We start from the raw sequence: 57,671 nt of genomic DNA on the forward strand, positions 1-57,671 counted from the left end.
CTTTGGTAAATTGGGTCTGGAAATTCATATAAAAGGTGTACAACCAGTATTGGGAAGCCTGCCGCCCGAGCAAACTGTTCAGAATTATTCTATCGTCGTTTTTGCGCCAGCCTGCATCCTGTTGCTTGCTTAAACCATATCCCAGTATCACCTTATTATCCCAGCTCCATTTATCTCTTTTATAATTAAAATCATAATTGAAAATAAGGTTACCGGCAAAGGCATTTACGCCACCGGCCGACCAGTTAGAATAGGAACTTTGACTGATCAGAAATGTGTTTTCGCCGTGAATTGTCCATATTTTTGTAGTGTCGGCTTTGGGGGCATCCTGCGCATAACTGATCACAGTTATGAGCAACGCGGCTAATAATAAACTGAGTTTTTTCATAAGAATTAAGATGTTTAATGAGCTAAAAAGCTAATCTGCCATTTATCCTTATCTCCATAATAAATTGCTCATATACGTTAATATGGTTTTACTATTTTACCCGTTTCTCTGGGTTATTTTTTCTATAGCCCTGACAGACGCCTGACAAATATCGTAATTTATTATTTGTTATTATTTCCTGAAGTTGATATAACTGTTAAACTAATAAGCCCGAGTGGGTTTAATGTTCATTTTTTTAGGGAGAGTAAACCATACATAAGCTCCTCATTAAAGTTGCCGATGGTGGTTGTACTGAGCATCAGATGTATCCGGTTACGGATATCCTTAAACTCGTTATGCAGCGGGCAGGGGTTAATTTCAGAGCATTGTTTTAAGCCAAGGGCACATCCATTAAATAAACTATTGCCATCCACAGCCTCTACTATTTCACTCAACGGGCGCGATAAAGCAGGTGCATCCATATAAAAGCCGCCATGCGGCCCTTTGAAAGAACTAATAAGTCCTTTACGGCTTAGGTCCTGCAGTATTTTAGCCAGAAAAGGTTCGGGCGAGTCGATACCGATGGCAATATCTTTAATACCTACCCTGCTGCCTGATGCCGTTTTGTGCGCTATAAAAAATACAGCTCTTATAGCGTACTCACATGTTTTTGAAAAAATTGCCATAATACTATAAGCACAAAATTAACAAAAAAATTAATAAAAGATATTTTTGTCTTTTATTTTTTTAATGTATAGATTTGTCCTGTCCAATCATCAAAGCGCGCGATCATTGCACAATAATAAAAGATAAAAAGGTATTAATATATTCATTATGAAAACCGAACAAAAAATACTCATTACCGCTACCGTTCCGGTACTGAAAGAAAATGGCGTACTGCTAACCAAATATTTTTACAACAGGATGTTTACCCACCACCCCGAACTCCGGAACATGTTTAATATGGGTAACCAGCAAAGTGGCAAACAGCAAACCGCATTAGCAATGGCGGTGCTGGCCTACGCCGAACATATAGCAGACCCGACTGTGCTGATCCCGGTGGTTGACCGCATTGGTCAAAAACATATCAGCCTGGATATACGCCCCGAGCATTATATCATTGTTGGCCGGCACCTGATAGCCTCCATACAAGAAGTATTAGGCGATGCTGCTTCGCCTGAAATTGTTGACGCCTGGACAGCGGCCTATAATCAACTGGCGGCTTTAATGTCCGGTCATGAAGCCAATTTATATGAGCAGCAAACTAACAGGACTAACGGCTGGACAGGCTGGCGACCTTTTAAAGTTGGTAAAAAAATGCTCGAATCTGCAGAAATTACTTCATTTTACCTTTACCCTGCCGATGGTGGCAAAGTAACACCGCACCAGCCCGGGCAATTTATCAGCGTACGCTTATTCTTGCCGCAGCTTAATTTGAAGCAAGCCCGTCAATACAGTGTATCAAGTGCGCCGGGGAATGAATATTACCGCATTTCTGTAAAGAAAGAAAAAGGCACCAATCTGGATACCGACGGCATGATCAGCAACAGGCTGCATGATTTTATTAATGAAAATGATATAGTTGACCTTACTGCACCGGCGGGCAACTTCACCCTTGCTCCTGATATCGATGCTCCGGTTACCCTCATTAGCGGAGGTGTGGGTATTACGCCATTATTGAGTATGTTGAACAGCCTTGTTGAAAGCGATTACAGCCATCCGATTACCTGGCTCCATGGCTGCCGCGATGAGTCTGTACATGCTTTCAGGAATCAGCTGAATGATATTGTAAAAACAAAAACCAACGTGCAGCAGCATGTTTTTTATAACCAGGCAACCGATGAAAACAAGGACGCAGGCGTTTTAGAGGGTTTTCTGGATATTAACAAGGTGCCGTCTTTAAACCTGAGGCCAGATGCGCATTATTTTATATGCGGCCCTTCGGTGTTTATCCAAAAGCAATATCACGACCTGGTGGACGCAGGTGTAAACAAGCAACACATTTATTTTGAAGAGTTTGGCCCTCAGCTGCTCTCCTTAAATTAATAACAATATAAACGCATTATTAAAAATCAAATATCATGAACACTTTAAAAACTACAGTTCCGGTTAACTGGACAGTGAAACAAGAAACCAGTCATGAAACATTTAACGTTATAAAAAAATTCAATGAATTTGCTGACACGCAAAAACCAATGCATGCCTTATGGTGGTTTGTTAATTTAATGGTACACGGTACATTAGTACTGGCAGTACCTGCCGTTTTAATTTATTACTACAATGCGCCCGTAATTGTATTAGCCGTTACCACTACCTGTTTTTTTACCACATTTGTGGCCAATATGTGCGGTTCAGGTATACGCACCACACTTGCTACCTTCTTTTTAAGCTTACTGATTCATATAGCCATGATACTGATAGTAGTATTTTGCTATAATTAATATATTCTTTATAAAAGCAAAGAGCCGGCTTGAAGCCGGCTCTTTGCTTTTATTGCTTGCATAAGGACATTATAATTCAATCACTATTTTACCCCTGGTTTTGCCGCTCTCCACCATTTCATGCGCAGCAGGGATATCCTCAAAACTAAACACATCAGAAATGTATGATTTCAGGCTGCCTTCTTTCAGCATATCTGCTATCTGTTTCATATCGTCACCGTTTGATTCTACCGCAAGCCGGTAAGTTTGCACTCCTTTAGCCTTTGCCTTTTCAGCAATTTCGCCCTCAAAAAAAGCGATAAGGCTTACTAACCTGCCGCCGCGTTTAACAGCATCTATTGAACGTAATATGTGGTCGCCAAACAGCCCGTCGATCACAATATCAGCGTCTTGTACGTTGTCCTCAAACTTTTCCTTACCGTAATTAATAAACTCATCGGCGCCCTGTGCTAATATAAACTCCTCGCTCGCTCCCGATCCTGTACCTATTACGTAAGCTCCAAAATATTTGGCTATCTGAACAGCATAATGACCTACCCCACCCGCTGCCGAATGAATAAGCACTTTATCGCCGGATTTTACTTTCGCATTAGTAACCAGTGCCTGCCACGCGGTTAAAGCGGCAAGTGTTGCCGCAGCAGCCTCGGTATGCGATATATTGGCAGGTTTTAGGGCCAAATGGCTTTCAGGTGCGGCCACATACTCCGCATAAGCTTTGGCATGGCCTGGAAATTTTACCATTCCAAACACTTCATCGCCAACTTTAAATTCAGTTACGTCTTTCCCGGCCTCTACAACGGTGCCCGATACATCCCATCCTAATATCATCTGCTCGCCTGGTGCTATTAACAATTTTCTTTTTACGTAAGCCTCATCTTTCCGTACAAAAGTATCAACAGGGTTAATGCCAATAGCCTTTGTTTTTATCAAAACCTCATCGGCTTTAATAACAGGTTTGTCAATTTCTTTTAAAACCAGTTTATCTATATCGCCGTTTTCTGTTAATATTATTGCTTTCATGTTATCTTTATTTTTGAATACCCAAATGTCGGAAGAACCGGCTGGTAAATCTTGTACATTTTTGGGACAAAGACGTAGTTTTTAAGGATATGCGAACCGAAAATCTCTTTCAACCTTTTGATATTTATTTGCTCAAATCAAACGAGTGCCCAATGAAAGTCCATCAGCACACGTTTTTTGAGCTGGTTTATATTATCGAAGGTGAGGGCATACACAACATTAATGGTAACGATTTAAGATATGGGCCCGGCAGCCTGTATTTACTGAGCCCCATGATGACACATCATTTTACGGTAGATCAGCTTACTTCCTTTATTTTCGTACGCTTTAACAACATTTATCTTAAAGGGGTACTTGATAAAGGCGACCGGCGAAAATCCGGGACCTGGGCCAAAAAGCTCGATTATATTTTTCAGAGCAAGCAAGATCAGGGAGATATTATTAAAAATGAAAGGGATAAACCACTTACTGCGGCTATTGTAGATGCCATTGTTGCCGAGTACGAACTTGGACAAGCAATGCAACAAGAAGTGGTAGAACAGCTCATTAATACCCTCATCACTATTGTAGCCCGAAACATTACCGTTAAATGCGATGCCAAAACAGGCGGCGATGTTGTTGCACTCCAGATTGTAAACTACATACACCTGAATGTTTATGATCCCGAGAAACTGAAAGCAGAAATCATTGCCGAACATTTTAATATCTCCTCAAACTACATCAGCGAGTATTTTAAAAAACAAACCGGCGAAAACCTGCAGCAATTTATCATCAATTATAAACTCTCCCTTGCCGAAACCCGGCTGCGCTACAGTAATATGCGATTAAACGAAATTGCTTTTGAACTTGGCTTTACCGATGAAAGCCACCTTACCAAAACGTTTAAGAAATACAAAGGAGAATCGCCCGCGCAGTTTAAAAAGAATATCAGGGCAAATATTGCGCCTGTTAACCTTCAGGTCTCTTAGCAGCCTTTTGATTTTCAACAGGATATAACAACGAAAGTCTCCGCAGGAGAAATGTGCTATATATGTATAGAATCGTGCATTGAGTGACCTTATTTACAGATGTATCTTTGTTATGCTTAAATGAATGATCAATTATTAAAAACATACGCATATGGAAACTCAAAACACTCCCAACAAACCGGCCTCTGTTATTTTAACAATGAGTGCCGGGGCTCAAACCCCAATTGATCCTCAACAGGACCCTCACATTGAAAGTAATGTTAAAGCATTCTTAAAAGTATTAAATTCAGGTACAGGTAAACCACTCGAAGAACTTTCACCAAAAGATGCACGTGCTGTATTAACCGGAGCACAGGAATCTGTAAAATTTGATTATTCAGATATCACTATCGACGAAAAAACTATTACTCCTGATGGCGAGCCCATCAAATTACATATTGTTAAACCGGCCGGCGCAAGCGGTGTGTTACCTGTTTTCATGTTCTTTCACGGCGGTGGCTGGGTACTTGGCGATTTCCCTACCCACAAACGTTTGGTTCGTGATATTGTGGTAGCGTCAGATGCAGCCGCGGTATTTGTAAATTACACGCCATCGCCCGAAGCACAATACCCTACAGCAATAAACCAGGCTTATGCCGCTACCAAGTGGGTTGCCGAAAATGGCAGCGAAATTAATGTAGACAACACACGTTTGGCCGTTGTAGGTAACAGTGTAGGCGGTAATATGGCCGCTGCAGTTTCACTAATGGCTAAAGATAAAAAAGGCCCTGAAATTAAGTTACAGGTATTGTTATGGCCAGTGACCGATGCTAATTTTGAAACAGAATCATACAACAAATTTGCCACCGATCGTTTTCTGACCAAAAGTGTTATGAAATGGTTTTGGGATAATTACACTACCGACCCTGCCAAACGCAAAGAAATATATGCGTCGCCATTACAAGCTACACTCGACCAGTTAAAAGGACTACCCCCTGCTGTAATAGCGGTAGCCGAAAATGATGTATTGCGCGACGAAGGTGAAGCCTACGCCCGTAAACTCGATGAAGCTGGTGTTAAAGTAAAATCAATGCGTTACAACGGCATGATCCATGACTGGGGACTGCTTAACCCTATAGCTCATGTTCCCGGCACTCAGGCTGTCATGGTTCAGGCAGGTACCGAAGTTAAAAATGCACTCGCTAAATAAACATGATGTAATCATGACCAACAAAATCCCGGCTTGCCATAGCCGGGATTTTTTGTTTTATATATTTACCGCCTATTTAGAAAATACATATTATGGAATATTCAAAAACCTACGTGGCGAAGGACGAGCATATAGATGTTCAGGAAATTATGGATGGTTTATACTACCCTTTTTATATGGAGTATTGCAGGCATGATTATATCAGGGAAGTACTTGGATTTGACTTTGAAACAGAGGCAAAAAATGGCGTATTCATGGTTTTATCAAACTATAGCATCAGCTTTTTAAGGTCGCTAAAAAAAGGCGATGAGTTTAAGGTTACCTGTGAGTTGTTTGCCGACAACTCTGGCGCCCCGAAACTGCATTTTAAACAGTCAATCATCCTAAACAATAAAGTAATGACCAAAGCGGTGTTTACCGGCACCTGCGTACCAGCCACAGGCGGCAGGCCATATTTGCCTGCATCGGTACTTGAAAAGATAAAGGACGCTCCGGTATTAGAAGTTTAATATTTATTTCAATTCCCCCTCGTAAAAAGTCTTCCGGTAACAATCCGGGGGACTTTTTACGTTTAAGGTTGTCGGGCAAATAACTATCTTTGCCGCCATGAATATCCTGATCCTCGGTTCGGGCGGAAGGGAAAGCGCCTTCGCCTGGAAAATAGCTCAAAGCCCTAAATGCCAGAACTTGTTTATTGCCCCGGGCAACGCCGGCACACAGCAATATGGCACCAACGTTAACCTCAAAGTTACCGACTTTACAGGCATTAAGGCCTTTGTATTAAGCAATGCTATTAACCTGGTATTGGTTGGCCCCGAAGAACCGCTGGTAAAGGGCGTACATGATTTTTTTCTGGCCGATGAGCAGTTGAAAAACATCCCGGTTGTAGGGCCGCAGCAGGAAGCCGCCCAGCTTGAGGGCAGCAAGGATTTCTCTAAACAGTTTATGCAAAAGCATAACATACCTACCGCTGCTTATAAAACTTTCACTAAAGATACTTTACAGGAGGGACTTACCTACCTGGCTACGGCGGGTTTGCCGGTTGTATTAAAGGCAGACGGCCTGGCGGCGGGCAAAGGCGTACTGATATGCCTTACCCTTGAGGAGGCCCAGCTTGAGCTTACCCAGATGCTTGCAGAAGCCAAATTTGGCGAAGCCAGCTCACGCGTGGTTGTTGAACAATTTTTACAAGGCATTGAGCTTTCGGTTTTTGTAATGACCGATGGTAACAACTATAAAATATTACCCGAAGCCAAAGATTACAAACGCATTGGCGAAGGCGATACTGGCTTAAATACCGGTGGCATGGGTTCCGTTTCGCCGGTGCCATTTGCCGATGCTGCCTATATGAAAAAGGTAGAAGAAAAAGTAATTATCCCTACCATTGAAGGTTTAAAAAAGGACAATATCCCATATAAAGGGTTCATTTTTATTGGCCTGATGAACAGCGATGGAGAACCATGGGTAATTGAATACAACTGCCGCATGGGCGATCCGGAAACAGAGAGTGTTATGCGCCGTATCGATTCAGACTTTGTTGACCTGTTGTTAGGTGTTGCTGATGGCAATCTGAACGAAAAGGAATTAACCATTAGTCCTAAAACCGCAGCTACCGTGGTGATGGTTGCAGGCGGTTATCCGGGCGAATACCTGAAAAACAAAGTAATAACCGGAACCGAGAATGTGCGTGAATCTATCGTTTTTCATGCCGGTACAGGCAATGATGGTGAAAACGTGATCACAACGGGCGGTCGCGTTTTAGCCATAACCACCCTACAGGACGATATGTTCAAGGCATTGCAACAAGCTACTGCCGATGCCAGCCGCATTTATTATGATGGCATGTATTTCAGAAGAGACATCGGGTTTGACCTTCTATAGGTTATTAGTTCACCGGTTGATTAGTTCATTGGTGGCAATTCTACCCGATGTCATTTCGAGGTACGAGAAGAAATCTTATACGGCATTAAAGCACAGCACATAAGATTTCTCCTTACGCAGACGCTCATAACCCTCGTCGTTCGTCGAAATGACATTTGAATAAAAAGGCTTATTCACATAACATGAACAGGCCTTTTTTGCTGAATATCACTAATGAAACAACTAAATCTTTCCAAAAATTTCGGCCAGTTTATTTTCCAGATCGTCTCCTCTCAGGTTTTTACCGATGATCTTCCCGTTAGGATCGATCAAAAAGTTTTGAGGGATACCCCGCACCGCGTATAAATTGGCGGCTTTACTGTCCCAGAATTTCAAATCGGATACGTGGTTCCAGGCAAGGCCATCTTTATGGATAGCAGCCAGCCATTTATCTTTAGCATTGGGCCTGTCAAGCGACACTCCTAAAATGGTAAATTTTTGACCTTTATAATGATTATAGGCTTTTACCACATTAGGATTTTCCCTGCGGCAAGGACCGCACCACGATGCCCAGAAATCAACCAAAACATATTTACCCCTGAATGATGAAAGGCTGATCACCTTTCCGCTGGTGTCAGCTTCAGCAAACTCAGGCGCTGTTGCACCTAATGCTACAGCCTTTAGTTTAGGCATGCGTTCGGCAAACTTTTTACCGGCTTCTGTTTGTTTTACAGCAGGGCTTAATGCGTCAAATAACGGAGCAATATCTACATAATCGGCGCTGTAAGCATAACCTTCGAGCGCATTTAAGCTTATATATGAATCGGGGTTATCTTTAATAAATTGCTTATCAGTGGCCGCGCTTTTATCATCAATAGCTTTTTCCTCTATGGATAATTGTTTGGCAAATTCAGGCGAGCTTTGCTGTTCAGGGGTGGCTGCTTTCCGCTTTTCGGCAAGGGCTTCGTAAGCATCATTTACGGGCTTTTGCGCAAGATTATATCTCTCGTTATCGTCGTTAGTTTTAGTACCGCCAATTTTCGCGTTAGCCAGTACATCGGCAGTGGTTATATTAATTACGCCGGGTTCAAGGTAAATAGAGCGGTAATCATCGGAATTACCTGAGCCGTTACCTTTACTATTAAAAACAATATAGGCACTTACCGGATTAGTCTCTGCTTTACCATTAAACTCAAACTTACCACCAGTCAAGGTAACAGAATCTGTAACCGTTTTTCCTTTCTGACGGTATTGAAGATACACTTTTGCCGGCGCATTATTTTCGCCTATTTTGCCCTGTACGGTATATTTGGCATTTTGCGCAAAAACAAAGGCGGGTAAACCCGCCAATATTAATAAAGTTATTTTTTTCATTGTGCTAATGTTCATAATGCAAATTAGTATTATTTCAACTATTCTAAATACTTACCTATTAAATAATTACAATAATACCTTCTGTTGTAAATGAACTACGATTATATCTTCCCGAATAGTTCCTGCAGTTTAGCATCCAGGTCTTCTCCGCGAAGGTTTTTGGCAATGATCTTTCCATTTGGATCGATCAGGTAGTTTTGGGGAATAGAGCTTACCTGATAAAGGGCGGCGGCTTCATTGTTCCAGAATTTCAGATCCGAAACCTGTGTCCACTCCAGCCCATCGCTTTTGATGGCTGCAAGCCAGGCCGCTTTACCTTCTGGTTTATCTAACGATACCCCTACGACAGTGAAATTTTTTGCTTTGTATTTATTGTAGTTGCGTACAACATTTGGATTTTCCTGCCTGCACGGGCCACACCATGACGCCCAAAAATCAAGCAGCACGTATTTACCCCTGAAAGATGATAACTTAACAGGAGTTCCGTTTGCATCATTCTGTGTAAAGTCGGGAGCCACAGCGCCTATAGCCGTTACCTTTAAGGCATCAATCCCGTGTTTTAAGTTTTTACCTGTTTCCGAATCCTTTAAACTTTGAGACAAACCATTGAACAAAGGTTCAATCTCTGCCGGATCAGGTGCCGGACCAGCCACCGAATTAATAGCCAGCAAACTCAGGTAGCTATTGGGATTATTGGTAATAAAGTTTTTAAGCGCGGCTTTTTGCTCTGCCTGAATGTTCTTATAGCGGGCCTGCATCCTGCTCTGAAAATCGGGCGATTTTTGCTGTTCCGGCGTGGCAGCTTTTGCTTCGGCCATTAAGGCTTGTGCTTTTTTATTAATTACAGCAAGCTGTGCGGTTAGTTTCCTGTTATCATCATTCAAAGTCGATCCGGTAATCTGCGCCTTTGATATGGAGTCTTTACTATTAACGGTTATCGTACCTTTTTCCAGAAAGAGGTTCAAATCATCGGCTGTTTTTGACTGTCCCCCGTCTGAATAATTCGCCTGTATATATTTATTCAAGCCTATTCCCTTATAATCAACAGCCAGCGTGGCGTTAACCGGGTTTAGTATAGTACCTTTAAAAGTGAAAGTACCCGCAGCAACATTGGCCGAATCCACTACGTTATTGGCGCCCAACTGGTATATCAAATAAACTTTGGCCGGGGCAGTTGTGGTACCAACTTTACCGTTTATGATAAATGTATCGCCGGTTTGAGCAAATGCCATTGCCGGTAACATCGCGGCTATAAAAAAAAGTATTTTTTTCATCAGGATATAAAAACTATAAGCACTGTTAACGTTAAAGTGTGCTGAATTGTTATTATCAGTTTAATTTTTGATAGGTACGCCACCAAAGATCGGGCAGTTCGCCGGATGCTGCCATTTTATAATCGTCATAACTGCAGGGTACCAGGTGAAAGCGCTCATTACGTGACCCGCCGGTTGGGTAAGGAACCTGCATCCACCAGCGGTCTGATTTTTTACTTTTCACAAATACCACTTCCTGGTCTTCGTGCTTTAAACTTGTTTTATAAATAAGGTATTGATTTTTAGGATTAAGCGGAAAATCGCGCTTGCGGTTATAAACTCCCTCAATAAAATACCATATCATTTGCGCCAGTTGTGTGGCGGTTTGCCCATTACTATCATAAGCAGGGTTAAACTCATAAAAACCTATGGAGCTCAGTTTGTCATTAAAACCGGCATAGCGGCATAGCTGACAAGCTTCTTCGCCATAGAAACCGTTAGGAGTGGCGTTGGCATTGCCCATGGCATCTGCCGAGCGAATGGCCCCTATATCAAAACTGATCATGCTGGCATTGCGGATAGCGGGCTCTGTAACGGCCACATTACCGCTCAGTTCGCCCAGGCGGTGCACATCAAAATAAAGCTTATCCATTACCCGCAAACTTTCCTGGCTGGCAAAATACGTTTGGTAGCCCAGGTTACTGTAATTGAACAGGTAGTTGGGTTCATGTAAAAATATTTTATTGAGATATGACTGCGAGGTAGTTTCCATAGTTTCGCCGGTTTCGTCCTCATCGAGGTCGAAATGCGAATCGATCACTACCAGGTCAACCTTCTGTTCCAGCTCTTCATAACCCAGGTATTGCGCATAGGTAAGGTCCTGTCCGCCACCCAGTATAATGGGGATGATGTCTTTTTTTATCAGTTCACTTACTATCGTTTTAACAGCATAGTAAGTATCTGTTACTGTTGCACCAGCCTTAATATTGCCCAAATCGGCTATTTTTACGCTGTAGCCGCCTTCATGAAGCCGGTAAAGTTTTTCGCGGATATAATCCGGCCCAAGGGCGCAGCCCTGGTTGTCAATTGCGTTACGATCGTCCATAACGCCAATAATAGCCAGGTCGGTTTTCTCTTCCAGATCAGGAAAATCGACAGAATAATGCACAATTTTGTCGCCCAGTTGGCTGGTATAATACCCCTTTTTAGGAGCGATCTTTTTGAGATCTATGGGCGTAAAAAAATCAGCTAGGGACATAATATTTCAAATGTGTAGATTCCAGATGTGCAAATGTGCAGATTTTTTGTCTGAACATGAATTAAAGAATTTATGAATTACTGTTATTAAAATCATTTGTATATCTAAAAATCATTTCCAACATCTGCACATTTGCACATCTAAAATCTGCACATTTATAATCACATTTGCATAATATGATATTAGTTACCGGCGCAACAGGTTTTTTAGGGTCCGAACTGGCAAAGTTACTGGCTAATTCGGGTGGGCATATCCGCTGTACAAAACGCAGCAGCTCCAAAATACCGGCCTTGCTTACTCCCTTTAATGACCATATAGAATGGGTTGATGCCGACATGATGGACATTTTTGCGCTCGCCGACGCGCTGGAATGCGTTACACAAGTATATCACTGCGCTGCCTGGGTGTCATTAAAGCAAGCCGATAAAAAGCCCATGATCACCACCAATGTTACCGGTACGGCCAACCTTGTCAATTTGTGTAACGAACTGGGCATACGTATGGTGCACGTAAGTTCAATAGCGGCAATTAGTGTGGCTAAACCGGGCGAACTCATTACCGAAAATCATCACCTGGAACAATCTGCCGAAAATGACGGTTATGCCATATCAAAACTGGAAAGCGAAATGGAGGTTTGGCGTGGCATTGCGGAAGGTTTGGATGCGGTAATTGTAAACCCTTCCCTTATTTTAGGGGTGAGCGCGGGTACAAGTGGTACAGGGGCGTTGTTTGAGACCGTACGAAAAGGCCTTAAATTTTATACCGGCGGTAGTGGCGGTTTTGTTGATGTGGAAGATGTTGCCAAATGTATGGTTGCACTCATGAACAGCGATATTACCGCCGAGCGCTATATCATAAACGCCGAAAATTATACTTATAAGGCTATGACCACTGCAATTGCACATTGCTTTGGCACAAAATCACCTGCTAAATTAGCCAAACCCTGGATGATGGGCCTGGCCTGGCGAACGGCCGCTGCAATTGCAGCAATAACAGGCAAAGATCCATTTATAGATAAAACATCTGCCCGGGCAGCTTCTGAGATCCGCAATTTTGACAATTCAAAAATTAAGGCAGCCATTAATTTTACATTTAAACCTGTTAGCGAAACGATATCGGAGGTTTGCACTGCGTTGAAACAGTGAGATAAAATTTGTCATTGCGAGCGATAGCGTGGCAATCTCCACATACAAATCATATTTAAACGGTTACTGTTCTGAAGAGATTACTTCGTGCCTCGCAATGACAATGGTTTTGTGGGTTAATACCCCATCGTGCACATTCTATTGTCCCTATGGAGTCAATATATTAAACTCCTTCCCCCTCATCAGCAAAAAATTTCGCACATTTGCACCCAAGATGGAGCAGTACTTTATTATTGATTTCGACAGCACGTTTACACAGGTAGAGGCCCTTGACGAACTGGCCCGAATTTCTCTCAAAAATCATCCTGACCGGGAGGAAATTTATAAACAAATTGAAGACCTGACCAACGCCTCTATGGAGGGCCGGTTATCATTTACCCAAAGTTTGGAGAACCGGGTAAAATTGTTACAGGCCGATCGCGACCATTTAAAGCAACTCATTACCCATCTTAAGAAAAAGGTATCTACCTCATTTTCACGCAATACCATATTCTTTAAAAACCATCAGGACGAGGTTTTGATCGTATCGGGGGGCTTTAAAGAGTTTATTACTCCGGTTGTAACCGAGTATCATATCAAGAAAGAAAATATCTATGCCAACACCTTTGTATTCGACGAGGATGGCAAGATCATTGGCTACGACAGGGAAAACCCACTCTCGCAGGAAGGCGGCAAGGTAAAACTGCTGAAGGAACTTCAATTGCCCGGCGATATTTATGGCATTGGCGATGGCTACTCTGATTTTCAGTTGAAGGAATCGGGCATGATCAAAAAATTCTTTGCCTTTACCGAAAACATTGAACGTAAATCAGTTGCCGAGAAAGCCGACCATGTTACACCCAGTTTCGACGAGTTTCTTTATCTTAATAAACTGCCCAGGGCCATATCATACCCCAAAAACCGCATTAAGTGCTTAGTAGTTGGCGATGTGGACGATGACGCGCTGGCGCAGATGAAAAAAGAAGGCTACAACATCCGTCACCGTGAAAGTATTGAAGAAAAATACCTGGAAGAAGCGGGTGTTTTATTCTGCGACGAAGCCAATCAACCTACTCCTGAGCAGATACAAAACGCCGGCAGATTAAAAGTTATCGGCATTTTTGGTAAAAGCAATCGTAAACTGGCCGATACAGCTACAGAAAGCGGCATTATTATATTTGACGACCCCAAGCATAACCCGCATAACAATGACTTTATACCGCGCAGGGTAATGGCCTTTATGAATGAGGGAAAAACGCATACCAGCTGTAACTTCCCTGATCTGCAGCCACCCCGTGTAAGCAATGCGCACCGTTTAATACACATACATAAAAACATACCCGGTATACTGGCCAAAATAAACGATGTATTTGCCCGCCACAACATTAACATTGTTGGTGAGTTTTTGGTTACCAACGCACAGATAGGCTATGTTATAACCGACGTAAACACCGGCTATGATCCGCAGGTGCTTAACGAGCTAAAAGCCATTGAGCATACCATTAAATTCAGGCTGTTGTACTAAACTACTCTGCAAAGGGCACTACTAATACCGGCACTGTCGCGTGGCGTACCACCTCCTCGGCTATACTGCCGGTTATTAACCGGTCAAAGCCAGAACGTTTATGGGTTCCGAGTACTATAAGGTCGGCCTTGAATTCTTTGCTACAATCAATTATGCCATCGGCCCTCAGGCCATATTGCGTAAAGGTGGTTACTTCGAGCCCTTCGCCAAATTCCTTTACGGTACGTTCAATTAATACCTTAGATTGGCTGGTTTGTATATTGTTTAATTCCACTTCCTGCACGCCCAGGGTACTGTCCATCGGCATGCCGCTTAAATTATCTCCGGCGCCAGGCGGTATCATAGTGGGTTCAATAATATGAACTAAAGCCACCGAAGCTTTATAATTACGTGCTATATCAAAACCATATGCCGTAGCATTATGGGCATAAGGGCTATCGTCAACACCTATTAATATTCTAGTTATTTTCATTGGGTTTAAGCTTACTATGCTATAAAGACATTTACAATTCAAAAATGTTTCCGCATTTTTCACAGCCCGCAACAATAATCTACACTTTATTGACCTCACCACATTTTTATTACCTTTGATCATGCATTTCCATCCTGAAATTGAAGACCGCCTGGCACGTTTGCAGGAAAAATATGAGGCCATGGGCCAGGATATGACCTCTTACCTTGACGGCCTGCTGCATGCCGATTTTTTAACTTACTGGGATTACATTCACCTGGATACGCTGCTGAGCCTGCAGAACCCTAAAACACCTTTTCCAGACGAGGAAATATTCATTATCTACCACCAGATCACCGAGTTATATTTTAAACTGGCCCTGCACGAGTGTCGGCAAATAACAGAAAGCCAGCCCCTTACGCCCGAGTTTTTCGCCGCACGACTGAAGCGCATTAACCGGTATTTTGGCGCCCTCACCCAATCGTTTGAGATTATGGTTGACGGGATGGAGAAGGAACAGTTCCTCAAATTCCGGATGTCGTTGCTGCCTGCCAGCGGGTTCCAGTCGGGCCAGTACCGCATGATTGAGCTATATGCCACCGATTTTATAAACCTGGTAGCACAGGATAAGCGTGAGGAGCTCAAAAACGCCCCTATGGAGGCCCAGTTTGAATACCTGTACTGGAAATTTGGCGCCACCGAACTGTCGACCGGCAAAAAAACACTGACACTCAAGCAGTTCGAGAAAAAGTATTCCAAGACATTTATTGAACTGGGCAGGGCAAATATCAACCTCAACTTTAACGCGCTGGCCCAACAGTTTGAAGCCGCTGGCCAATTATCTCCCGAATTACGAATGGAACTCAAGCAGTTAGACGTTAACGTAAATATCAACTGGCCTCTCTCACATTATAAATCGGCGGTGCGGTACCTGAACCGGGAGCCCGAGGAGATCAAGGCGACTGGCGGCACCAACTGGCAAAAGTACCTGCCACCCCGTTTTCAGAAACGTATTTTTTACCCCTCCCTCTGGACCGCCGAAGAGTTGGAAAACTGGGGCAAAGCCTGGGTGGAAAGCGTACTGAACTAAAACTTTTTAAAGATATTTTTTAACATAATTAAGCCCCAAAAGCGGTTAAAAGCCGATCAAAACCTGTCAAAAAGTTTTCAAAATGATTCAAAACTATTCGTTTTAACACTTTTCGGGACAGTTTATAAATTTTACGAAGTTTTAATGAACTGGCAGTAAACTTATTAATATCAAATAACGGCTTTAAGCGGTTTATATGCTTAACAAAACAGCCCGACTTTCTGAGCAGAAAGCCGGGCTGTTTTGTTTATATAAATATACTAAAATTTATTGACGTAATAAAAGCCTGTACCGTCTAAATCCCCTCCGTCATCCTGAACTTGTTTCAGGATCTCTCAGGACAAGTATCTTAAATGTTCTTTGCATGCGGGATGCCGAAAACAAGTTCTGCATGACGGCGTATTAAAAAGCGAAACAGCCACCTTGCGGGTGGCTGTTTCGCTTTTCTTATGATACTATTTCTACCAAACTTTTACGCGCTCGTTTTCGGGGCGGTAAAGTTTATCACCCGGTTTTATGTCAAATGCTTTATAAAACGCCGGGGTGTTTGAAAGCGGTCCGTTAACACGGTACATTTCGGGCGAGTGCGGATCAACGCTGATACGCATACGCATAGTCTCGTCGCGGGTTTTGATGCGCCATACCTGGCCAAACGACAGGAAGAAACGCTGATCTGGTGTAAAGCCGTCTATCTTTTTATCGCTTTTACCTTCGGGCGTATTTTTAAATGCTTCGTAAGCAATAGCCACACCGCCAATATCGGCCAGGTTTTCGCCCTGGGTAAGGCTGCCGTTCACGTGCAGGTTGTTTAGTACGGTAAACTTGTTGTACTGTTCAATCATCAGCCCCACGCGGCTTTTAAACTTGTCGGCATCTTGTTTGGTCCACCAGTCTTTCAGGTTACCGTCTTTATCATATTGGCGGCCCTGATCGTCAAAACCGTGGGTCATTTCGTGACCAATTACCGCGCCAATGGCACCATAGTTAATGGCATCGTCGGCATCTTTATCAAAGAAAGGGAACTGCAGTATGCCAGCAGGGAAAACAATCTCGTTAAAGGTTGGGTTATAGTAGGCATTAACCGTTGGCGGTGTCATACCCCATTCGGTTTTATCAACCGGTTTGCCAGCCTTTTTAATCATTTCGTTGTATTTATGGCGGGCTATTGATTCCTGGTTTTTGTAGTACGCGTCTTTACTGATCTGTACATCATCGTAATTTTTCCATTTATCAGGATAGCCTATCTTTTTGGTGAAAGCAGCCAGCTTAGCCAATGCTTTTTCCTTGGTTTCGGGGCTCATCCAGTCCAGCTTTTCGATACGCGATTTGTACACGCTTTGCAGGTTATTTACCAGCTTAAGCATACGCTCTTTGGCATCGGGAGTAAAATATTTTTCAACATAAAGCTGGCCCAGCAATTCGCCTATCCCGTTATCAACGGTTTCAATAACGGTTTTCCAGCGTTCCTGCTGTACTTTCTGTCCGCTAAGTGTTTTGCCATTAAACTCAAAGTTAGCATCCCTGAAAGCTTTGCTTAAAGCTGTTGAAGCGTTATCAAGCGCGGTAAATGCGGCTTTATCTTTCCAAACATCAATAGGCTGCGATTTAAGCAAACCATCCAGCGCCTTTAAATAACCCGGCTGGCCTACCAATACCGTATCAGTATTCAGTTCCATGCGTTTAAAGGCATCTTTCAGGTCGATATCCGGAACTTGCTTTTGCAGATCGGCAACGGCGAATTTGTTATAATTTCTAACCGGGTCGCGCAGTTCTGTAGGGGTAAGGTGCGATTTGGCAATCAGCGTTTCGAGTTTTAAAACGCCATCGGCTTTTTTTGCCGCGCTTGCCGCGTCAACGCCCGTTAAGGTAAACAGCTTTGCTATATATTTTACATATTCGGCGCGTATTTTTTTTGTGGCCGAATCGGTATTGAAATAATAATCCTTGTTTGGCAAACCTAAACCAGCCTGATCAAAATGGGCAATGTTCATGTTGCTGATCCGGTCATCGGGGGCTACATAAAATCCTAATAAAAAGCCGTCGCCGTTTTTATAGCCATCAGCCGCAAGGCTTATCAGGCCTTTATAATCGGTTACCGCGTTAATTTTGGCAAGTTGTGGTTTTACCGGTTCATAACCCAGTTTTTCGATACCTACAGTATCCATACCGCTTGTGTACAAGTCGGCCACTTTTTGCTCCTTGCTGCCTGCAGGGTTATCCTGTTTGGTAATTTCATCCAGTATTTTGTGCAGGTTTTTCTGATTGTCGTCATACAGCGTATAAAATGAGCCCCAGCCCCTTTGCGATGCCGGTATTTCGGTTTTCTTTAACCAGGCGCCGCTGGCATACAAATAAAAATTGTCGCCCGGTTTTACGGTAGTGTCCATACCGCTTTTATCAAAAAAAACAGTCCGTTTTGGTACATCTTCTGTTGATGCCCCTTCCTTTTTATGGCTGCATGATGCCAGGATAACGACAGGAATAGCCGCTAAAGCCCATTTTGTAATTCTCATAAATTATTTTTTTTAAATTATAGACGCAAAAGCCTAAGTTATAAACTTGGATTGATATAACTAAGACTTAATTGGCATATATCTGTTACACGGCGGGCTTCACTTCTACCTCGGGCGGATGGATCTGGGCTAGGGACATGGGGATAAGCTTGCGGGTTTTAAAATAAGTAAGCCCTACTATGAGCATGGTCATGGTACCGCCAAACAGCACCGCGGGTACGGTACCCAGCAACTTAGCTGCCATGCCCGATTCAAAATCGCCTATTTCATTAGATGAGCCGATAAACATGGAGTTTACTGCCGATACCCGGCCGCGCATATGATCGGGCGTTAAAAGCTGCATGATGGTACCCCGTATAATTACGCTCACGCTATCAAACGCGCCCTGCAGAAACAAAAACACCAGCGATAGGTAAAATACTTTTGATAAACCAAACCCAATGATGCACAGGCCAAACCCAGCTACAGCTATAAGCAGGTTGCGCCATGGCCTGTTCATAGGCGAAAATCTTATCATCACGATCATAGTAAGCGCCGCGCCCAATGACGATGCCATACGCATAATGCCCAAGCCTTCTGAACCTACCTTTAAAATATCAAGGGCAAATACCGGCAGCAAAGCAACCACACCGCCAAAAAATACCGAGAACAGGTCAAGGCTCATGGCATAAAACATAATTTTGTTGGTAAAAACAAAACTCAGGCCTTCCTTTAAACTTATCCATATATTTTCTTTCTGGATGAAAACCGGCGGGTAGGTACGCAGCATATAAACCAGCACCAGCGATATCAGCATAAAAATAAGTGTTAAGCTAAATGTGGCGGTAATGCCGCTTAAACCCGGTATAATATGCCCGGCAAAACCGTATATAAAACCACCGGTAAGCGGCCCGAGTATGGAGGCTATCTGCCAGCTGGAGCTGCTCCAGGTACTGCCGTTGGGATATAATTCCTTAGGTATGCTCTGGGCGTAAATGGTAAAAGTAGCGGGGCCGTAAAACGCACGCGCAAGGCCGTTACAAAATATCATGGAATAAATCACTATCAATATCCAGGTAGTATTCATATGCGGCGCCATGCTGCTGAGCGTTGCCACAAACATCACAAATGATGATAAAAATACCCCCACAAATATGATCAGGAGCATCTTACGCTTCTCGTACTTATCGGCAATATAGCCGCCATAAAGCGCTATGCCAACAGCGGGGATTGCTTCGGCCAAACCTATAAATGCTAATGCTATTTTACTATGGGTTAGCTGGTATATATAAAATCCCAGCACTACGGTTTGCATCTGGTATGCAAAGGTGAAACAAAAGCGCATGCCTACGTATGATCTGAAATCTTTATAGCGCAATGCGGCAAAGGAATCTACTTTTTGGGGTTTACTATCGCCTTCTTCGGTCACTGTATTGTTTTAATGAGCCGCAAATTTACAACACGCTTTCGGAATTTGGTAACCTGATTTAAGGATTTGATTGGATTTTTTGGTGTAAGTATGTCAGAACCATGATTAAACAGATTTAAGGATTTCCGGGATTTTATTTATGGACGTTAATAAATAACATTTTCAAAGAAATCAGGGTAATCCATAAATCCTTGAATCAAAGTTCTTGCAAATGGCCTGAACTGTATAATTTATGTCCTTTGAGACAGGTTTAGTATTGTATAATTTTGAATATGGATAAAAAGCGGATCGTTATCGTCATCATGTCTGGTGATCTGTTAATGGACTTTGCCGGGCCTGCGGACGTCTTCCTGCAAGTTAATAAACACCGCGATGTTTATGATGTGGTTTTGGTTACCCCAGTGGCGGCTACAGCGAAAGGTGCGGGCGGGATACAGATCAGCTGTAGTGGGGCAACAGATCTGACCGGGAACATTGATACTTTATTGATTGCCGGAAATGACAATGAACTTAACCATGATAAATTTTATGCCTGGTTGGAAACGGCATATAGCCATATCCGCCGTATTGGTGCCATTAATGTTGGCAGCAGTACAGTTGCTAAGTTAACCTTGCTTGATGATAAACGAGTGGTAGCTCATACTCGTTACGGTGATCCCCAGGTAAAAACAGAGCGTATTTCTTTTCATTCAAGGGATGGGAACCTGTTTACCTCGGGCGGGGTATCTTCAGGGATAGACCTGGCTTTGGCCATGGTGGCCGAAGATTGCGGCCGGGGCGCAGCGACGGATGTTGCGCACAAGCTCATCTTTTTTTATCTGAGCCGGCAAGTTTACCAGGTGCAGTTTGGCAACCTTATTACTGCTTCGCCTGTGGCGGCACAGTTAAAAGAGTGGCTGACCGGCAGGCTTCATGAACCCCTTGATGTTGGCCGGTTAGCAGAACATCTGAACATGAGCCAGCGAAATTTCACCCGGGTATTTACCCGGCAAACCGGTATCTCACCGGCAAAATATATCGAAAAAATACGGGTAGAAGCAGCATGCAAATGCCTTGACGAAACCGACAAACCACTTGAAGAGATCGCGTTGCATTGCGGCTTAGGCGGACTGGTATCTATGAGGCGCCTGTTTTTAAGGCACCTTATGGTTACCCCATCAGAATACAGAAGAATTTTAAAACTACATAAGAATGAAAATAGCAATTAATGGCTTTGGCCGCATCGGGCGAATGACACTCCGTGCCCTACAAAACAAACAAGATATTGAAGTTGTTGCAATAAATGACCTTACAGACCTGGCCACGTTGATCCACCTGTTGAAATATGACAGCACCCACGGCCGTTTCCCCGGCACAGTTACCCAACAGGACGGCGCCATGCTGGTTAATGGCAAAAAAATACTTTTACTGAGCGAAAAAGACCCGAATAACCTGCCATGGGCATCCCTTGACATTGATGTAGTGATCGAATCAACCGGTCGTTTTACCGATAAATCGACTGCACAGGCACATATAACTGCAGGTGCTAAAAAAGTGCTTATTACCGCTCCTGCTACCGGCGGCGTAAAAACTATTGTACATGGTGTAAACAATGATTTAATAGACGGCGACCAGATCTATTCTACCGCTTCCTGTACTACGGGCAGTATCGCGCCGGTGTTATATATATTGGATAAAGAGTTTGGTATTGAATCGGGCTTTATGGCCACGGTTCATGCCTTTACCGCCGACCAGCATTTGCAGGATGCACCGCATAAAGACCTTCGCCGGGCACGCTCTGCGCCTCATTCCATCATCCCCACTACCACAGGCGCTGCAAAAGCAATTGGTGATGTGTTACCTGAGCTAAAAGGCAAATTGGATGGTTTTTCTTACCGGGTACCGGTGATTGACGGATCAATCGTCGATCTGTCTATCAACCTGAAAAAAGAAGTTTCGGCAAAAAACCTGAACGAGGTGCTAAAACGCTATGCGGATACTTCGCTTAAAGGTATATTAGAATATACCGAAGAACAATTGGTATCGGCAGATATTTTGGGAAATACCCATAGTTCTATCGTTGATGGCAATCTTACCAAATCAATAGGAAAGCTGGTTAAAGTAGTTGCCTGGTATGATAATGAAGTGGGCATCTCTAACCGTATTGCCGAATTGGTTTCTGAATTATAAATAATGCCCTGGCCGGTGTGTTAATAGCAGGACCGGTATTATAATTCAGGATAACCGAAAAAAAGCCGCCTCATAATTACTTATAAGGCGGTTTTTCAAAGTAGAGACACATGTGATGCGTCTCTACAGAACCAGGTCAATAAAACAGCTGTGTTACAACCCGTGCTGATCAATCAAATATATAAACGCGGCCATACCGGCAGCGCCCAATTGGAGCTCGCGTCTGTTCACGTTTTCAAACACATCATTTGGCGTATGGTGAATATCAAAATAACGCTGTGAATCGGGACGGTAGCCAATAAGCACTACACCGGGCAGCTTTTCTTTCATCGGTTCAATATCGGTACCGCTGCCTCCTGCAACGAGCTCGTCAACTTCGTAAGGTTCCAGCAGGGCTTTATATTTATCGTTGATGTTTTTAACAAACTCTTTTGATACACCATCAAAGCTAAAGCCGCGTGGGGTAAAGCCGCCCTCATCGGTTTCAATAGCCGCAATGTGTTCTTCCTTGTTTTGCGCGGCCAGCTCGGCGTATTTGAGCCCGCCTTTATGGCCGTTCTCTTCGTTCATGAAAAACACCGCGTGTACCGAGTTTTTAGGGCGATAACCTACTGCTTTAAATATACGCAGCACCTCGGCAGATTGCATTACACCTGTACCGTCATCATGCGCGCCTTCGGCCAAATCCCACGAATCCAGGTGACCGCCAACACTGATAAATTTATTGGGGTTTTCGGTACCGGTAAGCTCGCCTATTACGTTGTATGATTTTACATCGGGCAGTAACTGGCAGCTTTGTTTGAAGTAAAATTTAATCAGCGGCAGTTTACGCAAGCGCAGCATATTGCTCAGCTTATTGGCCGCTTTGGTTGAAATGGCCGCGGCGGGTATCAGTTTGGTACCAGGGTCGGCCAGTGTAGCTCCCGTGTGCGGGTAATCATCATCGGCACCGGTGAGGGAGCGTACAATAACACCAAGCGCGCCATATTTAGCGGCAGTGGCGGGCCCCATAAAACGCTGATCGCCGGCGGCGCCATAAGCATGACCGGTTTCAATAAAGCGTTCATCAAACGCGCGGTTAAAGAAAACTATCTTGCCTTTTATAACGTTTTCGCCCAAGGTTTCCAGCTCTTTTAAACTGCGCACCTCAACCACGTTGGCGGTGATACCGGCTTTGGGCGTAGCTATAGACATACCCAGTGCTGCAATAGCTACCGGGATCCGTTTTTCGCCATCGATAATAAAGGCGGTTTCTTTTGCGCCGCGTACCCAATGTGGCACCATTACCTCCTGCAGGTACACTTTATCAAAACCATAGCTTTCCATTAGTTTTTTACTCCACTCCACCGCCTTTTGCGCGTTGGCCGAGCCGCTTAACCGCGGACCAATATTTTTACACAGGTAACGCAGGTTTTCGTAAGCCTTGCCGTTTAACAGTGCTTCGTCATAAATTTTTCGGATAGTTAATGAATCCTGCCCATGCAGCAGGTTTGCCGTAAAAAGCACGGCCAGCAATAAGGAAAGTTTCTTCATGAGTAAAAATAGATCAGTTTTAACAAATGTAGTATTTTGAAGGAAAAAAGGAATAGACCGATCTTTTCTTCTATCTAAAGGAAATGACAAGAGGAAGAATAACATAGAAAAAGTCAATTTCAGGAAATCTTATCCCAGCTTAAACCTGCATTTTTTGATTCGAACGCGTGGTGCAACACCTGGTTTTCGGGCAGTGCCAGTTGGGGGTCTTTTTCGAATATCTGCTCAACGGTTTTACGTACTTTGATCAGCAGTTCCTGATCGGTTGCCAGGTTGGCCACTTTAAGGTCGAGCACGCCGCTTTGCTGGGTGCCCTCGAGGTTACCAGGGCCACGCAGTTGCAGGTCGATTTCCGATATTTCAAAGCCGTTGTTTGTTTTCACCATCGTGTCCAATCTGATCTTGCCGTCGTGGCTCAGCTTGTGGCTGCTCATCAAAATACAGTACGACTGCTCGGCCCCACGCCCTACCCGGCCTCTTAACTGGTGTAATTGCGACAGGCCGAACCGCTCGGCATTTTCAATGATCATGACCGAAGCATTGGGCACATTTACCCCTACCTCAATCACGGTAGTAGCTACCATGATCTGCGTTTGCTCTTTAATAAAACGCTGCATTTCAAATTCTTTTTCTGCAGGTTTCATTTTACCATGCACTATACTGATGTTATAGGTTGGCCCGGGAAACTCGCGTGACATAGCCTCGATACCGTCTTCGAGGTTTTTCAGATCGAGCTTTTCGCTTTCCTGAATCAACGGATATACCACATAAATCTGCCGCCCTAATGCAATTTCCTGCTTCATGAAACCAAACATGCGCAGGCGTTGATTTTCATAAAAATGAACGGTCTTTATTGGTTTACGCCCAACGGGGAGCTCGTCAATCACTGATACATCAAGATCGCCGTACAGCGTCATGGCCAATGTGCGGGGAATCGGCGTAGCCGTCATCACCAAAATATGCGGGGGGATAACATTTTTACGCCAGAGCTTTGCCCGTTGCTCTACGCCAAAACGGTGCTGCTCGTCAATTACCACAAAACCCAGGTCTTTAAACTGCACCTTGTCTTCAATAAGGGCATGGGTACCGATAAGTATTTTAAGATCGCCATTCTCGAGCTTTTGGTGCAGTATCTTGCGATCCTTTTGTTTGGTTGACCCGGTGAGCAGGGCCACCTCAATAAAATCATCGCCTACCAATGCTTTTATGGTTTGATAATGCTGCGTGGCCAGAATTTCGGTAGGCGCCATAATGCAGGTCTGGAAGCCGTTATCAATAGCGATGAGCATACTCATCAACGCCACCACTGTTTTACCGCTGCCTACATCGCCCTGCAGCAGGCGGTTCATCTGAACGCCGCGCTGGGTATCCTGCCTGATCTCCTTTAAAACCCGCTTTTGAGCGCCGGTTAAAGGGAAAGGCAGTTTATGATGATAGAAGTCATTGAAATAATGCCCGACTGTATTAAAAATATTGCCTTTAAACTTTTGGGTATGCAGCAGTTTATTGCGCAATAATTTTAGCTGCAACAAAAACAACTCTTCAAACTTTAAGCGGTGGATTGCCTCATTCAGTAAATTGGCATCAGCCGGAAAATGGATATTGCGGTAGGCCTCGGCCCGGCTAATGAGTTTGAACTTGTTAATGATATACAGCGGCAAATTTTCGCGGATATCCCTGGCATGCAGCTCCAGCAAAACAGATGTGATCTTTTGGATGCCTTTACTATCCAGCTGAAACTGTTTGAGCTTTTCGGTTGAATTATAAACCGGCTGCAGGGTGGCATTCCCCTGGCGCTGCATGATAGCCGGGGAATAGACCTCCATTTCGGGGTGTGCCATCTGGGCCTGTCCGTTAAAAAAGCCGGGCTTACCAAACACAATATAAACACTGCCGGGAACAATCGTTTTTTCTATCCAGTTGATGCCTTTGAACCATACCAGTTCAAGCGTACCTGTTTCGTCGCGGGTTTGTACTACAAGACGTTTGGTGTGCTTTTCGCCAACAATTTGTTTATTGGTAACACGGGCCAGCACCTGCACATAAGGCAGATCGGCCTGGATATCCTTTACCTTATAAAAACGGGTACGGTCGATATACCTGAAAGGGAAATGCCGTAAAAGATCCTCGAAATTGGATAAGGCCAATTCCTTCTTCAACACCTCGGCGCGGGACTGGCCCACACCCTTTAAATATACAAGCGGCGTTTGAAAAGGATCCATATAAGCCCCCACTAAATCTCCCCCGGGGGGAGACTTTTAATTTTTTTGATTAAATATTTTTCTTTAGGCCCTCCCCCCGGGGAGGGTTGGGTGGGGCCGGTTATTACTTTACTGCAATTAAAGATATTTCCACGTTTACACCTTTTGGCAATGCAGATACCTGTACGGTTTCGCGGGCAGGGAAATTGGCTGTGAAATATTTGCCGTACACATCGTTCACCTGGCCAAAATTACCCAGATCGGTTAAAAATATGCTGGTTTTTACAACGTTCTCAAAACCAATACCGGCCTCGGTTAAAATAGCTTTAATGTTTTCCATCACCATCACCGCCTCATCGGTAATACCGGTAGTTATCAGTTCGCCGGTTACGGGGTTAAGCGGTATCTGGCCTGATACAAATACAAAGTTTCCGGCTACGGTAGCCTGACTGTAGGGCCCTATCGGGGCTGGCGCGTTATTGGTGTTTATTATTGTCATCATTTTTTAAATATGAACACTTGTATCAGTTTATAAATTATCCCCGCCAAAAACATGAGGATAGCTAATGCATTAATGAAATGCATGATCCGCAGATTGATGTTTGTCGGCCTGTTAGGGTCTTTTTTTCTGAAGAAGTACATATTACAAAACTAATAAATTTTACCTCACCAAAATCCTCTCCAAAGGAGAGGACTTTTATATGTATGTTGTTTATTTTAACTCTCGAGAGTCTGGGTTACGCAGTTCAATCTTAAGAGGAACGGAAAATTATTTTTATTCTTCTTCCTCTTCGCTTACAATCCCTAATATATCGTCGGCCTGTTTAAAATTACTTTTTACAAAATGGCACCAGTCGCATTCTTTTTTGCCGCAGCCGGTGTTAAAGTCGTGGGCCATAATTTTGGCGTACGTATCTTTAATTTGTCCGGTCACTATTTCCATATCTTCCGGGGTTATTACAAATTTTTCGCGGTGATACTCGCCCTCGCTTACAGGCTCTACAAAATCAAAAACGGTGCTTACCACTTCCCAGTCGTTAGTACGGTCATGGTCGACCAATATTTTATAAAACACACCCTGGCGCCAGTAATCGCCGCCGTTGGGGGCATCATTAGTGGGGCGCAGCAGTTTATCCTTGGCATTTTTGAGTTTACCGGTTTTATAATCCACTACGGTTACGTGCTTGCCATCAAATTCCATTTTGTCGAGGTTACCTTTAATCGGCACGCCTTCAATTTCAATATTTTTAATGGTGCGCTCGGTAATGGCTACTTTGTTCCAGTTGTTTACATTTTGCTCATAGTACAGCGGCAGTATCTTTTCGCCGTAAGCCACACGCAGTTTAAATTCTTCTTTGGTAAATGAATCCCGGTTGCGGGCCATATACCAGCGGAACTCGTTCATAAACTGCTCAGTTGACAAAAACTCATTGTCGTTATCTTTCAGCAACCTGTAAGTTTTATTCAGCGCCCAGTGTACGGCCTGCCCAAACGTGGCCGACGGACTTTTACCTGACGGTACTCTGATCAAACACTGAAAATAAAATCGCAACGGGCAATCCAGGTAATTGCTTAAATGCGTTACCGAAAGGGTATAGTTTTGCAGCAACTGATTGATATAGTTTTTATCCAGCAGTTCTATCTGGGGCTTTTCGGCTTCGCTAAACTGGGTTACATAAAAATCGAGCATGGCTGTTTCGGTAACCTTTGGATAGCGCACCTGCAGATCGGTACTCGCAAGTATTTCGCCTATAAACTGACTTGCTTCCTGATCTTTTGATTTTTTATCTTTATTGGCGTAGGATATCACTAGGTGCTGTTTGGCACGGGTAACCGCCACATAAAACAACCGCCGGGCCTCTTCCTTTTGTGCAATATCATCGGAGGTTGACTGCGTGAGCGTATCCGGATAGCTGAAACCGCTGTTACGGCCCTTGCTGTCCCAGGTGCGCTTGTCGCATCCTATAAAAAACACGTGTTCAAACTCCAGGCCTTTTGAGCCGTGGGCCGTTAAAAAGTTTACGCCATTGTCTGAGAAAATAACCTGGTTCAGATCGAGCCTGATACCGTTCTTTTTCATGAGCTCAATGGTGGCAATCAGGTCGGCCAGTTTAATTTCCGGATTTTTGCGGCTCTCATCCTTCAAAAAATCAAAAAAGCTGGTGAGCATTTGCATGTGCCCGCCCTTGTCGGTTTGCTGCATAATGTAGCGCAAAATGCCCATTTTGGCTATCACATTCTGAAAAAACTGCTGCAACGTTACGCTCAATGCCGATTTTATAAGTTCATCAATATCATTGATCAGGTATTTCATGGCCGTAAACCTGTCGGGCGCAAAAAGATCAGGCTGGGCAGGCGGTCGTAATTCGCTGAGGTAGCGGCGCAGCGAAGTTTTGGGTTTATTATTATTGATAGCGCCGTAATTTTCTTTTGCTACCGCGATGCTTGCCTTGGCAATTTCAATGGGGGCGATATTAAAGAAATCATAATGCATGATCTCAAACAACAACTCATCGCCGCTGTAGGGTGAATCAATTTCCATGGCGAGGTAACGCAGTATGTTGATGATCTTTTCGCCAAAGGGCTGTGTAAGTATGTCTATTTTTCGTTTGGTATTTACCGCAATTTTCTGAATGTCGAGGAATTTGATCATTTCCTCTACCTGGCTGTGGTTACGATAGATCACCGCTATTTCGCCCGGAGGAACACCACCATTTACCAGCTGTTTTATTTGCGCCGATACATCAACCAGTTCCTGATCGGGATTTTCGTATTCGTTTATTACAGGTTCAACAGTCAGTTCTGCAAAACGGCCATGCGACGCGCGCAAGTCTTTATCCAGCTTTAGCTGACTGGTTAAGCGTTCAAAATTATTGTTGATAAGCGCTTTGGAAATATCGAGGATATGCTGATTGGAGCGGTAGTTATGTTTGAGCACCACTGTATGCAGTGTATCTACATAGTCATTAGCAAAATCAAGGATGTTCTTCATGTTGGCACCCTGAAACTTGAAGATAGACTGGTCATCATCGCCCACTACAAACACGTTGGGTACATCCCAGTAATTGAGCAAAAACCGCAGCAGCTCATTTTGCGAACCGCTGGTATCCTGAAATTCATCAACCAAAATATACTGATAACGTTCCTGGTATTTGCGTAATATCTCTTCGTTATTGGCAAAAGCGCGAAGCACCCAAATGATCATATCATCATAATCATAACGACCGCGGGTCTTCATTTTGGCATCATAATTCTTGTATTCGTCTACCGCTGCCAGCAGTTTGCTCATGGTTTCATGTACGGCGTCGATATCTTTTTGCTTAGGATCGCCTACTTTTATACCGGTTTTGGCATTGGCCCTTTTGTAAAAAAACTCCTCGCGGTTGGGGATATCATCCAGATACTCCTGAACAGCGCGTGCAATCATATCCGCGTCCCAGTTCTCCCGCTTCATGGTCGAGAACAGGTCTTTCAGCCGTTTAGTATCGTAATAAATATCGCCGGTGAAGCGCTTAAGCAAATGGCCGTTATCAAACTCATCAACCAGTTCGCGGAACAGCATAGCCGATTCCAAATCTGACAGCGACTCGAGGTTAAGCTTGCCGAAATACTCCAGGTTTTCCTGGATGATCTCGTTACAAAAAGCGTGGAAAGTGTATATGTTAATGCGGTAAGCATCAGGGCCAATAAACTCAAACAGACGTTTGCGCATGGCCACCGCGCCGGCATCGGTATAGGTAAGGCAAAGTATTTCGCTCGGCAGGGCATCAGTGTCGGTTAGTATTTTGCCTATGCGGGCAGCCAGTATCTGCGTTTTACCGGTACCCGGTCCGGCTACTACCAGTACCGGGCCATCCATTGTATTTACCGCGGCCAGCTGTTCTGGATTTAATCCGGCTAAAGCCGCCTGAAATTTCTCGTTATACTTATTAAGGTTCGACTGCATATTTGTTTAGTAAAATTACGAAAAGGCAGTGGGAAGTCAACTGCTTTTTGGCGAAGACTCACCCGGTCTGCGCTGCGCTGGACCACCCTCCTACGGCTTCGCCGCAAAGAGGGTTGCTATTTCTTTTTTTATTCTTCAGAAAAGGTTCCCTCTTTGCGCCGAAGGCGGAGAGAGGGATGGCAAGCGAACCGATGCCAGGGTGAGTCTACGCTGCGGCAAAAAAGCTTATTGCATCCCAGTCCCTGTAGGGAAAAACACGTTCACGCTTACCGGTAGTTTGCCTGTCGGTTTCAGCGTACCGGTAATTACCTTCGCAGCTGATTTTTGCAATTCGGGGCTCATTTGGTAGCATGCCAGCAAGGCATTGCTTTTTTCGATACCGGGCAAGCCCGCAATGGTATAAGCATTGGCAAAAACACTCATGATGGTGTTTTTGCGCGAGGCCAGCTCTGCGACCATCAGGCGAACATCGCTGCTGTAATCAAGCTTGCTTTGCGGGCGCAGGCGTGTATCATGTATGCCCACTATGATCTGGCCATATTGTTTTAACCAGTTGGATATATTTTTTATTTCAAGGGCGGGTGTGTTTTTAGCAATCATAAACAGCCTGCAATTCGGGAAGCTTTTAGCCAGCTCCTGCTGAAAAACCGTAGGCGCATCTACCCCTATACTCACAATAGCGGTTTTTAAAAAGGGATTTAGCCTTAACGCCGCAGAACTGCCTTTCAGCATTGTAACCGAGGCATCGCTTAATTGCTGTACCAGGTCTTTTGCCGCCTGCCTGTTCAAATCGGCGCTTAAATTTACCGGTGAGATAGTTTGACGGCGATTGAGCCCGGCCCAGTATTTGGCGGCCAATACCTTTTTCACCTTTATCTCAAATTCCGCGGGACTGATGAGCCCTTTACGCACCGCCCTGCGAATAAGGTTAATGGCGCGGTCGGAGTTTTCCGACAGCTCAATAATATCAATACCGGCTATAAAAGCCCTCACATCAGCATCGCCGTTAGGAAAATATTTGGTAACGCCTTTCATTTCCATAGCATCAGATACCACCAGGCCTTTAAACCTGAGCGAATCTTTTAAAATACCTGTTACTATAGGGCGCGACAATGTTGAAGGTAAATGTTTTGTGCTATCAAGCGCCGGGATGTTCATGTGCGCTATCATTATACCGCTAATGCCTGCATTAATAGCTTCGCGAAATGGGTATTCTTCGAGCGAATCGAGCCGTGCGCGGCTGTATGGCAGCAGCGGCAGGTCAAAATGCGAATCGACATTGGTATCGCCATGCCCAGGAAAATGCTTGGCCGTGGTTAATAAACCAGCGTCCTGCATCCCCTTAAAATAAGCTATACCCTTTTTGGCCACATTGTACATATTGTCGCCAAAGGAGCGGTAGTTGATCACCGGGTTATTGGGGTTATTATTCACGTCCATATCGGGACCAAAATTTATTTGTATGCCCAACCGCTTAAAATCATAGGCAACCTGCTGGCCCATTTTATATATCAGGTTATTATTCTGTATGGCGCCCAGCGTCATCTGGTATGGGTATGATATGGTAGAGTCAAGGCGCATACCCAGGCCCCATTCGCCATCCATAGATACCAGTAGGGGCACATCGGCCAGCTTCTGGTACCTGTTGGTAAGGGCAGCCTGCCGGCCGGGGCCGCCCTGAAAAAATACCAGCCCACCAATTTGCTCGTCTTTAATAACCCGGGCAACCGAGTCTTCATAAGCTTTACCCTTGTTGGTATGCGCCCTGATAAACAGCAGTTGTGCTACTTTATGCTTACGGCTTAAATGATTGTATACCGAATCGACCCATCGGTTTCGGGCATTTAAGCTTTGTATATAGCTTTCTTTTTGAGCAAAAGCATTAACTGCGATAAAATTCAGTGCAATAATTAGTGTGCGGTAAAAACCGTTATTCAGTTTTAACATGGTACAAATGTATGTTTTACCCAGGGGCCAGACATTCAAATATTATAAAAATTAAACTGTTAATAAACCTTTGCTTTAATTTTTACTCTATGGATATATAAAACAAACTAAATAACGAAATCATGACGGACATGCGTTCAATTGATTTCCGCTACCAAACAAAACAATTAAAAAAATGAAAAAATTTGTCTTTTTAGCAATATGCTTATTTACAGCAGGTATAGCAAGTGCGCAAACTTATTATGGCCCCCGCCACAGACCCCGCCATTACGTGCAGGAACGCCGCAGGCCGTATAATGATTTTAATCAGGTAAAGGTTGGGTTAACCGCCGGCCTTAATCTTTCGAACACTATTGACGCTTATGACCCGCGTTTCAGTTCAGGAACTATAGCAGGTTTTAATGCGGGGCTTACATTTGATATCCCGGTTGCTTATCCATTTTCATTTGCCCCTGAGATTTTGTTTTCGCAGAAAGGATTTAAAGCTTATACCGATTATGGTAAGTTTACCCAGCGCACCAATTATATTGATATACCGTTGCTGGCCAAATTCAGGCTGGCACCAGGGTTTAACTTTCTGTTGGGTCCGGAGCTTACCTTCTTAACATCTACCAAAAATACTTACGATACCGGCTTTAATACTTCATATGAAGAACGCTACAATGGCCACTATGGCGACCAGAGCTATGTTGCAGGTGTAGTTGGTGTTTCTTTTGATATTAACCGCAGTGTTGAGCTAAGGGGAAGATATAATATTGACTTTTCAAGAAATACGTCTGACAATAACGACTTGCCCGATTTCCGCAACCAGGTTTGGCAGATAGGATTAGGATTTAAATTCCAGTAAAAAAATAATATTTTGATTATTTTTTTACCATCTTAAAATAGGTATAAATTAATACCTTCGGGAAATTTATACCTATTTTATCATTATGAAACCAAAATTAAATTTATTATTAGCAGGATTTCTAATAATAATTACAAGTTGCCAAAAATCAAATTCAAACCTGTCTTCCGAAAAACAAAATCAAACGGCTTTTGAGCCTATCAAAATTTCTTACAAAGACACCACTTCTGTTTACAGATTATTCAAACCTTTTAAAACATCTGAAAAGGATGATTTATCTAAACTTGAATTACAATCAGCATCGGCAAAGATAGCTTTACCAAGAGTTCAATTAACCTACAAGGGTAATGGAACGTATGACGTTATTCTTTGGAACAATCAAAACAATGAAAGATTAGACTGTACTTATACATTCTATAGTAATGGTATTCCAGCTCCGATACCTCAATATAATAGGATGAGTTATGAAGTAACAGATCCTGCAATTGTTTTTAAATGGGAAACGCCTGCTGCCGGTAATTATAAGTTTGTAATATACTATCATACGGGTGTTGATGCCGGAAGAACGGCAGAGTTACCTGTCACAATTTATAATCAACCTGTACCGCCTCCCGGAAGGCTTGCTTTATACCGCTATATTAATCCTTATACTGGTCACCATATTTACACTACTAACTGGCAGGAATTGGCCAGTGGTTCACAACTTTTTGTTTTTGAGAAAGTTCAGGGTTATATTTTGCCAAGTTCGGGCCCAAATACGTTATTAATATACAGGTATTACAACCGCGCCTCTGATGATCACTGGCTTTCTACATCTACAGCCGGGGCAAGTGGCTATGTACGAGAAGGAGGAGTTGGATATATAGACCTTGCACCTACTTCAGATAGTACATTACCTTTAATTGAATATTTCAGCACCACACATGGTCACGCATACGTAACACCACCTGAAACCCTGCCCGCTCCTGATGTTATGGGAGGCACCTTAGGTTATTTAGCTTCTCCGCAATAATTAAATTACTTTAATTATATAATTTCATAAAAATCACACAAAATGCTGTAGCAACCCTACAGCATTTTGCGTATATAGAGCTGTACAGAATAACAAAAACATTATTTAAATGTTATGTTATTTATATGTTTTACTTTTACCCCAATAGATGATATCAGTAATTATATGCTCTGCCAATGAAACCTTGCTAAAGCAGGTAAGTGAAAATATAGCGGCAACAATTGGTGTTCCTTACGAAATAATCGCTACTGAAAATAGTTCCGGGACCCATGGAATTTGCTCGGTTTATAATAAAGGTATATTTAACGCCCGGTATGATACCTTGTGTTTTATGCACGAAGATGTGCTTATAAAAACTGATAACTGGGGTCAGGTTGTGGTGAATATATTTAAAGAAAATCCCGACCTGGGTTTATTAGGCGTTATAGGGAGTTCATACAAACCCATGACCCCATCGGGCTGGGGTGGCCTGGGCCCAAATACTTATTACAGCAACCTGATACAGCATCATAAACACTCCAACAGGCCAACCGAGCACGTTTTCAGAAACCCCAATAATGAAAAGCTTGCACAGGTAGCCTGCGTTGATGGGGTTTGGCTGTGCACTACCAAAAAAATTGTAAGCCAGTTTATGTTTGATGAGATAAACTTTACCGGCTTTCATGTTTATGACCTTGATCTCTCGCTATCTATCGGGCAGAAATATAAAGTAGCTGTTACCTACGAGGTTTTAATTGAGCATTTTTCGGAAGGCAGGTTTGATAAAGACTGGATGCTGGATACGATCAGGCTTCATGAAAAATGGAACAAAGTACTGCCGGTAAACCGGGAAAACTTAACTCCCGAACAGGTAATATATTCAGAAAAAGCTACTTTTAAACACTTTATAAAACTGTTGTCGTCGTTAAACCTGCCATTAAGTTATGCCAGCAAAATGCTGATGATGAACAACAGGTATTACGACCTCAATTTTAAGCTATTTTTTAAGCTGCACTATTACATTATTTTAAGACACCTGCGCATAACAAAGATTAACCCACCAGGTTAATATTATTTATACACAAACACCCTTTTTAATCTTCATTAAAGGTTTGCATATCTATCAGCTTTTTATACAAGCCATTATTTTGCAGCAATTGCTGATGTGTTCCCTGCTCAATCACGCAGCCTTTTTCGAGCACGATAATAATATCGGCATTTTGAATAGTGCTCAGGCGGTGAGCTATAATGAGTGAGGTGCGATTTTTCATGAGGTTATTCAGCGCATCCTGAACCAGTTTTTCTGATTCGGTATCCAATGCAGAGGTAGCCTCATCAAGCAGCATAATTGGCGGATTGTTCAGCACCGCCCTGGCTATGCAGATCCTTTGTCTTTGCCCGCCTGATAGTTTAGTGCCCCTGTCGCCGGCATTGGTTTGGTAACCGTTATCGGTTTCCATGATAAAGTTATGCGCATTGGCAATACGAGCGGCTTCCTCAACCTGGGCCTGCGTAACATTGGTTTTACCAAAGGCTATATTATTAAAAATGGTGTCATTAAATAATATTGATTCCTGATTAACAATGCCCATCAGCGCACGTAATGATTCGGAAGTAATTGATTGGATATTTTTATCGTCGATATAAATTGTGCCTATTTGCGGTTCAATAAATCGCGGCAACAGATCCATCAGGGTTGATTTGCCCCCACCAGATGGGCCCACCAGCGCTACAGTTTTACCTTTCGGAATCACCAGATTAAGCTTTTTCAGCACATACTTATCCGGTTCAACATCTTTGCTGCCATCATTTACAGCAGCCTTATTTTTATAAACAAAGGATACGTTTTCAAATCTTACGCTGTTGTTAAATTCATTTATTACAACGGCATCGGGAGCGTCAGTTATCTGTGGTTTTTCGTCAATAAGGGCCAGTACACGTTCGCCTGCGGCTATGCCTGAGTGTATATTACTAAAAGAATCGGATATGGCCTTAGCCGGGCGCATTACCTGCGAAAACATAGCGATGTACACGATAAAATCGGCAGCCGATAAAGTACCCTGATGATTAATGATCAATGAACCGCCGTACAACACGATACCAGCTACCATTAACACCCCCAAAAACTCAGATACCGGCGACGCCATTTGCTGCCGTTTGGCCATAGAACGCGTAATTCTGGAGTACTCCTGGTTTTCATGGTCAAACCTGTTTTTGATGAATGTTACCGCGTTAAATGCCTTTATGATCTTGATACCCGATAAGGCCTCATCCAGGTTACTGATCATGTTACTATAGGTTTGTTGCGATGCCGCTGCCTGTTCTTTTAACCTTTTAACAATTCGTGATATTACAAATGCCGATACCGGGATAATCAGCATTGAAAACAGCGTAAGGTTAACCGAGTATATAAATAATGCGGCAAGATAAGCTACTAATTGAAAAGGTTCTTTAAATGCAACCTGTAGTGTACCTGTAACCGAAAATTGTACAACCTGCACATCGGCAGATATTTTAGATAAGATATCGCCCTTGCGTTCATTGTTAAAATACCCCAGGTGCAGGTTCATCACATTGTTAAAAACCGTGCGACGCAGGTTAAGGAGGGTATAAATCCGCAGGTTTTCCATAATACGCTGCGACAGGTACCTGAACAGGTTGCTCAACAGTACCGACACAACAATAGCCGCGCAAACAAACTTTAAAGCACCCAAAGGGCCATACTCATGGTTGGCCATATGCGAAAAATATTCAAAATCTTTTAACGGGTTTAACCAGTTTACAGGTTTAGGCACTACTTCGGTTGCCGTTTTGGGGTCAAATATTGTGGTTAACAGTGGCGCCAGCAAGGCGAGGTTAAGTGTATTAAATATTACCGAAAATATAGTACATAATAAATATGGAACAGCAAATTTCCCGATAGGCCTGGCAAAGGATAGAAGTCTGAAATAAGTCTTCATTAAAATTATTTATAAAGATGCAAAGCTAACAGTAATTAATTATATGCAGGTTTATATATCAGTGTTTGCTCAATTTGAATTTTATTTCTTCAGCGGTTTTTATAACCCTTCTGAACACGCGCGTATTGAACATGATGTTCCAAAACACCGAACCCGACAAGTAAAACCTTTCAATAGTGGTATTTACATATCGCCCTTTCATAAAACGGGTATATTTTGCCTTTGCCCGTTTTAATATGTCATAGTACGATATATCTGCGTTGCCTGTGCTTTTGTGAATCAGTAAAAAATCAATTACATAGGCCGAGTACCCCAACAAACTGCCCACCATGCACAGATCTAACCCATACATATGATATCCGCCAATATCGCCGGATAATGCAATGTTGGCGCTATTTTTTACAAGTATAAAATTTTCATCAAGACAGCCAACCTTTTGCGGAACGGTTCCCTGTATATCAATAAAGCCATCGGGGTAAGCTATTTTTATAACCATGCGTTTATAAAGCCTGTTGGCCCCTCCCGCATTACCCAGTAGCCCCCAGGTAGGGTCAAGGGCAGTGATACCGGCAATTTGTTCTTCCAGCAAGGGCCTGCTATTTTCACCGATAAGCTCAATATCCTGGTGGCATAAAATAATATATTCGCCAGTGGCCTTTTGCAACATGGAGTTAATACCCTGATAGGCATCCATACGGTTCAACTCGCTGTTATCAACAATCAAATATTCGCAAACATCTTCAGTAAAACCTCCCTTTATAAAAGAATCCAGCATCTCCATATACTGCTCTTTATGGGTAACCAGGGTACAAACAGAATATTTGTATTTATAAACCGGCTTTTCAATCTGCTTAATAAATTCAGGTAGCACGGTCATGTTTATCAGATTTTAAAAGTTGGTCGAGCGTTTTAATAATACTTTCCTTAACAGTTATAAAAGGTATATATTGCTGTTTGGCTATGGCATTTTTTATAAAGTGCTGTTTAGCCTTGCGCATTGAGGACATTTTCTTTATAAAAAGATTGTAGGCCCGGTAATAATATAATTTACCGCTTATCCACCTGACCAGCAATGACAAAAATGTAACAATATGCCACAAATATAAGCGTATACCCTGTAGATGAAAATAATGCAGTAGTAGCTTGTTACGGGTGCTTATAATTTTAATGGTATTTTTAGAACTATGCGCTTTTATAGTTGATGATACCGCATGCCAGCACACGGCGTTGTGTTCGTAATAACATTTCCACCCGTTTTCCCAGGCTCTTAAAGACAGGTCAAGATCTTCATGATAAAATGGTGCGAATAGCTCGTTAAACCCGCCAAGTTCCAATAGCTTTTGCCGGTTTACTAAAGCGTTGGCCCCGCTTAAATAATAGGTATATACAAATTCACCATTACCTATAATATCCAGGTTTTTAATGTGATTGATCTTGAATAATGAGTGGCGGGGATATTTGCAGGCTTCAACCATTTTATCAGTTGCTTCGTCAAGGATGAGGCCCATAACGCCAAAGGTATCGGGGCTACTAAAATATTTCAGCTGGGCGGCAAAGTAATTTTCGCTGAGCTTAATATCGCTGTTCAGCAGTAAAACCAGCTCAAGGCCGGCTGCTGCTATGCCTTTATTAATATTAACCGAAAAGCCACCGTTCTTTTCACTCCTGATCAAAATAATTTCGGGATACTGCTGCAAAATAAAATCGGCACTATCGTCGGTTGAGGCATCATCGGGTATTATAACCTCATAACGGCCACCAAATTTTTTCAGCGCAGCAAATACAAAGGGCAGGTTTTTAGCCAGCAGGTTTTTACCATTATAGTTAGGTATTATAACAGATATGCCCGTGTTATTGCTGGTATTTTGCATCAGATAGATATAAGCAGTTTATTTATTCCACGTATTAATTTTAGCGGCAACCATGGCAATAGTTATGCTATTTAAGTTATCTACTGTACTTTCTAAAAAACCGGACTTTTCCCCGAGCGGCGCCCACCTGCCCGGATGTATAGGCCTTTGTACAGGGAATAGCCCAAGGGTATTGATACCGGCGGCGGCGGCTATATGCAATGGCCCAGTTCCGGATGCCAGCAAGCCATCGGCGTTAAAAATAAACGCTATCAATTCGGGAAGGGTCATTTTGCCACTCATATCAGTTACGTTACCGGGCAGTGTCATGACCCATTCGCTTAATAACAGTTTTTCTTTTTCGGAGCCGGTGATAATAATATTGAATTTACCGGTTGATAGTTCACCTATTAACCCGGCAAAATTACCAAGCCCCCATTCCATACCGCTGCCATGCGATTTTGGGTGAATTATGAGGTTAAATTTATCCTTTGCTAAAATATTTGCTAATGGCGCGGGCAGCTGTACAGTACGCTCAAAACTATAGTGATCAATTACCTGCTTTAGTGATGGCACGTATGTTAAGCCCAACGGTTTTAATAAAATGAGATTGAGCTGCGCTTCATGCAAATCCGATTTTTTACGGCTGAGTTTTACCAGTTTATTACAGGTAAACCAATGGTATAGCCGGTTTGTAGTCCCTATTCTTAACCTGATGCCTGCGTTCCTGGCAATGGCGGCTACATGTTTGTTAGGAAAAACGTGAATAATAACATCAATATTTTTATCCCGAAGGTAATCAGCCTGTGCACTTTCGGGCAGTTTCCTGATATCGTCGTAGTTTATAAAACCGTCAACCGCTGTACAGGCGGCAATAACAGGCTGGGTATAGGTACGGCCCAAAAATGAAATAACGGCGCCAGGTATCAGTTCTTTTATATAGGCAGCCATTGACAGCGTAAGCACCACATCGCCAATAGCATCGGTCCTGCTGATTAAAATATGTGGTATTTTTGTTTTATCAATGCTGGGCATGTTTTTTAGTTGTGATAGCCTATTAGCCAGCTAACCGCTGTGCAATTGCAATATTAAAGATTAAATTAACTTATTGTAACGATAATTTTATTGATTTGTATTAATACATTTATGTTGCGTGCGAACAATAAAGCTATTCAATAAAAAAATCGAAATTGAGCCACTACCAAAATATTGATCCTTCTTCTGATAATTTTCGCTCGGTTGCCCGTGCCTTAACCATTGTAGAAAACGGATTACGCGGTGCTGATGAGCTTTTAAAAAACTTAACCTTTGAAAAAAACACGCCTGTAATTGGCATAACCGGCCCGCCGGGGGCAGGTAAAAGCACGCTGGTAAATTCACTTATCAACCATCTTTTAATCAATGGCAATAAAGTAGCTGTGCTGGCGATAGACCCTACCTCGCCGTTTAATTTTGGATCGTTACTGGGCGACAGGATCAGGATGGCGCCGCATTTTAACAGCCCTGATGTTTTTATACGCTCACTGGCTACCCGGGGTTCGTTGGGCGGCTTATCGGCCAAAACCATTGAAATGACCGATGTATTGCGTGCCGCAGGATTTGATTATGTACTGGTAGAAACCGTTGGTGTGGGCCAATCGGAAGTTGAAATAGCCGGACTTGCCGATGTTACCCTGGTAATGCTGGTACCCGAAGCCGGTGACGAGATACAGCATATTAAATCGGGACTAATGGAAATTGCCGATGCCTTTATTATTAACAAAGCCGACAGGGCCGATGCAGACGTGTTTGCCAATAACTTAAAAAAGATAATAGGACAAAAAAACGGCGACCAGCCGCCCGTTTTTAAAACTATAGCCTCGCAGGCAAACGGCATTACGGAAGTTGCGGACTTTGTAAGTTCGGCGGCAAATACACCGCACAAACGCCGCGAATTACTAATGACTGAAAAAGCATACAAACTCATTCAGCAAAAATTAACGCAACACATTGATAAAAAAAAGCTTCAGCAAAATATTGCTGAAGCTTTAACCGATAAAAAATTCAATCTGTATAGTTTTGTAGATACTTATGTATAGTTTATAATGAATATGCAATTTAGTAACAGGCTAAATTGTTTTAAGCGTTCAAAAATCAACTATTCATTATTTCTTCAATATGTTCGGCCTCCACTGGAATACCGGCCATGAGATCACGGTTACCGTTTTCGGTAATTAAAATATTATTCTCTATCCTGACACCCAAACTCTCTTCTGGTATATATATACCTGGTTCACAGGTTAATATATTACCCACCTCAAATGCTTTATAGCGACTTGCAAAATCATGAACATCCAAACCCAGGTGATGTGAAGTACCATGCATAAAATATTTTTTATACAAGGGCGTATTAACATCCTGCTTTTCAACGTCATGCTTATCCAGTAAACCTAAACCTATCAGCTCTCGGGTCATTATTTTGCCAACCTCATCCTGATAATCGTTCCATACCGTTCCGGCTACTATCATTTTAGTGGCTTCGCGCATTACGCGTAAAACAGCATCGTAAACGGCCCGCTGACGTTTGGTGAAACGCCCGTTAACAGGTACCGACCGGCTCATATCGGCATTATAATTAGCATACTCAGCAGCAAAGTCAAAAAGTATTACGTCACCATCGTTACAAACCTGGTTATTATCGGTATAATGCAGCACAACAGCATTTTTACCAGATGCAAGTATTGGGCTATAGGCGTGGCCGGTAGCCCGTTGTCTTAAAAACTCGTGTGTAATTTCGGCTTCAATTTCGTACTCGGCAACACCTGGTTTCAGGAACTTCAATACCCTTACAAAGGCGTCGTTGGTAATATCGCAGGCCTTTTGTGTGAGGGCTATTTCTATATCTGACTTTACAACACGCAAGTCGCGCATAATCAGGGCCGAACGTTCATACTTGTGCAATGGGTACTTTAACCTCAGCGCCTCGTACATTCGCAAATCACGATAAGGAACTATATGGCTGTAGCGGTCATTTTCATTAGTATTAATATAAATATGTTCGGCATAGTTAATAATACTCTGCAAAATAGTTTCATATTCATGCAACCAATAGATATTTTCTATACCTGATGCTACGCGGGCTTCTTCCTTAGTATATTTATGCCCTTCCCATATAGCTATATGCTCATTGGTTTGTCTTAAAAAAAGTACTTCTCTGTATCCTTTATTAGGACAATCCGGGAATAAAATAAGTATACTTTGCTCCTGATCTATACCTGTAAGGTAAAAAAAATCAGGGTTTTGCTTAAATAGAAAGGCTTGATCGCCACTTCTCGGAAATTCATCATTTGAGTGAAATATCGCAATGGAGTTATATTTTGTTCTTGAAACGAAATTTTTTCTATTATTTGTAAATAGATTATTTTCTATTGAAGGATATTTCATATTTCTCTGCCGATTATGATTTTTTTTTCTTTATTTGTGTAACTATTACAATTTTTGGAACAATGTTTGGTCATGGTTTCAAACATAATTACTAAATTTGAAAAAAATCACAATTAAAATCGTTTAATCTTAAAAACTATGAATTATTCTACATTAAAGAAAACAGTCGCATTGTCATTTGCTTCTTTGATGGTTGTAACAATGGTGAATGCACAAACAGATTCTACCGCAACTACAACTACAGCAACTACAACGTCGTCTGAAGCTACTACCCCCAAGGTATTTGGTGGTTTAGGTCAGTACAAAAAATTTAGCATTGGAGTAAACGTTGGTGCAACATCACCTTCAGTTGCTACTGGTGGCTCAAATGATTTTACACACAATAAAATTCAATTAGGCTACGGAATTTCATTCAGGGAGCAACTTGCGCATTCATTTGGTTTGCAATTGGATTTACACGGTGGTAAAGTAGCCGGTGATAACAGCAAAGAACCAGGTAATGGTAGCGGCTATCTTGCTTCTGAATTCGAAACCAAATTTTGGTCAGGTACTTTAAGCGGTGTTGTAAACGTTGCTACAATTGACTTCTTACGTCGCAAAAACTCAGTTAACTTCTTCGTTACTGCAGGTGCTGGTTTAGCTTTATACACACCTAAAGTTACCTACAAAAACGGTACGGTAGTTGATTTTGATGGTATCGCTGGTGGTACTCCAGGTAATCCAGGAACAAGCAAATTCGTTAAAGAATTGATTATTCCTATTGGTGCGGGCGTTAAATTCAGACTGAGCGATGTTGTTGCGTTAAACTTAGGTTATACTGAAACTTTTGTTGACGGCGATAACTTTGACGGTTTAAACAGAGCCTACCCTACAAAAGATAAATATAGTTACGGATATGCTGGTTTAGAGTTCACTTTAGGTTCAAAATCAAAACCAAGCTTAGAGTGGGTTAACCCAGTTGCTCTGATGTATGATGAATTGTATGATGCTGCATTACGTCAGGAAGTTGAAGCTTTAAAAGGCCGTGTAACAAATGTTGAAAACGCTGTTAATGACCTGAAAAAAGATTCAGACGGTGACGGTGTTGCTGATCAGTTTGACAAATGCCCAGGTACTGCTGCTGGCAGCGTAGTTGACGGTTCAGGTTGCGTTATCGTATTCCCTAAAGATACTGTTGCTACTCCTACCGCTACTGCTTACTCAAACATCCAGTTTGAATTTGACAGCTCAGTATTAAGAACTTCATCTTACCCAGTATTAGATGCTACTTCAGCTGACTTAAGGTCTGCAGGTAAATCTGTTGAAGTTGACGGTTACGCTTCATCTGAAGGTACTGCTGCTCACAACATGTCTTTATCTAAAGACCGTGCTAACTCAGTAAAAACTTACTTAGTTAACTCAGGTGTTGACGCTAAAAAAGTTAAAGTAAAAGGCTTTGGTGAAACCAATCCAATTGCTGATAACTCTACTGAAGATGGACGTGTATTAAACCGTCGTGTTCAGTTCAAACAAAAATAATATCAATTTAAATATTATTGCGAAGGCTCCGGATAACCCGGAGCCTTCTTTGTTTTTAGTGGTTTTTAAATTGGGTAAATTGGTTAGTAGTATAGATAAAATACCTATCCAAAAGAACTTCAGTACTATAAAGAAATTCAAAAACATACCAGAAAAACGAGAAGAAATGAAACGGCCGGTAATAGAAATATTTTTTGCCCTTATAGCAATCTGCATATTTTGTTGTGTACAAACTACTCAGGCACAAGTGGGGCTATTTGTAGCTAAAGACGAAAGAATTGCCAAATTTCAAAAAGAAATCTTACAGTATCTGGTAAAAGAAAAGCAATTCAGGGACAGTACAAGCGACGAAATTACCTTCGAACGCTATCAAGACAGGATGATAGTTCGACGACGCCTTGAGATTTATACTGATAGTTCAGTCAACGATATTCTGCTAATTAAATTTCAGGCTAATGTTGATCACTGCGATAAATTTTGGGGAGTGCTGACCCAAAAGAGAAGCTATCTTTTCTATGATTTTGAAGATCTCCAATTTCAATTATTAAACAAAGAACTCAACATTAATAATGTGAGATTAATAAAAGAGTATTGTGAAACTAACAACCATTAGCCTACGACTTACCCACACCCCGAAAAGTTCAGCGCTGTCCGAATGTCTCCGACTTCGGACGACTATGATAATAAAACAATAATCTGCACATCTAAAATTTGCAAATCTGTATATCTCCCTACTTCACACTCTTACGAAGCACAATAAAATAACCTCCTATAAATACAATTACAGATATTATAAGGCTTATCATTACATCGCTGGTAAATACATCTATTTCAATTTCTTTCATTGCTTCATTGCCGCGGTGTATCATAGTAGATATGGCAACTGCGGGTTGTGAATAAGGAAAAGCATAACTATACTCCCAGTTTTTTGAGGCCGCAATAACGCCCGCTATGGTGCAAACAAAACCAATCCCCATTGGCTTCAGAAAATCGGCCCAAAGCAGGCTAAGCAAAAACTGTATGGAAAGTATGCCCAGGGATGATAAAAAGAGCTTAAAATAAATTTGCGCCAGCTCCTTTTCCATGTGGTAATTATCAAACCTGAGCTGCGGCTTTACCACGCTTAATAAATTACCAAAACCAATGGTAAACAACATAAAAAGGGAGAGGCATAAAAATATCAGGAACACCGCATATGCATACTTGGCCGTATAAACCGCCCACCGTGAAATAGGCAGGCTAAACAAGCTTTTCCAGGTATCGGCCCGGTGTTCAATGCTGTTAACCGCGTAGGCTATAAAAATAGCGTATATAGGCAATAACAATGTGCCCATAATACTCAATATAGTGCCTGCAAACTGGAACCATAACCTTATTGGCTCCATACGCGAAAGCTGCTCGCTGTTGGTATAAAACCCGATAAATAGAAACAAGCAAATGAGAAAAGGAAGCAATACCGAGGCCCAAAAACTTAACGTTTTCCTGCTCTTATAAAACTCCGAACGGAATGATAACAGGAACCCTTTCATTTTAGATAAGATTAAATCAGGCGTTTTGTGTAATAGATAAAAATAGTTTCTCCAGGTCCTTTTGTTGTTTACCAATGCCGAATATTATGTATCCGTTTTGTGTAAGTAATGTGTTGATGTCGCCCATCTGGCTTCTTGAGGTATAGGATACATATACATGATCGTCGGTTACATCTGTAACCTCATAATGCTTACGGGTAAGCAAATTGGCTGCATCAACCGTATTATCTGTTTCAATACGGATCATTGGCTGGCTAATGGCTTCCAAATCCTTTATGCTGCCCTGAAACAGCAACTCACCCTTGTCAATAATACCTACATGTGTGGCCATACGTTCCACCTCGGCCAGCAGATGGCTCGATATAAAAACAGTTTTTTGATGCCGGCGCACCAATTTGATAAGCAGCTCACGTATTTCAATAATACCATTTGGATCAAGGCCGTTAGTTGGCTCGTCGAGTATAAGCAGTTTAGGGTCCGGGAGGAGGGCCAGCGCAATGCCCAGTCGTTGTTTCATGCCTAAAGAATATTGGCCTGCTTTTTTATTGGCGGCGCTGCTTAATTGCACCAGGTTCAGCATCTCGTCAACACGTTTTGCCGGTACTTGTAATAATAAAGCCCTGTTCAGTAAGTTTTCTTTGCCTGTAAGGTGCGGATAAATTGCGGGCTGCTCAATAAGCGCCCCTATTTGTGATAATATGCTGATGCGGTTTTTTTGGAGTTCCTGTTCAAAAATGTGGATGCTGCCGTGCTGAGTTTTTAGCAGATTTAACAGGAGTTTGATAGTAGTGGTTTTCCCGGCGCCGTTTGGGCCAAGAAAACCATATATACTTCCTTCGGGAACTTGCAATGCCAGTGACTTAATCACTTGCTGGTTGCCGAAGTTGAAGGATAACCCTTCAGTACGAATTACCATACATTATTATTCTTCGCTATAGAGCAAACTGTTTTAACTAGGGTAACACCTTTATAAAACAATGAGGTAGCATGTACCGAAGTACCAATTACTGCCGATTCCTTTTTTTGATCGAACTGGTAGCTTACACCTAATATAAGGGCAAACATTACCGGTATCAGTAACATAATAAAAGGATTCGAATTTTTGATAAGCGTTTTCATTGTGTGTGATTTGATAGAACAAAAGAATACTTTTTATTTGGGCCGCTAAAAAGTATTAGACCAACACACCGAGTTTATAGATGAACGCTTATTTACCCAAAATAACCTGTTCATCGATTTTAAATGCCCGTTCATCGATAAAATAAAATACTATATATAAATGTACCAACATATAACAATCAAAATATTAAATTAGATGCCAGTACCTTACAAAGGTAATTTAATACAAACTGGATGCAGGTTTCAATTTCATCAGACAAACAATCGCGTATTATAAAAACGGGCTGGCAAGTGTTCTGGCATTTACTTTTTTGGCTGGGCATCATATCCCTTTTCCTGTTCCTGGCACACAGCAATACCAAATTGGGTAATAAAGAGCTATTGATATTATTCCTGCTTTATCCCACCATTAATATCAGTTTGTTTTATATCAACTTCCTCATTTACATTCCTAAATTTTTAGATAAGAAACGCTACTGGGCCTATGCCGTGTTTATCATTATTACCATTATCGCTTATGGCTTTGCTAAATACGGCGTTGGCTTAATATTTAAAGAATATGTGCTGGTGCGCATGAAAGGTGAGGTAATTACCTTTGCCTCCTACTTTTTAAGCACTGTTTTCACCAGTATCATTTTTGTGTTTTTAAGCACGGTACTCAAATTCACTACCGATTGGTTTTTGAACGAACGTATACAGCACGACCTTGAAAATCAGCGTTTAAGCGCCGAACTGGCCTTTCTTAAATCGCAGATAAACCCTCATTTTTTATTCAACTCCCTAAACAGCATTTACTCCCTGGCTTATCAGCGGTCTGAAACCACCCCAGAGGCTATACTTAAGTTATCGGAAATTATGCGCTACATGCTGTACGAGTGTAATGATAATAAGGTTGACCTGAGTAAGGAACTGCAATATCTTCACAATTACATCGATCTGCAAAAAATCCGTTTTGGTAATAAAGCTTTTATTGATTTTAAAGTATTGGGCGATGTAACCAATCAGCAAATTGCACCGCTGCTGCTTATCGCTTTTATCGAAAATGCCTTTAAGCATGGCATTGCAAATGATGCAACCTCACCCATAAAACTGCTGATCAATGTAGACCAATGCAACCTGCACTTTTATATACAAAACAAAAAACATACCCACAACCGAGACGCAATAGGAGGTATAGGTTTAAATAACGTGCAAAGAAGGCTTAACCTGCTTTATCCTCATAAACATACTTTAAAAATAAGGGACGAAGTTGATACTTATACTTGCGAATTATCCATAGTTTTATAGGGTAAAAACCAAACCATGAGCCCATTAAAAAATACATTTCTGATAGTTTTACTGTTTATAAGCGGGTACAACTGCCTTGCACAAACAGATCCTAAACTTACCGAAGTATGGGATCCCGAACCTGCCCTGGTAACACCGGGTATGGGCAATAAGCCCCCATCAGATGCTATTATTTTATTTGACGGTAAAAACCTTAACCAGTGGACCGATCAGAAGGGCATGCCACCCGGCTGGACGATTAAGGACGGCATACTAACCGTTAAACCCGGCAGCGGCTCTATCATTACCAAGCAAAACTTTGCAGACTGCCAGCTGCACGTGGAGTGGCGCGCGCCAGCCATTGTAAAAGGCGAGGGCCAGGAACGCGGCAACAGCGGTGTTATTATGCAAAGCCGTTATGAGTTGCAGATATTGGACAGCTATAAAAACCGCACTTACTCCAACGGGCAGGCCGGATCTATTTATAAACAGCATGTACCATTGGTTAATGCCTCGTTAAAACCCGGCGAATGGCAAAAGTATGATATATTTTACACCGCTCCTCGCTTTAATTTAGACAGCACGCTAAAAACTCCGGCCTATATTACGGTTGTACACAATGGCGTTCTGGTACAGAACCATGTAGAAATTAAAGGAACGGTAGCACATGTTGGGCAGCCTAAATATAAGAAACACCCGTTTGCCCAGCCATTATTGCTGCAGGAACATGAGTTCCCGGTATCGTTCCGCAATATATGGATCAGGGAAATAAATGTGCAGAAGCTGTTTAACGGCAAGGACAAAACCGGCTGGTACACTTATCTTGACACATTGGGCAAAGACAACGACATTCATAATAATTTCGTGGTTGAAAATGGCGCGGTACACGTAATGGGCAAATACTTTGGCTACCTTGCCACAAAAAAATCATACGCCAACTATTACCTTAAAGTAGTATTTAAATGGGGTACCAAACAGTATTCCCCGAGGCAAACGGGTAAACGTGATGCTGGTATCCTGTATCATTTTCCTGAAACGGCAAAAGATATGGTTTGGCCAAAATCAATAGAATGCCAGATACAGGAACAGGATTGCGGCGATATATGGTGCGTGCAGCATACCAATGTTGATTCGCCAAATAAATGGGAAACGGCCTGGGACCAGAAGCATATATTCCGTACCGAGAATTTTGAACATCCGCGCGGTGAGTGGAACACCATTGAAATTATATGCAATGGCAACCAAATTGAACACTACGTGAATGGGCACCTGGTAAACTGGGGTATAGCGTCCTTATCAGAAGGGAAGATTCTCCTGCAATCTGAAGGGGCCGAGATATTTTATAAATCGGTTGAGCTTACACCGCTTTAACAGAAAGCAAAAAATTAACGATAAACACTTATTTTTACAGCATGATCAGATGCCTGGTAGTTGATGACGAGCCTTTAGCGCTGCATATTTTGGAAGATTATATTTCCAAAATGCCTTTCCTGCAATTGGTGAAAGCCACAACCAACCCTATTGAAGCCTTAACTTTAGTACAGGCCGGCAATGTTGATCTGGTATTTTTAGATGTACAAATGCCCGAACTTACCGGCATCCAGTTTTTAAAAATATCAAATGGTAAAGCTAAAGTGATATTAACAACCGCGTATTCGCAATATGCTTTGGAAGGATATGAGTTAGATGTGGTAGATTACCTGCTTAAGCCCATTGCATTAGACAGGTTTTTTAAATCGGTACAAAAAGCGCAAAGTATTATACAGCCGGTTATTAAACCCGTTCAACAGGCAGAGGTTGCCCAGCAAGATGACTTTTCGACCGATTTTATTTTCGTGAAAACCGAACATAAAATACAGAAGGTTTACCTGCATGATATTTTGTTTATTGAAGGGCTGAAAGATTACATATCTATATTTACCCCAACCGAGCGCATTATTACCCTGCAAGGCATGAAAAAAATGGAAGACGCCCTGCCCGAGAAGCATTTTATACGCGTACATAAATCATACATTGTGGCTCTCAATAAAATTGACAGTATTGAACGCAGCCGTATCCAGATAGGCGACAAAATTATCCCCGTAGGAGATACCTACCGTGATGACTTTTTCAGGATGATAGAGGATAAGAATATTTAGGCCTCTAAAACAGGATTTACAAAGGTTAACCTCAACATAAAAACGCGTTATTGAGGCATCTCTCTGCACTGGTCCTTTACCCTGCAAAGCAACCAGAACCACTGGCTGCAATTATTTTGCCAAACTTCGTTCTCACATGGCCCTGACTTCAGCAAAAATTTGCTATGCCCCTGCAACTACACAGTCCATCATGTTCTGTCTGCTTTCACCTGAAGCGAGCTGCTGAAGGGGAAGAATTAGGCTGAGGGCAGGTATCATGCTGCTACTTGTCGAAGCGTGGTGGGCAAGCTTTCGTGTATAATAGGGAATTAGCAGATAAAAGCGGGTAAAGGCCCGACAAAAAAGCGGGCCAGGGTGCTTTGCCTGTGGGCGGAAGCTTTTTTTTGTCTTGATCTTTTGGTTACTTTTGTATCAAAAGTAACAGCCTCAGCGGCAATTGAGCGCTCTACGGTAGGCATTGTTTGCTCTGTATAGTATAAAGATTGCTTCGTACTTCGCAATGACACGTGGACATAAGAAGTATTCCTCCCTTTCGGTTGCCTTAGTTCCTCAGGATGACAAATATATTTTTACCTCACCTCTGCTTCTTCCACACTATCCTTCTCGCCTATTTGCTGGCGCCACATGGCGTAATAAAGTCCTTTTTGAGCCAGGAGGTCCTGGTGTCTGCCCGATTCAATGATGCGTCCCTTTTCAAGCACATAAATGCTATCGGCATGCATAATGGTCGACAGGCGGTGAGCAATCAATATAGTGATGTGATTTTCCAGATCAGATACATTACGGATGGTTTCGGTGATTTCTTCTTCGGTTATCGAATCAAGCGATGAAGTGGCCTCATCAAACACCAATATATCCGGCCGGCGCAGCAATGCACGGGCAATAGACAGGCGTTGTTTTTCACCACCAGATACTTTTACCCCGCCCTCTCCAATTACAGTACTCAGCCCTTTATCTGCACGGGCCAGCAGGGTTTGGCAGGCGGCGCGCTGTAGCACGTCCATACACTCCTCATCAGTGGCATTGGGGCGTACAAACAACAGGTTCTCGCGTATGGTACCCGAAAACAGTTGGGTATCCTGTGTTACAAAACCAATTTTTTCGCGTAGCTGGTCAAGATCAATATCCTTGCTTAATATACCGTTGTACAAAATATTACCTTCTAAAGGCTGATACAAACCAACCAGTAATTTTACGAGCGTAGTTTTCCCCGAGCCCGAAGGGCCAACAAAGGCAATGGTTTCGCCGGTGTTTGTTTCAAAATTAATATGGTTAAGCGCGTTGCGGTTAGCAGTTAAATGCTTAAATGTAACATCGCTAAATGTTAACGTATTTACTTTTTCAAGCAGCACCGGTTTTTCTGGCTTTACATCAATAGGCGTGTTTAATATCCCTTTAAAATTACCAAGAGAAACCTCAGCCTCGCGCCATGATAGTATCACATTGCCCAACTCCTGTAACGGGTTAAATAAAAAGAAGGAGTAAAATAAAAAGCTAAAATATTGCCCGGGAGAAATTGACTCTTTAAAAATAAGCAGTAACAATATCACCACCATTACACTGCGCACGAAATTTACGGTAGTGCCTTGAACAAAACTCATGCTGCGAACATATTTCACCTTTTTAAGCTCCAGATCAAGTATTTTATAAGTAGTGTTATTCAGCCTGGCTATCTCCTGTTTGGCCAAACCCAAACTTTTTACCAATTCAATATTCCTGAGCGATTCGGTTGTTGAACCCGCAAGCGCCGTGGTTTCTGATACGATACGCTTTTGAATAGTTTTTATTTTGCGGCTCATGGCCATACTCACAAAAGTAATAATGGGTATTGCAGCAAAATATACCAGCGTTACCTGGTAGTTAACACTCACCGAATATATGATAACAAATATCATCCCGATAAGGGATACAAATAAGATACCGATAAAGGAAGTGATAAATTTTTCGCAGTCGAGCCTTACTTTTTGTAAAATACCCAATGTTTCACCACTACGCTGATCTTCAAAAACCTGGTAAGGCAATTCTAAAGAGTGTTTCAGGCCATCAGCGTACATTTCGGCACCTACCTTTTGGGTTATGATGTTGGTAAAATAATCCTGGAAGTTTTTAGCGATACGCGATACCATCGCCACACCAATTGCAGCCCCAATCAATATTAATACCTGGTGCAGGTACTCGTTATATTGCAGTGTGGTGCGTTTCTCAATAACACGATCTACAATTCGGCCTGTTATCCACGGATCGAGCAGTGAAAAGCCAATGTTCATAGCCGCCATAACAAGGGCCAGTACAACTATCCACCGGTGTTTTTTTAAGTAAGAAAGTAATATATTCATGTTTCAACGACAAAAATAAAAAAAGGGAATGGCTAAGTAGCTCATTCCCTTTTAATTTGACATAAGGTTAATATTAAACCGTCATGATATCTTTTTCTTTGGCGTCAGAAAGCTGATCAACCTTAATAATGTAGGCATCAGTTAACTTCTGGATTTCGGCCTCTCCTACTTTTATCTCATCTTCAGATACGCCTTCGCTTTTTAATTTCTTAATTTTTTCGTTCGCGTCTTTACGAATGTTACGAACTGCTATTTTACCGGTTTCTGCTTCGGCTTTGGCTTTTTTAACCAGGTCACGACGGCGCTCTTCTGTTAGCGGCGGTACGTTAATGCGGATAATTATCCCATCGTTTTGTGGGTTAAGACCCAGGTTTGCTTCCTTAATTGCTTTTTCAATAGCTCCCAGTAATGACTTTTCCCATGGTTGAACAACAATGGTACGGGCATCTGGTGTGTTAACACTACCTACCTGGCTTAACGGAGTAGGGGTGCCATAGTAATCAACCGTAACGTCATCCAATAATGATGGGTTGGCTTTACCTGCTCTTATTTTATTTAATTCACCATCGGCATGGTCAATGGCTTTGTCCATTAAAGCCTTGGCTTCAGTAACTTGTTTTTTAATGAGTTCGCTCATTGTTCTTATTTTTTCACAAAAGTAATAAAATCTATCATTTTACTAACTTTCGTAACGGAGTAAAAGTAACGCCCATTGCAATAATCGGTAAAAATACATGGTTACGAATTGCAACATATTGAAAATACGCGGCGTCCTATAGGTCTATCCATTTTAATTTACGCTGATATGAGATCAACCTTATCCGTCTTATTAGTTTTATTATTTGCTGCACAAAATAGTTTTGGACAGCCCGGAGCGGCGTTCGAAAAACAGGTACATGAGATCACCGGCATCCTGCAATTACCTGGGTTTAGCCTTGCTATAGTGAAAGACGGGAAGTTAGTTTACCGCCAGATGGAAGGATATTCAGATCTGGAGAAAAAAACGCCTGTAAGGGATGATGACTTGTTCATGATAGCCTCAGTGACTAAAACCATGACCGCAAACCTGGTCATGCAGTACGAGCAGGAACATAAGGCGAGTTTGGATGACTACGTGCTCAATTACCGGTACATCGATATTGGTTTCGGTTGGCCTTATAATGTGGATGTAAATGCCAGGATCAGGCACTTCCTCTCGCAAACATCAGAAGATGGCCCCGGAAATTCATTTGTTTACAATGGTACGCGGTTTAATTATATGTATGGGCTTTTTGAAACGGCGGGAGGCCATATGCCTGATGTAGATGCCTTCCAATTGGAGCTGCAAAAAAGGGTGCTGACGCCGCTGAGGATGGAACATACTATCTTCGGTTTTCCGAAAAACCGCACAGACACCCTGTTCCGGCATATTGCCAAACCTTATATCTATGACCAAACCAGCAAGCGTTTAGTTGAAAACACCGCGAATTACACGCGGTGGACAAGGGCATTCCCATCCGGCGGCCTCTTGTCTACTATTGCAGACTTGATTAAATACACCAACAGTTATGATAAACATACCCTGATCACGGAAGCCAGCTACCAAAAGGTCACTACGCCTACGGTGTTAAACGATGGTTCACTAAGTCCTTACGGACTTGGATGGTTCAGTGAAACATTTGGCGGCAAACATATCCACTGGCATTACGGACAGGCCGATGATTATGCAGCCCTCTTTATCCGTGTACCGGAAACTGGCTATACCTTTATTTTCCTGGCCAACTCCAATGCGCCTTCTGAGGCATTAAGGCTGGGTTCTGGGCAAATATGGGAGTCGCCGCTTGCAGCAGCATTTTTCAGACACTTTATATTCAACAATGATGCCATGGCCCAGCAACAACTTGAACCTGAAGAAATAATAGGAAAGGCACTGTGTATGCACTACGCGGAAAACCGGACAGGGATATACAAAGGCGAAGCCGCGAACCTCATCACCCAGCTCGCCAAAACACATCCGGAACGTTTTAAACGCTATGATCCCGGTCTCATTTATCTACTCACTGATCTGCGGGTACCGGCTTTTCAGCCGTTAATTGATCAGCTTGCAGATGCCTACCGCGCAAACGGGCATGTACAGCCTTATGTGATGACCGACCTTGGAAACTATTACCTGTCTGCAGGAATGAACACCCAGGCATTTGAATTTTACCAAAAACTGGCTGATGCCAAAGGTTTTGAATTCTGGCAGCTCTCGGCAGAAGCAGCACATAAAGCAGGACAATTACTTATCAAACAAGGAAAAACGGCAGAGGGCCGCGCTTATTATTGGAAAGCCATTAACTATATGAAGCTGCAATACGCCGACGACAACAGTATCCGGGAGGTGATCAAGGAAATGAACTCCTTGTGAACGTTATACTATACTCGTAGCGGCCAGGCCACAAAACGACTTATTGCCTTTGAGTTTTCCAGGGGTAAACTCCAAATGTTAAATAACTTTATTTAACATTTGGAGTTATTATTTGTACTTATATTAGTGTAAACCTTTTACACGATGAAAACAATATGGCTGTTTATTTTGATGATAGGCGGTGTTGCTCAATTAAGGGCACAGCAATTAACACCCTCACCTAAGGCTCCTGACAATTCTATTTATCAATATTTTAAGATAAAGCCCGACAACAATTTATTCAAATCAGTTCCGGTTTTGCCTAAAGAAAACCAACTCAAAACAGTTGATGTGATAGAACCGGTTTATAATATGCCTGTTGTCAAATTGTCCTCCGACGATAAGATGCCGGTTGCCAAACCATGGGACCATAATACACGCTATACCATGCTGATAAAAGACTTTGGAAATACAAAGGCCGATTCTGTTTTAACTAAAGCAATCCGCCCCTAAATTCAACCGCTTAAAAATCTTTATTCAGTACCTTTTCCAGTTCGGCAAAGCTGATGTTCATTTTAACACGGCCCTGTTTGGCGTAAGAGAGTTCACCGGTTTCTTCTGATATGATGATGGCTGTTGCCTCATTGGCTTCGGTTACCCCAATACCGGCGCGGTGGCGCAAACCAAACTGCGCAGGCAGGTCTGTTTTTTCGGTAAGCGGTAAAATACAACTTGCCGATTTAATTTTATTTTCAGATATCACCACGGCACCGTCATGCAGCGGACTTGTTTTTTGAAAAATGCTTTCGAGCAGACGTTTGGAAATTTTGGCATCAACCACCTCGCAGCTGTTCTGATAAAATTGTTCGTCGTAATACTTGGCAAATACTATTAAAGCCCCGGTACGGGTTTGTTTCATGCTTTTACAGGCATCAATAATGGGTTTTATGCGCGCGTAATTATTTTTTTCGACCTCGGTTTTACCAAAAAAGTACTGCCACCAGGCCTTATTACGCTGCAACGAGGCATTTTTACCTACCAGCAGCAAAAACCGCCGCACCTCCTGCTGAAAAACCACTATAACAGCAATAATACCCACATCAACAAACTTACCCAGTATTACGGTAAGCAGTTTCATATCAAGTGCCTTTACCACAAAGTTGAGCGCAAATATTACCGCGAAACCTATAAATATATTGGCCGCTATGGTACCCCTGATGAGGTTATATAGCTGGTAAATAATAAAGGCTACCAGTACCACATCAAGAATATCAAAAAACGTGATTTTTGGAAAGCTTTGGAGTAAGGATTGCATTTACGAAGTTAATAAGTTTAAAGAGAAGTTAAAGCGAAGTTAACGCATCATCATAGACACGGCTAATTTTCAAATCAATATGATGCTAAACAGGCTCAGGGAATGTATGGCCCGCCAACCACTCCCCATCCCCACTCGGGCATAGGCGCATCGGTTGGTTCTGTTGTTTCATCGGTTTTGGAGTTAATTACCGCTATGCGGGTACCCCACTCCAGATATGCCATAAAAGCAGAACGAAATTCGGGATCATCGGGCAATGAAAGTTCATCGGCGGTTAACAGCAGCAGTTCCATCCAGCGCTTGCGGTGTGCTTCGGTCAAATATTTTTGCAGGTGCTTACTGATCATTATAAAATGGCTTCCTTCTTCTTCACTGTAGGTTTTTGGTCCGCCCAAAACTTCGGCAACAAAATGCGCTACATGCAAACGGTGCTGGCTGCTCATGTGCCTGAATACCGGTTCAAGCAAATCATCGGCTAGTACTTTATCATAAAACTGATCAAAAAGTTTTTCAAAAGCCTGCATGCCTCCCGCCCACTCAAAAAGTGTAGGTACAGCAGGTTTATTCATCTTATCCATAGTAGGTATAATTTATGTTAAAGATAAGGGAGCTCGGGCAAAATTAAAAGCATTATATAATGTGAGCTGGTTTAGCAGCTTATTTATCGCGCTCGGTAGTAAAGCGGACCAGCTGTTCAAGCCCCCGGTGCGAATCGCTGTCGGGAAAGGTATTCAATATTTCAAAAGCTTCATCCTGATATTTTTTCATCTGGGTTTCGGCATACTGCAGACCACCGGTTTCATTTACAAACTTAATGATCTGCGCAATCTTGGCCGGATCGTCATTGTGGTTTTTAACCAGGTTAATGATCCTTTTTTTCTCGGCACCGGTAGCGTTGGCCAGCGAATAGATAAGCGGCAGGGTAACTTTTTTCTCTTTAATATCAATACCCAGGGGCTTGCCTACATCATCGGTACCAAAATCAAACATATCATCTTTAATCTGGAAAGCGATACCAATCTTCTCGCCAAAAAGACGCATTTTTTCAATAACCTCGTCAGACGCCCCGGCAGATGCCGCACCGCAGGCACAGCATGAAGCGATAAGCGACGCAGTTTTTTGCCTGATCACCTCGTAATACACCGGTTCGCCAATATCCATGCGGCGCACCTTTTCAATTTGCATCAGTTCGCCCTCGCTCATTTGCTTTACAGCGTCTGACACGATACGGAGCAACTTAAAATCATTATTATCAATAGATAGCAGTAACCCTTTCGACAACAGGTAATCACCAACCAAAACGGCTATTTTGTTTTTCCATAAGGCATTTATAGAAAAAAAGCCACGGCGCTGGTAAGAGTTATCAACTACGTCATCGTGCACAAGTGAGGCCGTATGTAGCAGCTCGACTAAAGCGGCACCGCGGTGCGTAGATTCATTGATGCCCCCGCAAATACTGGCAGCAAAAAACACGAACATTGGCCTGATCTGTTTCCCTTTACGCTTAACAATATAATGGGTTATGCGATCAAGCAAAGGTACTGAGCTTTGCATAGAAGCCTTGAACTTCTCCTCAAACACATCAATATCGGCAGCGATAGGTTTTTTAATGTTGTTGATGCTCAGCATTTAAACGAAACAGGATTTTATGTATAAAAATGCCATTTGGCAATATGAAGCAAACATAAGCTAAAATTATTTATCTGCATTACGGGTAAATATTTTTTACTCAAATTAAACCAAAGCCCTTTTTTATATTCTATACTATAAATGCCATATTTTTTATAAGTTGAGTTAAAGTTTTCGTGGAGCGGGGCCCTTAAAAAGGGCTTCGCTTTTTTATTGCCTGGAAAAGCAATATTATTTTACCTTTGCAAACTAATTTAACCAGGAGAGGTGTCTGAGTGGTCGAAAGAGCACGCCTGGAAAGTGTGTATACGCCAAAAGTGTATCGAGGGTTCGAATCCCTCCCTCTCCGCTGAAAGCGATTAAGCCTGACAATTGTCAGGCTTCGCTGTTTAGAGTAAGAATGGTGTATTTTCAGGTGTTCTAAATCTCATAATGCCATATTAATTTTTGTAACTCGGTTCCTGAAAAGGCTTCAATGGCGGGTAAGGCTTATTTGAGAGAAAAACTACAAGATCAATTTAGGCGTCTATATTCAATAGGTGTATAACCAACTTGTTGCTTGAAAAGTCGTGTAAAGTGCTGCGGATATTTAAATCCCAGTTCGTAAGCAATTTCACTTACTGATTTAGCCTGATCAAAAATCCTCTCTTTAGCAACGTCCATGATTTTGATCTGGATGTATTCTTGTGCGGTCTTGCCTGTTTCTTTCTTTATTACATCGCCAAAATAATTTGCAGACAGATTG

The 57,671-nt window shown here is 42.5% G+C and carries 51 protein-coding genes and 1 tRNA gene (2 of these 52 cut by a window edge); 23 read left to right on the forward strand and 29 right to left on the reverse strand.

The genetic code is table 11. From position 1 onward, the window contains the following. A protein-coding gene (locus tag SNE25_RS30380) for a DUF3078 domain-containing protein (RefSeq protein WP_321562762.1) crosses the window boundary here: on the reverse strand, positions 1 to 388 show its start. The gene continues 494 nt to the left of window position 1, outside the view; the window shows 388 of its 882 coding nt (coding positions 1–388); its start codon is at positions 386 to 388; its stop codon lies beyond the left edge, outside the window. A 227-nt stretch (positions 389 to 615) separates the two neighbouring features. Continuing rightward, entirely contained in the window at positions 616 to 1,053 is a 438-nt protein-coding gene (locus SNE25_RS30385; protein ID WP_321562763.1) for an RrF2 family transcriptional regulator, read from the reverse strand. 148 nt (positions 1,054 to 1,201) lie between these two features. Between SNE25_RS30385 and hmpA the strand changes: the two genes are divergently transcribed. Together hmpA and SNE25_RS30395 are read left to right on the forward strand one after the other, a co-directional pair. Then, complete coding sequence (gene hmpA / locus SNE25_RS30390; protein WP_321562764.1) at positions 1,202 to 2,413, forward strand: NO-inducible flavohemoprotein; 1,212 nt, start codon at positions 1,202 to 1,204, stop codon at positions 2,411 to 2,413. A 35-nt stretch (positions 2,414 to 2,448) separates the two neighbouring features. Beyond that, positions 2,449 to 2,808 carry a hypothetical protein gene (locus SNE25_RS30395; RefSeq protein WP_321562765.1) on the forward strand — a complete coding sequence of 120 codons (360 nt, stop codon included), beginning with the start codon at positions 2,449 to 2,451 and terminating at the stop codon, positions 2,806 to 2,808. Positions 2,809 to 2,877: 69 nt separating this feature from the next. Here the strand turns inward: SNE25_RS30395 and SNE25_RS30400 are convergent, their stop codons facing one another. Continuing rightward, positions 2,878 to 3,828, reverse strand: coding sequence for an NADP-dependent oxidoreductase (locus SNE25_RS30400; RefSeq protein WP_321562766.1), 951 nt, complete (start codon positions 3,826 to 3,828; stop codon positions 2,878 to 2,880). 152 nt (positions 3,829 to 3,980) lie between these two features. On the opposite strand from SNE25_RS30400, the gene SNE25_RS30405 reads away from it, so the two are divergent. From SNE25_RS30405 to purD, 4 genes are all read left to right on the forward strand, one after another. Next, positions 3,981 to 4,796, forward strand: a complete 816-nt coding sequence (locus tag SNE25_RS30405) for an AraC family transcriptional regulator (protein WP_321562767.1) — start codon at positions 3,981 to 3,983, stop codon at positions 4,794 to 4,796. 151 nt (positions 4,797 to 4,947) lie between these two features. Then, a complete protein-coding gene (locus SNE25_RS30410) occupies positions 4,948 to 5,985 on the forward strand; it encodes an alpha/beta hydrolase (RefSeq protein ID WP_321562768.1) in 1,038 nt (345 codons plus the stop codon). 92 nt (positions 5,986 to 6,077) lie between these two features. Beyond that, positions 6,078 to 6,494, forward strand: a complete 417-nt coding sequence (locus SNE25_RS30415; RefSeq protein WP_321562769.1) for an acyl-CoA thioesterase — start codon at positions 6,078 to 6,080, stop codon at positions 6,492 to 6,494. Between the two features lie 97 nt (positions 6,495 to 6,591). Continuing rightward, entirely contained in the window at positions 6,592 to 7,866 is a 1,275-nt protein-coding gene (gene purD, locus SNE25_RS30420) for a phosphoribosylamine--glycine ligase (RefSeq protein ID WP_321562770.1), read from the forward strand. 222 nt (positions 7,867 to 8,088) lie between these two features. On the opposite strand, the gene SNE25_RS30425 is transcribed toward purD, so the two are convergent. The 3 genes from SNE25_RS30425 to SNE25_RS30435 form a co-directional block, all read right to left on the reverse strand. Next, on the reverse strand, positions 8,089 to 9,219 hold the full coding sequence (locus SNE25_RS30425; RefSeq protein WP_321562771.1) for a TlpA disulfide reductase family protein: 1,131 nt from the start codon (positions 9,217 to 9,219) through the stop codon (positions 8,089 to 8,091). A 101-nt stretch (positions 9,220 to 9,320) separates the two neighbouring features. Then, complete coding sequence (locus SNE25_RS30430; RefSeq protein WP_321562772.1) at positions 9,321 to 10,493, reverse strand: TlpA disulfide reductase family protein; 1,173 nt, start codon at positions 10,491 to 10,493, stop codon at positions 9,321 to 9,323. A 55-nt stretch (positions 10,494 to 10,548) separates the two neighbouring features. After that, complete coding sequence (locus SNE25_RS30435) at positions 10,549 to 11,730, reverse strand: formimidoylglutamase (protein ID WP_321562773.1); 1,182 nt, start codon at positions 11,728 to 11,730, stop codon at positions 10,549 to 10,551. Between the two features lie 176 nt (positions 11,731 to 11,906). Between SNE25_RS30435 and SNE25_RS30440 the strand changes: the two genes are divergently transcribed. Next, positions 11,907 to 12,875, forward strand: coding sequence for an NAD-dependent epimerase/dehydratase family protein (locus SNE25_RS30440; RefSeq protein WP_321562774.1), 969 nt, complete (start codon positions 11,907 to 11,909; stop codon positions 12,873 to 12,875). Between the two features lie 214 nt (positions 12,876 to 13,089). Next, complete coding sequence (locus SNE25_RS30445) at positions 13,090 to 14,379, forward strand: HAD-IB family phosphatase (RefSeq protein ID WP_321562775.1); 1,290 nt, start codon at positions 13,090 to 13,092, stop codon at positions 14,377 to 14,379. A gap of 1 nt (position 14,380) precedes the next feature. Here SNE25_RS30445 and SNE25_RS30450 read toward each other — a convergent pair whose 3' ends face one another. Then, positions 14,381 to 14,851, reverse strand: coding sequence for a universal stress protein (locus SNE25_RS30450; protein ID WP_321562776.1), 471 nt, complete (start codon positions 14,849 to 14,851; stop codon positions 14,381 to 14,383). 121 nt (positions 14,852 to 14,972) lie between these two features. On the opposite strand from SNE25_RS30450, the gene SNE25_RS30455 reads away from it, so the two are divergent. Continuing rightward, positions 14,973 to 15,920, forward strand: coding sequence for a tryptophan 2,3-dioxygenase family protein (locus SNE25_RS30455; RefSeq protein ID WP_321562777.1), 948 nt, complete (start codon positions 14,973 to 14,975; stop codon positions 15,918 to 15,920). Between the two features lie 461 nt (positions 15,921 to 16,381). Here SNE25_RS30455 and SNE25_RS30460 read toward each other — a convergent pair whose 3' ends face one another. Both SNE25_RS30460 and SNE25_RS30465 read right to left on the reverse strand, forming a co-directional pair. Then, positions 16,382 to 18,433 carry a M13 family metallopeptidase gene (locus SNE25_RS30460; RefSeq protein ID WP_321562778.1) on the reverse strand — a complete coding sequence of 684 codons (2,052 nt, stop codon included), beginning with the start codon at positions 18,431 to 18,433 and terminating at the stop codon, positions 16,382 to 16,384. A gap of 85 nt (positions 18,434 to 18,518) precedes the next feature. Further along, on the reverse strand, positions 18,519 to 19,841 hold the full coding sequence (locus SNE25_RS30465; RefSeq protein ID WP_321562779.1) for an MFS transporter: 1,323 nt from the start codon (positions 19,839 to 19,841) through the stop codon (positions 18,519 to 18,521). A gap of 272 nt (positions 19,842 to 20,113) precedes the next feature. On the opposite strand from SNE25_RS30465, the gene SNE25_RS30470 reads away from it, so the two are divergent. Further along, complete coding sequence (locus SNE25_RS30470; RefSeq protein WP_321562780.1) at positions 20,114 to 21,049, forward strand: GlxA family transcriptional regulator; 936 nt, start codon at positions 20,114 to 20,116, stop codon at positions 21,047 to 21,049. After that, a complete protein-coding gene (gene gap / locus SNE25_RS30475; protein WP_456085492.1) occupies positions 21,033 to 22,010 on the forward strand; it encodes a type I glyceraldehyde-3-phosphate dehydrogenase in 978 nt (325 codons plus the stop codon). Before SNE25_RS30470 ends, gap begins: the two co-directional genes overlap by 17 nt. Before the next feature lie 153 nt (positions 22,011 to 22,163). On the opposite strand, the gene SNE25_RS30480 is transcribed toward gap, so the two are convergent. The 6 genes from SNE25_RS30480 to SNE25_RS30505 form a co-directional block, all read right to left on the reverse strand. Next, entirely contained in the window at positions 22,164 to 23,543 is a 1,380-nt protein-coding gene (locus SNE25_RS30480; RefSeq protein ID WP_321562781.1) for a M20/M25/M40 family metallo-hydrolase, read from the reverse strand. A gap of 119 nt (positions 23,544 to 23,662) precedes the next feature. Next, positions 23,663 to 25,765: an ATP-dependent DNA helicase RecG gene (gene recG, locus SNE25_RS30485; RefSeq protein ID WP_321562782.1), complete on the reverse strand. Its 2,103-nt coding sequence runs from the start codon at positions 25,763 to 25,765 to the stop codon at positions 23,663 to 23,665. Positions 25,766 to 25,868: 103 nt separating this feature from the next. Further along, positions 25,869 to 26,246 carry a RidA family protein gene (locus SNE25_RS30490; RefSeq protein ID WP_321562783.1) on the reverse strand — a complete coding sequence of 126 codons (378 nt, stop codon included), beginning with the start codon at positions 26,244 to 26,246 and terminating at the stop codon, positions 25,869 to 25,871. Next, the gene (locus SNE25_RS30495; RefSeq protein WP_321562784.1) at positions 26,243 to 26,386 is read right to left on the reverse strand and encodes a DUF6728 family protein; all 144 of its coding nucleotides are present in this window, start codon (positions 26,384 to 26,386) and stop codon (positions 26,243 to 26,245) included. Before SNE25_RS30495 ends, SNE25_RS30490 begins: the two co-directional genes overlap by 4 nt. A 133-nt stretch (positions 26,387 to 26,519) precedes the next feature. Next, positions 26,520 to 29,690: an ATP-dependent helicase gene (locus tag SNE25_RS30500; RefSeq protein ID WP_321562785.1), complete on the reverse strand. Its 3,171-nt coding sequence runs from the start codon at positions 29,688 to 29,690 to the stop codon at positions 26,520 to 26,522. A gap of 225 nt (positions 29,691 to 29,915) precedes the next feature. Then, a complete protein-coding gene (locus SNE25_RS30505; RefSeq protein ID WP_321562786.1) occupies positions 29,916 to 31,637 on the reverse strand; it encodes a glycoside hydrolase family 3 protein in 1,722 nt (573 codons plus the stop codon). Positions 31,638 to 31,812: 175 nt separating this feature from the next. Here SNE25_RS30505 and SNE25_RS30510 point away from each other — a divergent pair, with 175 nt between their 5' ends. From SNE25_RS30510 to SNE25_RS30520, 3 genes are all read left to right on the forward strand, one after another. Further along, a complete protein-coding gene (locus SNE25_RS30510) occupies positions 31,813 to 32,484 on the forward strand; it encodes a porin family protein (RefSeq protein ID WP_321562787.1) in 672 nt (223 codons plus the stop codon). Positions 32,485 to 32,569: 85 nt separating this feature from the next. Next, positions 32,570 to 33,496, forward strand: a complete 927-nt coding sequence (locus SNE25_RS30515; RefSeq protein ID WP_321562788.1) for a hypothetical protein — start codon at positions 32,570 to 32,572, stop codon at positions 33,494 to 33,496. A 148-nt stretch (positions 33,497 to 33,644) separates the two neighbouring features. Further along, positions 33,645 to 34,544 (forward strand): glycosyltransferase, encoded by a 900-nt coding sequence (locus SNE25_RS30520; protein WP_321562789.1) that lies wholly within the window; start codon positions 33,645 to 33,647, stop codon positions 34,542 to 34,544. Between the two features lie 25 nt (positions 34,545 to 34,569). On the opposite strand, the gene SNE25_RS30525 is transcribed toward SNE25_RS30520, so the two are convergent. From SNE25_RS30525 to SNE25_RS30540, 4 genes are read right to left on the reverse strand one after another with little or no spacing between them, the layout of a single operon-like run. Further along, positions 34,570 to 36,435: an ABC transporter ATP-binding protein gene (locus SNE25_RS30525; RefSeq protein ID WP_321562790.1), complete on the reverse strand. Its 1,866-nt coding sequence runs from the start codon at positions 36,433 to 36,435 to the stop codon at positions 34,570 to 34,572. Between the two features lie 58 nt (positions 36,436 to 36,493). Continuing rightward, on the reverse strand, positions 36,494 to 37,312 hold the full coding sequence (locus tag SNE25_RS30530; protein ID WP_321562791.1) for a hypothetical protein: 819 nt from the start codon (positions 37,310 to 37,312) through the stop codon (positions 36,494 to 36,496). Next, the gene (locus tag SNE25_RS30535) at positions 37,296 to 38,306 is read right to left on the reverse strand and encodes a glycosyltransferase family 2 protein (protein WP_321562792.1); all 1,011 of its coding nucleotides are present in this window, start codon (positions 38,304 to 38,306) and stop codon (positions 37,296 to 37,298) included. Before SNE25_RS30535 ends, SNE25_RS30530 begins: the two co-directional genes overlap by 17 nt. Before the next feature lie 18 nt (positions 38,307 to 38,324). Then, positions 38,325 to 39,320, reverse strand: coding sequence for a glycosyltransferase family 9 protein (locus SNE25_RS30540; protein WP_321562793.1), 996 nt, complete (start codon positions 39,318 to 39,320; stop codon positions 38,325 to 38,327). Positions 39,321 to 39,475: 155 nt separating this feature from the next. Here SNE25_RS30540 and meaB point away from each other — a divergent pair, with 155 nt between their 5' ends. After that, on the forward strand, positions 39,476 to 40,363 hold the full coding sequence (gene meaB / locus SNE25_RS30545; RefSeq protein WP_321562794.1) for a methylmalonyl Co-A mutase-associated GTPase MeaB: 888 nt from the start codon (positions 39,476 to 39,478) through the stop codon (positions 40,361 to 40,363). Between the two features lie 55 nt (positions 40,364 to 40,418). Here the strand turns inward: meaB and SNE25_RS30550 are convergent, their stop codons facing one another. Continuing rightward, complete coding sequence (locus tag SNE25_RS30550) at positions 40,419 to 41,708, reverse strand: aminopeptidase P family protein (protein WP_321562795.1); 1,290 nt, start codon at positions 41,706 to 41,708, stop codon at positions 40,419 to 40,421. Between the two features lie 138 nt (positions 41,709 to 41,846). Here SNE25_RS30550 and SNE25_RS30555 point away from each other — a divergent pair, with 138 nt between their 5' ends. After that, a complete protein-coding gene (locus tag SNE25_RS30555) occupies positions 41,847 to 43,226 on the forward strand; it encodes an OmpA family protein (protein WP_321562796.1) in 1,380 nt (459 codons plus the stop codon). Next, positions 43,204 to 43,839, forward strand: a complete 636-nt coding sequence (locus SNE25_RS30560; protein ID WP_321562797.1) for a hypothetical protein — start codon at positions 43,204 to 43,206, stop codon at positions 43,837 to 43,839. The genes SNE25_RS30555 and SNE25_RS30560 overlap by 23 nt, the downstream gene beginning before the upstream one ends. Positions 43,840 to 43,957: 118 nt before the next feature. Here the strand turns inward: SNE25_RS30560 and SNE25_RS30565 are convergent, their stop codons facing one another. From SNE25_RS30565 to SNE25_RS30575, 3 genes are read right to left on the reverse strand one after another with little or no spacing between them, the layout of a single operon-like run. Then, on the reverse strand, positions 43,958 to 44,755 hold the full coding sequence (locus SNE25_RS30565; RefSeq protein ID WP_321562798.1) for an ABC transporter permease: 798 nt from the start codon (positions 44,753 to 44,755) through the stop codon (positions 43,958 to 43,960). A gap of 16 nt (positions 44,756 to 44,771) precedes the next feature. Beyond that, entirely contained in the window at positions 44,772 to 45,671 is a 900-nt protein-coding gene (locus SNE25_RS30570; protein ID WP_321562799.1) for an ABC transporter ATP-binding protein, read from the reverse strand. Then, positions 45,665 to 45,874: a hypothetical protein gene (locus SNE25_RS30575; RefSeq protein WP_321562800.1), complete on the reverse strand. Its 210-nt coding sequence runs from the start codon at positions 45,872 to 45,874 to the stop codon at positions 45,665 to 45,667. Before SNE25_RS30575 ends, SNE25_RS30570 begins: the two co-directional genes overlap by 7 nt. 234 nt (positions 45,875 to 46,108) lie before the next feature. On the opposite strand from SNE25_RS30575, the gene SNE25_RS30580 reads away from it, so the two are divergent. Genes SNE25_RS30580 through SNE25_RS30590 form a run of 3 tightly spaced genes read left to right on the forward strand, consistent with a single transcriptional unit; the run spans position 46,109 to position 49,278 of the window. Further along, positions 46,109 to 47,161 (forward strand): sensor histidine kinase, encoded by a 1,053-nt coding sequence (locus SNE25_RS30580; protein WP_321562801.1) that lies wholly within the window; start codon positions 46,109 to 46,111, stop codon positions 47,159 to 47,161. A gap of 15 nt (positions 47,162 to 47,176) precedes the next feature. After that, entirely contained in the window at positions 47,177 to 48,511 is a 1,335-nt protein-coding gene (locus SNE25_RS30585; protein WP_321562802.1) for a 3-keto-disaccharide hydrolase, read from the forward strand. Positions 48,512 to 48,552: 41 nt separating this feature from the next. Beyond that, positions 48,553 to 49,278: a LytR/AlgR family response regulator transcription factor gene (locus tag SNE25_RS30590; RefSeq protein ID WP_321562803.1), complete on the forward strand. Its 726-nt coding sequence runs from the start codon at positions 48,553 to 48,555 to the stop codon at positions 49,276 to 49,278. A gap of 569 nt (positions 49,279 to 49,847) precedes the next feature. Here SNE25_RS30590 and SNE25_RS30595 read toward each other — a convergent pair. Then, complete coding sequence (locus SNE25_RS30595) at positions 49,848 to 51,614, reverse strand: ABC transporter ATP-binding protein (protein WP_321562804.1); 1,767 nt, start codon at positions 51,612 to 51,614, stop codon at positions 49,848 to 49,850. Between the two features lie 73 nt (positions 51,615 to 51,687). Continuing rightward, positions 51,688 to 52,251 (reverse strand): ribosome recycling factor, encoded by a 564-nt coding sequence (frr, locus tag SNE25_RS30600; protein WP_321562805.1) that lies wholly within the window; start codon positions 52,249 to 52,251, stop codon positions 51,688 to 51,690. A gap of 168 nt (positions 52,252 to 52,419) precedes the next feature. Between frr and SNE25_RS30605 the strand changes: the two genes are divergently transcribed. Both SNE25_RS30605 and SNE25_RS30610 read left to right on the forward strand, forming a co-directional pair. Then, positions 52,420 to 54,003, forward strand: coding sequence for a serine hydrolase domain-containing protein (locus SNE25_RS30605; protein ID WP_321562806.1), 1,584 nt, complete (start codon positions 52,420 to 52,422; stop codon positions 54,001 to 54,003). Between the two features lie 144 nt (positions 54,004 to 54,147). After that, entirely contained in the window at positions 54,148 to 54,495 is a 348-nt protein-coding gene (locus SNE25_RS30610; protein WP_321562807.1) for a hypothetical protein, read from the forward strand. Between the two features lie 10 nt (positions 54,496 to 54,505). On the opposite strand, the gene cdaA is transcribed toward SNE25_RS30610, so the two are convergent. The 3 genes from cdaA to SNE25_RS30625 form a co-directional block, all read right to left on the reverse strand. Further along, complete coding sequence (gene cdaA / locus SNE25_RS30615; RefSeq protein ID WP_321562808.1) at positions 54,506 to 55,297, reverse strand: diadenylate cyclase CdaA; 792 nt, start codon at positions 55,295 to 55,297, stop codon at positions 54,506 to 54,508. Between the two features lie 95 nt (positions 55,298 to 55,392). Next, positions 55,393 to 55,875 (reverse strand): group II truncated hemoglobin, encoded by a 483-nt coding sequence (locus tag SNE25_RS30620; protein ID WP_321562809.1) that lies wholly within the window; start codon positions 55,873 to 55,875, stop codon positions 55,393 to 55,395. A 79-nt stretch (positions 55,876 to 55,954) separates the two neighbouring features. Then, positions 55,955 to 56,926, reverse strand: a complete 972-nt coding sequence (locus tag SNE25_RS30625) for a polyprenyl synthetase family protein (protein ID WP_321562810.1) — start codon at positions 56,924 to 56,926, stop codon at positions 55,955 to 55,957. Positions 56,927 to 57,187: 261 nt separating this feature from the next. Here SNE25_RS30625 and SNE25_RS30630 point away from each other — a divergent pair. Beyond that, positions 57,188 to 57,275 (forward strand) — tRNA-Ser (locus tag SNE25_RS30630). Positions 57,276 to 57,439: 164 nt separating this feature from the next. Here the strand turns inward: SNE25_RS30630 and SNE25_RS30635 are convergent. Then, positions 57,440 to 57,671, reverse strand: the end of a protein-coding gene (locus tag SNE25_RS30635) for a helix-turn-helix domain-containing protein (protein ID WP_321562811.1). 665 nt of this gene lie beyond the right edge of the window; only the last 232 of its 897 coding nucleotides appear in the window; its start codon lies off the right edge, out of view — the gene reads right to left on this strand; its stop codon occupies positions 57,440 to 57,442.

This window comes from Mucilaginibacter sabulilitoris, from assembly GCF_034262375.1.
Classification (GTDB): domain Bacteria; phylum Bacteroidota; class Bacteroidia; order Sphingobacteriales; family Sphingobacteriaceae; genus Mucilaginibacter; species Mucilaginibacter sabulilitoris.

Coding starts and splice junctions, on each gene's coding strand:
- SNE25_RS30515 (WP_321562788.1), top strand. CDS start 32,570: ATGAAACCAAAATTAAATTTATTATTAGCAGGATTTCTAATAATAATT.
- SNE25_RS30585 (WP_321562802.1), top strand. CDS start 47,177: ATGAGCCCATTAAAAAATACATTTCTGATAGTTTTACTGTTTATAAGC.
- SNE25_RS30595 (WP_321562804.1), bottom strand. CDS start 51,614: ATGAATATATTACTTTCTTACTTAAAAAAACACCGGTGGATAGTTGTA.
- purD (WP_321562770.1), top strand. CDS start 6,592: ATGAATATCCTGATCCTCGGTTCGGGCGGAAGGGAAAGCGCCTTCGCC.
- SNE25_RS30535 (WP_321562792.1), bottom strand. CDS start 38,306: ATGCAAAATACCAGCAATAACACGGGCATATCTGTTATAATACCTAAC.
- SNE25_RS30435 (WP_321562773.1), bottom strand. CDS start 11,730: ATGTCCCTAGCTGATTTTTTTACGCCCATAGATCTCAAAAAGATCGCT.
- SNE25_RS30590 (WP_321562803.1), top strand. CDS start 48,553: ATGATCAGATGCCTGGTAGTTGATGACGAGCCTTTAGCGCTGCATATT.
- SNE25_RS30610 (WP_321562807.1), top strand. CDS start 54,148: ATGAAAACAATATGGCTGTTTATTTTGATGATAGGCGGTGTTGCTCAA.
- frr (WP_321562805.1), bottom strand. CDS start 52,251: ATGAGCGAACTCATTAAAAAACAAGTTACTGAAGCCAAGGCTTTAATG.
- SNE25_RS30445 (WP_321562775.1), top strand. CDS start 13,090: ATGGAGCAGTACTTTATTATTGATTTCGACAGCACGTTTACACAGGTA.
- SNE25_RS30580 (WP_321562801.1), top strand. CDS start 46,109: ATGCAGGTTTCAATTTCATCAGACAAACAATCGCGTATTATAAAAACG.
- SNE25_RS30470 (WP_321562780.1), top strand. CDS start 20,114: ATGGATAAAAAGCGGATCGTTATCGTCATCATGTCTGGTGATCTGTTA.
- SNE25_RS30505 (WP_321562786.1), bottom strand. CDS start 31,637: ATGTTAAAACTGAATAACGGTTTTTACCGCACACTAATTATTGCACTG.
- hmpA (WP_321562764.1), top strand. CDS start 1,202: ATGAAAACCGAACAAAAAATACTCATTACCGCTACCGTTCCGGTACTG.
- SNE25_RS30440 (WP_321562774.1), top strand. CDS start 11,907: ATGATATTAGTTACCGGCGCAACAGGTTTTTTAGGGTCCGAACTGGCA.
- SNE25_RS30540 (WP_321562793.1), bottom strand. CDS start 39,320: ATGCCCAGCATTGATAAAACAAAAATACCACATATTTTAATCAGCAGG.
- SNE25_RS30450 (WP_321562776.1), bottom strand. CDS start 14,851: ATGAAAATAACTAGAATATTAATAGGTGTTGACGATAGCCCTTATGCC.
- gap (WP_456085492.1), top strand. CDS start 21,033: ATGAAAATAGCAATTAATGGCTTTGGCCGCATCGGGCGAATGACACTC.
- SNE25_RS30555 (WP_321562796.1), top strand. CDS start 41,847: ATGAATTATTCTACATTAAAGAAAACAGTCGCATTGTCATTTGCTTCT.
- SNE25_RS30405 (WP_321562767.1), top strand. CDS start 3,981: ATGAAAGTCCATCAGCACACGTTTTTTGAGCTGGTTTATATTATCGAA.
- SNE25_RS30455 (WP_321562777.1), top strand. CDS start 14,973: ATGCATTTCCATCCTGAAATTGAAGACCGCCTGGCACGTTTGCAGGAA.
- SNE25_RS30385 (WP_321562763.1), bottom strand. CDS start 1,053: ATGGCAATTTTTTCAAAAACATGTGAGTACGCTATAAGAGCTGTATTT.
- SNE25_RS30480 (WP_321562781.1), bottom strand. CDS start 23,543: ATGAAGAAACTTTCCTTATTGCTGGCCGTGCTTTTTACGGCAAACCTG.
- SNE25_RS30605 (WP_321562806.1), top strand. CDS start 52,420: ATGAGATCAACCTTATCCGTCTTATTAGTTTTATTATTTGCTGCACAA.
- SNE25_RS30415 (WP_321562769.1), top strand. CDS start 6,078: ATGGAATATTCAAAAACCTACGTGGCGAAGGACGAGCATATAGATGTT.
- SNE25_RS30520 (WP_321562789.1), top strand. CDS start 33,645: ATGATATCAGTAATTATATGCTCTGCCAATGAAACCTTGCTAAAGCAG.
- SNE25_RS30510 (WP_321562787.1), top strand. CDS start 31,813: ATGAAAAAATTTGTCTTTTTAGCAATATGCTTATTTACAGCAGGTATA.
- recG (WP_321562782.1), bottom strand. CDS start 25,765: ATGGATCCTTTTCAAACGCCGCTTGTATATTTAAAGGGTGTGGGCCAG.
- SNE25_RS30625 (WP_321562810.1), bottom strand. CDS start 56,926: ATGCTGAGCATCAACAACATTAAAAAACCTATCGCTGCCGATATTGAT.
- SNE25_RS30400 (WP_321562766.1), bottom strand. CDS start 3,828: ATGAAAGCAATAATATTAACAGAAAACGGCGATATAGATAAACTGGTT.
- SNE25_RS30495 (WP_321562784.1), bottom strand. CDS start 26,386: ATGTACTTCTTCAGAAAAAAAGACCCTAACAGGCCGACAAACATCAAT.
- SNE25_RS30490 (WP_321562783.1), bottom strand. CDS start 26,246: ATGATGACAATAATAAACACCAATAACGCGCCAGCCCCGATAGGGCCC.
- SNE25_RS30530 (WP_321562791.1), bottom strand. CDS start 37,312: ATGACCGTGCTACCTGAATTTATTAAGCAGATTGAAAAGCCGGTTTAT.
- SNE25_RS30425 (WP_321562771.1), bottom strand. CDS start 9,219: ATGAAAAAAATAACTTTATTAATATTGGCGGGTTTACCCGCCTTTGTT.
- SNE25_RS30570 (WP_321562799.1), bottom strand. CDS start 45,671: ATGGTAATTCGTACTGAAGGGTTATCCTTCAACTTCGGCAACCAGCAA.
- SNE25_RS30395 (WP_321562765.1), top strand. CDS start 2,449: ATGAACACTTTAAAAACTACAGTTCCGGTTAACTGGACAGTGAAACAA.
- SNE25_RS30575 (WP_321562800.1), bottom strand. CDS start 45,874: ATGAAAACGCTTATCAAAAATTCGAATCCTTTTATTATGTTACTGATA.
- SNE25_RS30500 (WP_321562785.1), bottom strand. CDS start 29,690: ATGCAGTCGAACCTTAATAAGTATAACGAGAAATTTCAGGCGGCTTTA.
- SNE25_RS30565 (WP_321562798.1), bottom strand. CDS start 44,755: ATGAAAGGGTTCCTGTTATCATTCCGTTCGGAGTTTTATAAGAGCAGG.
- SNE25_RS30550 (WP_321562795.1), bottom strand. CDS start 41,708: ATGAAATATCCTTCAATAGAAAATAATCTATTTACAAATAATAGAAAA.
- SNE25_RS30430 (WP_321562772.1), bottom strand. CDS start 10,493: ATGAAAAAAATACTTTTTTTTATAGCCGCGATGTTACCGGCAATGGCA.
- SNE25_RS30460 (WP_321562778.1), bottom strand. CDS start 18,433: ATGAGAATTACAAAATGGGCTTTAGCGGCTATTCCTGTCGTTATCCTG.
- SNE25_RS30620 (WP_321562809.1), bottom strand. CDS start 55,875: ATGGATAAGATGAATAAACCTGCTGTACCTACACTTTTTGAGTGGGCG.
- SNE25_RS30410 (WP_321562768.1), top strand. CDS start 4,948: ATGGAAACTCAAAACACTCCCAACAAACCGGCCTCTGTTATTTTAACA.
- SNE25_RS30525 (WP_321562790.1), bottom strand. CDS start 36,435: ATGAAGACTTATTTCAGACTTCTATCCTTTGCCAGGCCTATCGGGAAA.
- cdaA (WP_321562808.1), bottom strand. CDS start 55,297: ATGCAATCCTTACTCCAAAGCTTTCCAAAAATCACGTTTTTTGATATT.